The organism is Streptomyces aureus (genome assembly GCF_000725495.1).
In the GTDB taxonomy this organism is placed as follows: Bacteria; Actinomycetota; Actinomycetes; order Streptomycetales; family Streptomycetaceae; genus Streptomyces; species Streptomyces aureus_B.
Genome location: NZ_JNZD01000001.1, coordinates 56,815 through 114,485 on the forward strand (window position 1 = coordinate 56,815; position 57,671 = coordinate 114,485).

At 71.5% G+C, this 57,671-nt stretch carries 47 protein-coding genes, 1 tRNA gene and 1 pseudogene (2 of these 49 only partly in view); 12 read left to right on the forward strand and 37 right to left on the reverse strand.

Translation table 11 applies throughout. The features are described from left to right. The 19 genes and pseudogenes from IO36_RS00255 to IO36_RS00345 all read right to left on the reverse strand — a co-directional run. Positions 1–520 carry the beginning of a cytochrome P450 gene (locus IO36_RS00255; protein WP_209441126.1) on the reverse strand. 701 nt of this gene lie to the left of the window's left edge, so the window shows 520 of its 1,221 coding nt (coding positions 1–520); the start codon lies at positions 518–520; the stop codon falls past the left edge of the window. An 82-nt stretch (positions 521–602) separates the two neighbouring features. Next, positions 603–1,286 carry a response regulator gene (locus IO36_RS00260; protein WP_037614604.1) on the reverse strand — a complete coding sequence of 228 codons (684 nt, stop codon included), beginning with the start codon at positions 1,284–1,286 and terminating at the stop codon, positions 603–605. Next, positions 1,283–2,644 (reverse strand): sensor histidine kinase, encoded by a 1,362-nt coding sequence (locus IO36_RS00265; RefSeq protein WP_037614606.1) that lies wholly within the window; start codon positions 2,642–2,644, stop codon positions 1,283–1,285. The genes IO36_RS00260 and IO36_RS00265 overlap by 4 nt, the downstream gene beginning before the upstream one ends. A 100-nt stretch (positions 2,645–2,744) precedes the next feature. Then, positions 2,745–3,425 (reverse strand): response regulator transcription factor, encoded by a 681-nt coding sequence (locus IO36_RS00270; RefSeq protein WP_037614608.1) that lies wholly within the window; start codon positions 3,423–3,425, stop codon positions 2,745–2,747. After that, positions 3,422–4,894 carry a sensor histidine kinase gene (locus IO36_RS00275; protein ID WP_425535500.1) on the reverse strand — a complete coding sequence of 491 codons (1,473 nt, stop codon included), beginning with the start codon at positions 4,892–4,894 and terminating at the stop codon, positions 3,422–3,424. The genes IO36_RS00270 and IO36_RS00275 overlap by 4 nt, the downstream gene beginning before the upstream one ends. 225 nt (positions 4,895–5,119) lie before the next feature. Beyond that, positions 5,120–6,370, reverse strand: a complete 1,251-nt coding sequence (locus IO36_RS00280) for an acyltransferase family protein (RefSeq protein ID WP_209441134.1) — start codon at positions 6,368–6,370, stop codon at positions 5,120–5,122. 190 nt (positions 6,371–6,560) lie between these two features. After that, positions 6,561–7,583 carry an alpha/beta hydrolase gene (locus tag IO36_RS00285; RefSeq protein ID WP_245173067.1) on the reverse strand — a complete coding sequence of 341 codons (1,023 nt, stop codon included), beginning with the start codon at positions 7,581–7,583 and terminating at the stop codon, positions 6,561–6,563. 206 nt (positions 7,584–7,789) lie between these two features. Beyond that, on the reverse strand, positions 7,790–8,755 hold the full coding sequence (locus tag IO36_RS00290) for an alpha/beta hydrolase (protein WP_037614610.1): 966 nt from the start codon (positions 8,753–8,755) through the stop codon (positions 7,790–7,792). A gap of 570 nt (positions 8,756–9,325) precedes the next feature. Continuing rightward, complete coding sequence (gene kynU, locus IO36_RS00295; protein WP_167347375.1) at positions 9,326–10,528, reverse strand: kynureninase; 1,203 nt, start codon at positions 10,526–10,528, stop codon at positions 9,326–9,328. Further along, entirely contained in the window at positions 10,521–11,366 is an 846-nt protein-coding gene (locus IO36_RS00300; protein WP_037614614.1) for a tryptophan 2,3-dioxygenase family protein, read from the reverse strand. The genes kynU and IO36_RS00300 overlap by 8 nt, the downstream gene beginning before the upstream one ends. 174 nt (positions 11,367–11,540) lie before the next feature. Next, on the reverse strand, positions 11,541–11,954 hold the full coding sequence (locus tag IO36_RS00305; RefSeq protein WP_037614617.1) for a DUF3151 domain-containing protein: 414 nt from the start codon (positions 11,952–11,954) through the stop codon (positions 11,541–11,543). A 166-nt stretch (positions 11,955–12,120) separates the two neighbouring features. After that, entirely contained in the window at positions 12,121–13,683 is a 1,563-nt protein-coding gene (locus IO36_RS00310) for an MFS transporter (protein ID WP_051899864.1), read from the reverse strand. 101 nt (positions 13,684–13,784) lie between these two features. Next, positions 13,785–14,807: a class II fructose-bisphosphate aldolase gene (fbaA, locus tag IO36_RS00315; RefSeq protein WP_037614622.1), complete on the reverse strand. Its 1,023-nt coding sequence runs from the start codon at positions 14,805–14,807 to the stop codon at positions 13,785–13,787. 186 nt (positions 14,808–14,993) lie between these two features. Continuing rightward, on the reverse strand, positions 14,994–15,542 hold the full coding sequence (gene pyrE, locus IO36_RS00320) for an orotate phosphoribosyltransferase (RefSeq protein WP_037614625.1): 549 nt from the start codon (positions 15,540–15,542) through the stop codon (positions 14,994–14,996). A 10-nt stretch (positions 15,543–15,552) separates the two neighbouring features. Then, positions 15,553–16,347 carry an aldose epimerase family protein gene (locus IO36_RS00325; protein WP_037614628.1) on the reverse strand — a complete coding sequence of 265 codons (795 nt, stop codon included), beginning with the start codon at positions 16,345–16,347 and terminating at the stop codon, positions 15,553–15,555. Positions 16,348–16,391: 44 nt separating this feature from the next. Then, positions 16,392–17,502, reverse strand: a pseudogene (locus IO36_RS45645) (carbon monoxide dehydrogenase). Positions 17,503–17,569: 67 nt separating this feature from the next. Further along, positions 17,570–19,399, reverse strand: a complete 1,830-nt coding sequence (locus IO36_RS00335) for a polyamine aminopropyltransferase (RefSeq protein ID WP_037614630.1) — start codon at positions 19,397–19,399, stop codon at positions 17,570–17,572. A gap of 197 nt (positions 19,400–19,596) precedes the next feature. Beyond that, on the reverse strand, positions 19,597–20,127 hold the full coding sequence (locus IO36_RS00340; RefSeq protein WP_037614633.1) for a DUF2617 family protein: 531 nt from the start codon (positions 20,125–20,127) through the stop codon (positions 19,597–19,599). A 1,030-nt stretch (positions 20,128–21,157) separates the two neighbouring features. Further along, complete coding sequence (locus tag IO36_RS00345; protein ID WP_037614639.1) at positions 21,158–21,697, reverse strand: GNAT family N-acetyltransferase; 540 nt, start codon at positions 21,695–21,697, stop codon at positions 21,158–21,160. A 187-nt stretch (positions 21,698–21,884) separates the two neighbouring features. Here IO36_RS00345 and IO36_RS00350 point away from each other — a divergent pair, with 187 nt between their 5' ends. Together IO36_RS00350 and IO36_RS00355 are read left to right on the forward strand one after the other, a co-directional pair. Continuing rightward, a complete protein-coding gene (locus tag IO36_RS00350; RefSeq protein WP_037614642.1) occupies positions 21,885–23,090 on the forward strand; it encodes a pyridoxal phosphate-dependent aminotransferase in 1,206 nt (401 codons plus the stop codon). Positions 23,091–23,345: 255 nt separating this feature from the next. Beyond that, entirely contained in the window at positions 23,346–24,545 is a 1,200-nt protein-coding gene (locus tag IO36_RS00355) for a hypothetical protein (RefSeq protein ID WP_425535501.1), read from the forward strand. A gap of 74 nt (positions 24,546–24,619) precedes the next feature. Here the strand turns inward: IO36_RS00355 and IO36_RS00360 are convergent, their stop codons facing one another. Continuing rightward, positions 24,620–25,153, reverse strand: coding sequence for a YbjN domain-containing protein (locus IO36_RS00360; RefSeq protein ID WP_037614645.1), 534 nt, complete (start codon positions 25,151–25,153; stop codon positions 24,620–24,622). A 370-nt stretch (positions 25,154–25,523) separates the two neighbouring features. Further along, positions 25,524–28,136, reverse strand: a complete 2,613-nt coding sequence (gene clpB, locus IO36_RS00365; RefSeq protein ID WP_037614649.1) for an ATP-dependent chaperone ClpB — start codon at positions 28,134–28,136, stop codon at positions 25,524–25,526. 129 nt (positions 28,137–28,265) lie between these two features. Here clpB and IO36_RS00370 point away from each other — a divergent pair, with 129 nt between their 5' ends. Further along, positions 28,266–28,679 carry a pyridoxamine 5'-phosphate oxidase family protein gene (locus tag IO36_RS00370; protein ID WP_037614651.1) on the forward strand — a complete coding sequence of 138 codons (414 nt, stop codon included), beginning with the start codon at positions 28,266–28,268 and terminating at the stop codon, positions 28,677–28,679. A gap of 161 nt (positions 28,680–28,840) precedes the next feature. Here IO36_RS00370 and IO36_RS00375 read toward each other — a convergent pair whose 3' ends face one another. Both IO36_RS00375 and IO36_RS47865 read right to left on the reverse strand, forming a co-directional pair. Further along, positions 28,841–29,176 carry a Rieske (2Fe-2S) protein gene (locus IO36_RS00375; RefSeq protein WP_037614653.1) on the reverse strand — a complete coding sequence of 112 codons (336 nt, stop codon included), beginning with the start codon at positions 29,174–29,176 and terminating at the stop codon, positions 28,841–28,843. After that, the gene (locus IO36_RS47865) at positions 29,173–29,412 is read right to left on the reverse strand and encodes a hypothetical protein (protein WP_037614655.1); all 240 of its coding nucleotides are present in this window, start codon (positions 29,410–29,412) and stop codon (positions 29,173–29,175) included. The genes IO36_RS00375 and IO36_RS47865 overlap by 4 nt, the downstream gene beginning before the upstream one ends. A 266-nt stretch (positions 29,413–29,678) precedes the next feature. Between IO36_RS47865 and IO36_RS00385 the strand changes: the two genes are divergently transcribed. Continuing rightward, positions 29,679–30,674, forward strand: coding sequence for a hypothetical protein (locus IO36_RS00385; protein WP_037614657.1), 996 nt, complete (start codon positions 29,679–29,681; stop codon positions 30,672–30,674). Between the two features lie 61 nt (positions 30,675–30,735). On the opposite strand, the gene IO36_RS00390 is transcribed toward IO36_RS00385, so the two are convergent. Together IO36_RS00390 and IO36_RS00395 are read right to left on the reverse strand one after the other, a co-directional pair. Continuing rightward, the gene (locus IO36_RS00390) at positions 30,736–31,800 is read right to left on the reverse strand and encodes a helix-turn-helix transcriptional regulator (protein ID WP_037614660.1); all 1,065 of its coding nucleotides are present in this window, start codon (positions 31,798–31,800) and stop codon (positions 30,736–30,738) included. Between the two features lie 696 nt (positions 31,801–32,496). Then, the gene (locus IO36_RS00395) at positions 32,497–33,621 is read right to left on the reverse strand and encodes a sugar ABC transporter substrate-binding protein (RefSeq protein WP_245173068.1); all 1,125 of its coding nucleotides are present in this window, start codon (positions 33,619–33,621) and stop codon (positions 32,497–32,499) included. Between the two features lie 281 nt (positions 33,622–33,902). Between IO36_RS00395 and IO36_RS00400 the strand changes: the two genes are divergently transcribed. Continuing rightward, on the forward strand, positions 33,903–35,603 hold the full coding sequence (locus IO36_RS00400) for a PA14 domain-containing protein (RefSeq protein ID WP_037614662.1): 1,701 nt from the start codon (positions 33,903–33,905) through the stop codon (positions 35,601–35,603). A 63-nt stretch (positions 35,604–35,666) separates the two neighbouring features. Here IO36_RS00400 and IO36_RS00405 read toward each other — a convergent pair whose 3' ends face one another. The 5 genes from IO36_RS00405 to IO36_RS00425 all read right to left on the reverse strand — a co-directional run bounded on the left by IO36_RS00405 (position 35,667) and on the right by IO36_RS00425 (position 41,132). Continuing rightward, the gene (locus IO36_RS00405) at positions 35,667–36,119 is read right to left on the reverse strand and encodes a heat shock protein transcriptional repressor HspR (RefSeq protein WP_037614665.1); all 453 of its coding nucleotides are present in this window, start codon (positions 36,117–36,119) and stop codon (positions 35,667–35,669) included. A 7-nt stretch (positions 36,120–36,126) separates the two neighbouring features. Then, complete coding sequence (gene dnaJ, locus IO36_RS00410; RefSeq protein ID WP_037614668.1) at positions 36,127–37,314, reverse strand: molecular chaperone DnaJ; 1,188 nt, start codon at positions 37,312–37,314, stop codon at positions 36,127–36,129. Positions 37,315–37,347: 33 nt separating this feature from the next. Next, entirely contained in the window at positions 37,348–38,007 is a 660-nt protein-coding gene (gene grpE / locus IO36_RS00415) for a nucleotide exchange factor GrpE (protein ID WP_037614671.1), read from the reverse strand. Further along, a complete protein-coding gene (gene dnaK, locus IO36_RS00420) occupies positions 38,004–39,848 on the reverse strand; it encodes a molecular chaperone DnaK (protein WP_037614673.1) in 1,845 nt (614 codons plus the stop codon). The genes grpE and dnaK overlap by 4 nt, the downstream gene beginning before the upstream one ends. 147 nt (positions 39,849–39,995) lie before the next feature. Beyond that, on the reverse strand, positions 39,996–41,132 hold the full coding sequence (locus IO36_RS00425) for an MraY family glycosyltransferase (protein WP_063764806.1): 1,137 nt from the start codon (positions 41,130–41,132) through the stop codon (positions 39,996–39,998). 520 nt (positions 41,133–41,652) lie between these two features. Between IO36_RS00425 and IO36_RS00430 the strand changes: the two genes are divergently transcribed. Together IO36_RS00430 and IO36_RS00435 are read left to right on the forward strand one after the other, a co-directional pair. Further along, entirely contained in the window at positions 41,653–43,929 is a 2,277-nt protein-coding gene (locus IO36_RS00430) for a (Fe-S)-binding protein (protein ID WP_037614675.1), read from the forward strand. Positions 43,930–44,341: 412 nt separating this feature from the next. Then, entirely contained in the window at positions 44,342–45,388 is a 1,047-nt protein-coding gene (locus tag IO36_RS00435; protein WP_078942913.1) for a Yip1 family protein, read from the forward strand. Positions 45,389–45,525: 137 nt separating this feature from the next. On the opposite strand, the gene IO36_RS00440 is transcribed toward IO36_RS00435, so the two are convergent. The 3 genes from IO36_RS00440 to IO36_RS47300 all read right to left on the reverse strand — a co-directional run bounded on the left by IO36_RS00440 (position 45,526) and on the right by IO36_RS47300 (position 46,877). Continuing rightward, positions 45,526–46,023, reverse strand: coding sequence for a phosphoribosyltransferase (locus IO36_RS00440; RefSeq protein WP_037615298.1), 498 nt, complete (start codon positions 46,021–46,023; stop codon positions 45,526–45,528). A 10-nt stretch (positions 46,024–46,033) separates the two neighbouring features. Next, positions 46,034–46,609: a dCTP deaminase gene (gene dcd / locus IO36_RS00445; protein WP_037614679.1), complete on the reverse strand. Its 576-nt coding sequence runs from the start codon at positions 46,607–46,609 to the stop codon at positions 46,034–46,036. 94 nt (positions 46,610–46,703) lie between these two features. Then, a complete protein-coding gene (locus tag IO36_RS47300; protein ID WP_209441142.1) occupies positions 46,704–46,877 on the reverse strand; it encodes a hypothetical protein in 174 nt (57 codons plus the stop codon). Between the two features lie 267 nt (positions 46,878–47,144). Here IO36_RS47300 and IO36_RS00455 point away from each other — a divergent pair. The 4 genes from IO36_RS00455 to IO36_RS00470 all read left to right on the forward strand — a co-directional run bounded on the left by IO36_RS00455 (position 47,145) and on the right by IO36_RS00470 (position 49,599). After that, positions 47,145–47,218, forward strand: a tRNA-Gly gene (locus IO36_RS00455). A gap of 324 nt (positions 47,219–47,542) precedes the next feature. Continuing rightward, positions 47,543–48,112, forward strand: a complete 570-nt coding sequence (locus IO36_RS00460; RefSeq protein ID WP_037614684.1) for a DUF4232 domain-containing protein — start codon at positions 47,543–47,545, stop codon at positions 48,110–48,112. A 245-nt stretch (positions 48,113–48,357) separates the two neighbouring features. Further along, the gene (locus tag IO36_RS00465; RefSeq protein WP_037614687.1) at positions 48,358–48,696 is read left to right on the forward strand and encodes a hypothetical protein; all 339 of its coding nucleotides are present in this window, start codon (positions 48,358–48,360) and stop codon (positions 48,694–48,696) included. 327 nt (positions 48,697–49,023) lie between these two features. Continuing rightward, positions 49,024–49,599 (forward strand): MBT domain-containing protein, encoded by a 576-nt coding sequence (locus IO36_RS00470; RefSeq protein WP_037614690.1) that lies wholly within the window; start codon positions 49,024–49,026, stop codon positions 49,597–49,599. 464 nt (positions 49,600–50,063) lie between these two features. Here the strand turns inward: IO36_RS00470 and IO36_RS47870 are convergent, their stop codons facing one another. The 4 genes from IO36_RS47870 to IO36_RS00495 all read right to left on the reverse strand — a co-directional run bounded on the left by IO36_RS47870 (position 50,064) and on the right by IO36_RS00495 (position 55,886). Next, positions 50,064–50,678: a SulP family inorganic anion transporter gene (locus IO36_RS47870; protein WP_342455103.1), complete on the reverse strand. Its 615-nt coding sequence runs from the start codon at positions 50,676–50,678 to the stop codon at positions 50,064–50,066. Between the two features lie 201 nt (positions 50,679–50,879). Then, positions 50,880–52,778, reverse strand: coding sequence for an alkyl/aryl-sulfatase (locus tag IO36_RS00485; RefSeq protein ID WP_037614695.1), 1,899 nt, complete (start codon positions 52,776–52,778; stop codon positions 50,880–50,882). 395 nt (positions 52,779–53,173) lie between these two features. Then, on the reverse strand, positions 53,174–53,581 hold the full coding sequence (locus IO36_RS00490; RefSeq protein ID WP_037614697.1) for a prealbumin-like fold domain-containing protein: 408 nt from the start codon (positions 53,579–53,581) through the stop codon (positions 53,174–53,176). A 250-nt stretch (positions 53,582–53,831) separates the two neighbouring features. Further along, positions 53,832–55,886 (reverse strand): ABC transporter permease, encoded by a 2,055-nt coding sequence (locus tag IO36_RS00495; protein WP_158997160.1) that lies wholly within the window; start codon positions 55,884–55,886, stop codon positions 53,832–53,834. A 396-nt stretch (positions 55,887–56,282) separates the two neighbouring features. Here IO36_RS00495 and IO36_RS42845 point away from each other — a divergent pair, with 396 nt between their 5' ends. Continuing rightward, positions 56,283–57,671, forward strand: partial view of a cell wall-binding repeat-containing protein gene (locus tag IO36_RS42845; RefSeq protein WP_051899865.1) — the 5' portion only. The gene runs 636 nt beyond the window's last position; only the first 1,389 of its 2,025 coding nucleotides appear in the window; its start codon is at positions 56,283–56,285; its stop codon lies off the right edge, out of view.

The following is a 57,671-nucleotide window of genomic DNA, read 5'->3' on the forward strand; positions in this document are numbered from 1 at the left end:
ACCAGGGCCTCAGCGGCGCCCGCTCGGACTCCGGGACGCCCAGCATCTCCGCGATCACCGACACCGGCAGCGGCTCCGCCACGTCCGTCAGCAGATCCCCGCCGCCCGCCTCCACCAGCCGGTCGACCAGCTCACCGGCCAGCCCCTCCACGTACGGCTTCAGCCGCTCCACCGTGCGGGGGGTGAACGCCTTGGAGACCAGCCGCCGGATCCGGGTGTGGTCCGGGGGCTCCAGATCGAGCATCCCGTGGTCGTTGAGCACATGGAACGGCTCGTGCTCCGGCGGCGGCGCGGTCCGCCCGAAGTCCTCGTGCGTGAACCGGTGCTGGTACGTCCGGCCCAGCCTGCGGTCCCGCAGCAGGGCCGACACGTCACCGTGGTGCGGCACCAGCCACTGGTTCGTCGGCTCGTAGTAGTGCACCCGGCCCCGGGAGCGCAGTTCCTCGTACGCCGGGTACGGGTCCGCCAGGAACCCCGGATCCCACGGGTCGAAGGCCCGCGAACTCTCCATAGCTGCCATGAACGGACGCTAGCCCGGCCCACCCCCCGCTGACCAGGGCCGACCCGCACCACGAGCTGCCGGATACCGTCGGCCCGGCCGGCTATCTGGGGGTCACCAGCCGTGCCTCGTAGGCGAACACGGCGGCCTGGGTCCGGTCCCGGAGCCCCAGTTTCACCAGGATGCGGCTCACATGGGTCTTGATCGTCGACTCGGCGACGACCAGCCGCTCGGCGATCTCCGCGTTCGACAGCCCCTGCGCGATCAGCACCAGCACCTCCGTCTCGCGCTCGGTCAGCTCCCCGTACGCCGCGTGCGCCGTCGCCGAGATCCTGGGCTCCTCCGCGAGCTTGGAGAACTCCGTGATCAGCCGCCTGGTGACCGAAGGGGCGAGCAGCGCCTCCCCGGCCGACACCACCCTGACCCCGTCGGCGAGCTGGCGGGCCGAGGCGTCCTTGAGCAGGAAGCCGGAGGCCCCCGCGCGCAGCGCCTGGTACACGTACTCGTCGAGATCGAACGTCGTCAGCACGAGCACCTTCGCGGAACCGTCCGCGGCGACGATCTCCCGGGTCGCGTCGATGCCGTTCATCTCCGGCATGCGGATGTCCATCAGCACGACGTCCGGCTGCAGCTCGCGGACCCGCTCCACCGCCTCGCGGCCGTTGACCGCCTCGCCGACCACCTCGATGTCCGGCATCGCGCCGAGCAGCACCGAGAAGCCCTCGCGGACCATCATCTGGTCGTCGGCGATCAGCACACGGATCGCCCGGCCCGTCCCGCCCGTCATCCGGACTCCTCCCCCGACGGCACCGGCAGGAACACCGTCACCTCGTACCCTCCGTCGTCCATGACGCCCGTCGTCATCTCACCGTCCAGCATCGTGACCCGCTCGCGCATGCCCGTGATGCCGTGCCCCGCTCCGTGCGGGGACTTCTCCAGGACCGCCACCGGCGCGGGGCCGTTGACTATCCGCAGGCCGAGACCGCCGAGGACGTAGCCGATCTCGACGCGGGCCGACGCGCCCGGGGCGTGCCGCAGGCTGTTGCTGAGCGCCTCCTGGACTATCCGGTACGCCGACAGCTCGACGCCCTGCGGCAGCTCGCGCACCGCGCCGGTGACCGTCTTGTCCACGCTCAGACCCGCGTCCCGGACGTTGGCGAGGAGCCCGTCCAGATCGGCGAGGGTGGGCTGCGGCGCCTCCGGCGCCTCGTAGTCCTCGGCCCTGACCACGCCGAGCACCCGGCGCAGCTCGGTCAGTGCCGCCACCGCGTTCTCCCGGATCGTGACGAACGCCTGCTCCAGCTCCGGCGGCGGGTTCTCCACCCGGTAGGGCGCCGCCTCCGCCTGGATGGCGACCACCGACATGTGGTGGGCGACCACGTCGTGCAGCTCGCGGGCGATCGTCGTGCGCTCCTCGAGCAGGGTGCGCCGGGAACGCTCCTGGGCCGTCTCCGACTGGTGGGCCGTCACCTCCTGCTCGGCCTCCCGGCGGATGTTGCGGACCGTGACGATCAGCAGGGCCAGCGCGGAGACGAAGAGCAGCGGGAACGAGTTGGCGCTGTAGTAGCCCCCGCCGAACAGCGTCTCGGCCATCAGGCTGTACGCCGCGGTCAGCAGCCACATCCACGCCGCGACCCGGGGGCGCGAGCGCAGGGCGACGACCGTCAGCACGGTGACGTGCGCCAGGAAGCTGCCCGGCGCCCACGGCCAGTCGCCCCAGGCGCCGTCGAACACGGAGACGACCGGGACCGCCGCCAGCGAGAACCAGAAGGCGCCGATCGGCCGGACGAGCGTCGCCAGGACCGGGAACAGCGCGAGGAGCCCGCACAGCAGGGCCGAGACCGGACCGCCGCCCGGACCGCCGGCCGCGGTGTAGCCGACGCCCATGGCCATCACGCCGAACCCGGCCACCACCGCGTGCGGGGTCCAGGCGGCGTACCCGCGCATGCGCGCGGAGAGGCGGCAGGTGATGCGGCCGTCCGTGCGCATGCGGGGCAGCGGGCGGTAGGCGAAGGCGTCATGGAACATGTCCTGCCGCAGGTTGCGCAGCGCGCCCGCGGCGAGGCGGTACTCGGGACTGCGGGGCTTGCCCCCGGCACCGCCGGGGGGCGGGGACATCGTCTGCGTCTGGGTCGTCTCGGTCACGTTCGAAACGGTAGGGCCGGACGGGGGGTGCGGTCGTCACCTGCGAGGAGGGTCCTTGCAGGTCCCCCTCAGGTACTACGGCCGAGGCCGGGAGCGCCGGTCAGTAGCCCGTGGGGCGGACCAGTCCCGATTCGTAGGCGAAGACCGCCGCCTGGGTGCGGTCGCGCAGCCCCAGTTTCACGAGGATGCGGCCGACGTGGGTCTTCACCGTCTGCTCGGCCACCACCAGGCGCTCGGCGATCTCGGCGTTGGACAGGCCCTGGGCGATGTGGGCGAGCACCTCGGTCTCGCGTTCGGTGAGATCGCCGACGCGCTGCCTGGGGGGTGTGCGCGGGGCGGGTCCGAGGCGGGAGAACTCGGCGATGAGGCGGCGGGTGACACCGGGGGCGAGAAGGGCGTCGCCGGCCGCGACCACCCGGACCGCCTCCGCGAGCTGGTCGGCCGAGGCGTCCTTGAGGAGGAAACCGGAGGCGCCGGCGCGCAGCGCCTCGTAGACGTACTCGTCGAGGTCGAAGGTCGTCAGCACCAGGACCTTCACTTGCGGGGTGTCCGTGGTGATCCGGCGGGTCGCCTCGATGCCGCCGAGCTCGGGCATCCGGATGTCCATCAGGACGACGTCCGGGGCGAGTTCGGCCACCTTGCGGACCGCGTCGAGCCCGTCGACCGCCTGGCCCACCACCTCGATGCCCGGACGGGTGTCGAGCAGCACGGTGAATCCCTGACGGACCATCTGCTGGTCGTCGGCGATCAGGACGCGGATGGTGCCGCTCACGGTCGTCATGCTCTCGGTTCTCCTCGCGGGCCTGGGAAGGTGTCGTCGGTCCGGGCGGCACCGTCGGCGGACGCGCTGCCGTTGCCCGGGAGGAAGGCCGCCACCGCGAACCCTCCGCACGACGTCCTGGAGGTCATGAGGGTGCCACCCAGCATCGCCACGCGTTCGCGCATGCCGAGCAGTCCGTGCCCGGCGCCCGGGGAAGGCGGGGCGGGGTGGCTGGGCCGCGAGTTGACGACCCGCACCTGGAGGCCCCGCGGGAAGTGCCAGAGCTCCACCTTGACCGCGGAACCCGGCGCGTGGCGCAGGGCGTTGCTCAGCGCCTCCTGGATGATCCGGTACGCCGACAGCTCCACGCCCGGGGCCAGCGGACGCGGCTCCCCCTCGATCTCCGTGGTCACGGTCAGTCCCGCCGCGCGGGTGTTCTCGACCAGGGCGTCCAGACGGCTCAGCGTGGGCTGCGGGGCGTGCGGCGCCACGCCCGCCCCGGCACCGAGGCCGTACGGGTCCTCCGGATTCTCCGAGCGCAGCACCCCGAGCACCCGGCGCAGCTCGGTCAGTGCCTCCAGGGCGTTCTGCCGGATGCCCTCCAGGTTCTCCTTCAGCTCCTCGGTCGGGTCGTCGACCAGGTGCGGGGCGACCTGGGCCTGGATGGAGATCACCGACATGTGGTGGGCGACCACGTCGTGGAGCTCGCGCGCGATGCGGCTGCGCTCCTCCAGGACCGTGCGGCGGGCCCGCTCCTCCTCGGTCAGGGAGGCCTGGCGCACCAGTTGGGTGCGGGCCTCGCGCCGGCCGCGCAGTGCGGTGCCGAGGAGGACGACGGCGGCGAAGGCGACGACCGCGAGCGTCCCCGTCGGGTGGTAGTGCACCACGAGGGGCCGGACCACCGGAGCCGCGACGGGTCCGCCGGTCAGCCCCTGCAGGACGTAGGTGACCAGAGAGGTCAGCGACAGCGCTCCGACGGCGACCCGCGTGGGCGACCGGAGCGCGAGCAGGAAGAGCACCAGCGACTGCGCCAGGATCGCGGAGGCGCTCCACGGCCAGTCCGGTCCCGGGCCGGTCGCGAGCCCCGGTGCCGGTCCCCCTCCCGGTCCGGTGAGGACCGGGAGGGTGCCCACGCGGGCGCCGACGGCCGCGATCACCGCGGCGCCCAGTGACAGCCACCAGGCCGGTACCGGGCGCCACAGCGCGAGCGCGACGGCCGCGCCGAGCGCGAAGCCGCTGAGCGTGCCCAGCGGGAAGCCCAGCCGGTAGCCGTCGCTCAGCTCGTCCATCGCCGCCAGCCCGAGCGCGAGGGCGAGCAGGCACACCACGACATGCGGCAGCCGGTTCAGCCGGCGCGGCCGGGACAGCGGCGGCAGCGGCGCGGCCGCGGGCACCGCGAGCTCGGCCAGGACCCCGCGCAGGAACGGCAGAAGCCGGGCCGGGATCCCGGCGAGCACCTGGGCGAACGGCCGCTGCTCCTCGCTGGTCACGGCGTCCACCCTAGGCGTGTCCGCAAAGTCGCGTCGTCCGCCCGAAGGGCGGGCCCGGCGGCGTCGTGGGGGTGCCCCCTGCTCGAGCGGAGCCGAGAGCTCGGGGGAGCGTGCTCTCGCCGTGCCGGGCGCAGGCCCTCGTACTGGACGTACTTGGGTCTTCGCCCGGTGCGGCGAGAGCACGTGCCAGGCGTCGCCGGGCAGGCGCGACTTTGCGGACACGACCTAGGCACGGGGCACCGCCCCGGGGGCCGCCCGGCCGGAACCCCGGTGGACGCGCACGGTCCGGGACGGACGGCCCGCGGGACGGCGGGATCCCCGCTCGTGCACACCGAACGCGGACCGGCACAGGGCGAGCGCGCAGCCGAAGACGGGCAGCCAGGCGACGCGCGCGGCCACCCACGCCGGGGAGTCGGGGGCGGTGTGCAGACCGGGAAGCCTGCCCGCGAGCAGCCCGAGGGCGGTCACCGCCATCAGGGACGTCTGGTGCCAGAGGAATATCGTCATCGCGAAGAGGTTCGCGAGGGCGGTGCCGGCCCAGACCGCCGGGCGCCGTGCCGCCCGCCGCAGCGGTTCGCGCAGCAGCAGGGCGAGACCGCACTGGGCCAGCCCGAAGGTGACCGCGGCCAGGGTCGGCGGGTCCAGGTTCGAGACGGCGGCTCCCGGAATGCCGACCATGGACGCCGGATAGCCGGCGCACGTCACCAGCACCGCCGTCGCCACCGCGCCGCCGCCGAACAGCACCCAGCCCGCGCGCGGCCGCTCCAGCTCGCCGCGGGTCCAGGCCGCGCCCAGGGTGTAGGGCACGAGCCAGCCGGCCGCGACGTTCACCCAGCCGAGCCAGGCCGGGCCGCCGAGGCCGAATCGCACGATGTCCACATGGAGGACGACGGCCAGCGGCCACAGCGGGTTCAGCCGGGCCACCAGCGGTGTCGCCGCGGTCAGTCCGGCGAGGACCACCAGGAACCACAGCGGGGACAGCGCCAGCTTCACCAGGGTGTGCACCGTGCGGAAGTCCGCGCCGGACACCAGCAGGCAGCCGGTCGCCACCGCCCAGAGGGCCAGCACCGCCGCGACCGGCCTCAGCAGGCGTCCCATGCGGGTGCGCAGCCACCGCCCGTAGGTCGTGCCGCGGGCCTGTGCCGAGGCGAGACTCCTCGTCGCCACATGACCGCTCACCAGGAAGAACACGGCGAGCGTCTGGAAGATCCAGGAGACCGGGGTCAGCCAGGGCATGGACCGCAGGGGACTCGCCGTGCGCAGCGCGCCGCCGTCCGCGACGAGCGCCGTCACCAGCCAGTGGCCGAGGACCACACCCAGGATCGCGAGGGCGCGCAGGGCGTCCACGGCACGGTCGCGCCCCGCGGGGGTGGCCCGGTCGATGCGGTGGACCGCGGTCCGTAAGGCGGTCAGCACGGTCGGGCGGGGGGCTCCGGTCGGGCGGGGCGCTTCGGTCGGGCCGTGCGCTCCGGTCACGCGCACCTCTCTGGTCGGGCCCGGCGCCCCAGCTGCCCCGGTCGCTCCGGTCGCTCCGGTCGCTCCGGTCGCTCCGGTTGGACCTATCCGCACGGTCGCGCAGGCCCCTCCGTTCGCGCCTTTCCGCACGGTCGTGCAGGGCGCAACGGTCGCCCGGGTCGTGTTCTTCCGGGCGGTCGTGCCGGTTCGTTCACGCACGGGGCACCTCCGAGGTGTCGCCGAGGACGATGCGGGTGAGGTTGGCCAGGGACTCCGAGCCCGGCGCGAAATAGCCGCTGTGGCCCGCGGAGCCCGCCGGGAAGACCCGGGCGCCGAAGGACGGGGACACCGGGTCGGTGCCGAAGCCGACGGTGGTGCCGAAGAGACCGACGCTCGCGTGCGGCACGTGGCCGACCCAGTCGGCGGAGCCGCGGGCGGCCCAGACACGGGCGGGGGTGCGCAGCGCGGCGGCCGACGGCGCCCCGGTGCCCGGGCTGCCGAGGAGGACGAGGTCGCTGACGTCCAGGCCCGGGGCGGCCCGGCCGCAGACCACCGTGCCGTACGAGTGGCAGAGCAGGGAGACGTGCGCGGCGGGGCCGACGACTTCGCGCAGTCCGCGCAGGAACGCCCTCAGCCGGGGAGCCGCGTCCTTCGCGCGGGCCGGCGTCAGCACCGTGGTGCTGATGGTGCCCGGCGTCTCGTACCCGAGCCAGGCGACTACGGCGCCGCGCGGGCCGAGCCGGTCCTTCAGGGCGAGGGCGCCGGCCCGGAAGCGCCCGTACGTCTCCAGGCTGGTGTCCGATCCCGGGACCAGGACGGCCACGCGGTCGGCGTGGGCGAGGTCGCCGAGGACCTCGACGGCACGGCCGGTGCCGCGGCCGTCGAAGTAGAGCAGACGGCGGGAGGGCGCGGCCTGCGCCCGGTCGGCGGCGGCCCGGGTGCGGTCGCCATGGTCGGCGGCCATGCGGGCCGCCGACGCCGCGTCCGCACGGTTGGCCCCGTAGATCCGGTCCAGGTTCGGGGCCGTCAGCGGTGCGAGGACCGCGGGTGCCGGTGCGGGGATCCGGGGGCGGGCGGCACCGGACACGGGCACGACGACCGCGGCCACGACCGCCACGGCGAGCAGCGTCCGCCGCAACCGCCGCAGCCCCTCCACCAGGCGCGCACGCGGCTCCACCAGGTGCGCGCGCGGCTCCGCCCGGTACGCACGCGGCTCCCCCGCCGTGCGACGCATACGCCGATCCATGGTGTCCGCCCCTCCCGTCCGCCCGGTCATCGGGCTTCACAGGAAGGGAAGTTACGGATCGTCGGCCGTCGTCCGCGTCCCACTGAGGACCCCATCCCGGAGGTAGCTCTCAGGTACTACGGGTATGACCGGGGGCCGGCACGGCCGAACCCCGGCCGAACCCCGGGCGGACCCCGGGCGGACTCCCGGCGGGTCTAGAAGGCGAGCTGCGCGATCTCCTCCGCCACCACGGCACAGGCGTCGGCGGCCGGGTCGATCAGGGGGAAGTGGCCGACGTCCTCCAGCAGCGTCAGCCCCACCACCTCACCGGCCTTGGCCGCCGCGTCCGCGTACGACTCGGCGACCGCCTGCGGGACCACGATGTCGGTACGGCCCTGGACGAGCGTGGTGGCGATGCCGGTGGGCAGCAGCCGCACCGGGTCCGCGTAGGGCAGGCGCTCCTCGAACAAGGCTTTCCCGCCCAGCAGTTGACAGGAGGCCCCACCGCACACCTCGAGCTTCTCGGCGACCTCGAAGTCGGCGATCGGGGCGAGGGCGACGACCCCGCGCAGGGGGGCGGGACGGTCGGTGCGCCAGGGCGCGTCCGCCGGCAGCAGGTGCCGGGCCGCGGCCCACAGGGCCAGGTGACCGCCCGCGGAGTGGCCGGTGAGCACCGTCCGTGCGGGGTCGGCGCCCGGGAGCGCCCGGCGTACGAGGGCCGGCAGCGCGTCGAGCGCGGCCGCCACGTCGTCGAAGGTGTCGGGCCAACGGCCGGCGACCGGGGCGGCGCCGGCCGAGGGCGCGTCGTCCCGTCCGGGATCGGCGGGACCGCTCTGCGCGGGGATCGCGGACCCGCCCGGGGCCGAGGAAGGCGCCTCTCCGCGGCGGTACTCGACGTTCGCCACGGCGAAACCGCGCCGGGCCAGGAAGTCGGCGAACGGGGTGACGTGGCGCCGGTCGTACGGGGCGCGCCAGGCGCCGCCGTGCAGCACGACCACGACCGGGGCCGGGACCGCCGGGTCGGGATCGCGCGGGGCGTAGAAGTCGATCACCTGGTCCGGGTGGGCGCCGTACGGCAGCGTGACGTCGGGGTCCACGGCCGGGTGCGAGAAGGCGGACGCCTCCTCGGCGGCGTCGCGCTCGGCGGCATCGTCGTCCCGGGATGCGGCGTCGTCCTGCATGCTCCAACCTCTCAGCGGTAAAACGGATTTGGCGGACGAGGGAACAATTCGGCCGTTTGCGGGGGACGGTATCAGGCCGCCCTCATCCATCGACGGCGGCCCGTCACGCCCGGTGAGCCGTGAACGGCTCACCCACGCAACACCCCCGCAAGGACCGGCGTCGAGACCCCGGACCCGGCAGCCCCGACCACACCCGGGCCGCGCAACCGGCAGCCCCAACCACGCCCGGCCGCGAGCCCGGCAGCCCGACCCCGCCCGACCACGCGCCCGGCAACCCGGCCACGCCCCGGCCGCGTAACCGGCAGCCCAACCACGCCCGGCCGCCTGCCCGGCAGCCCGACCACGCCCGACCACGTGCCCGGCAACCCGACCACACCCGGCCTCGCGCCCCGCAACCCAGACCCCGCCCGGCCGCGAGCCCGACAGCCCGACCACGCCCGGCCCCGCACGCGCCCCGCGGTGACCGAAGCCGTGGCGGCCCGACCCGAGGCGCCCCCGCCGGAAAAGCGCAGGGGCCGGAGGGAACACCCCCCTCCGGCCCCTGCCGTTCGTGTCCGACCCGTGTCCGGGTCAGTCCAGGGTCTCCGCCAGGACCCGTGCCGCCCGCTCCGCGTCGGCGAAGCCGACGTACAGCGGGGTGAAGCCGAAGCGGAGGATGTCCGGGTGCCGGAAGTCGCCGACGACGCCCCGGTCGATCAGGCGCTTCATCACGGCGCCCGCGTCCGCGCAGCGCAGTGCCACCTGGCTGCCCCGCTCCGCGTGGGCGGCGGGGGTCACGGACTCGACCCGGCCCTCGGGGACGTACGCGGCGACGCACTCCAGGAAGAAGTCCGTCAGGGCCAGCGACTTGGCGCGGACGGCCTCGATCGAGACGCCGTCCCACACCTCGAGCGCCGCTTCCAGGGCCAGCATCGACAGGATGTCCGGCGTGCCGACCCGGCCGCGCAGCGCGCCCGGCGCGGGCTCGTAGGACGAGCTCATGGCGAAGGGCTCGGCGTGCGAGTTCCAGCCGGGCAGCGGGGAGTCGAAACGGTCCTGGAGGTCCGCGCGGACGTAGAGGTACGCGGGCGAACCCGGGCCGCCGTTCAGGTACTTGTAGGTGCAGCCGACCGCCAGGTCCACCCCGTGCTCGTCGAGGCCGACCGGCAGGGCGCCCGCGGTGTGGCACAGGTCCCAGACGGCGAGCGCGCCCGCCGCGTGGATCGCGGCGGTCAGGGAGGGCAGGTCGTAGCACCGGCCGGTGCGGTAGTCGACGTGGTTGAGCAGCACCGCGGCGGTACGGGGGCCGAGCGCCGAGGACAGCTCGTCCGGGTCGACCGGGCGCAGCTCACAGCCCGTCATCCGGGCCGCCGACGCCGCGATGTACCCGTCCGTCGGGAACGTGGTGGCGTCGACGAGGATCTCGTCGCGCCCCTCGCCCGCCAGCCGCACCGCGCCCACCAGGGCCTTGAAGACGTTCACGCTCGTCGAGTCGCCGACGACGATCTGTCCGGGAGCCGCACCGACCAGCGGGGCGATCCGGTCGCCGATCCGCTCGGGCGCGGTCCACCAGCCGCTCTCGTCCCAGGAGCGGATACGCAGTTCGCCCCACTGCCTGCGGACGACGTCCTCGACCCGGCCGGGCACCTCGACGGGCAGCGCGCCGAGCGAGTTCCCGTCCAGGTAGACCACGTCGTCGAGCACGAACCGCTTGCGCAGAGCGGCGAGTTCGTCCGCCGCGTCGAGTTCCGCCGCCCGCGCGAGGAGCGCGGACACGTGGGCTCGCTCAGACATAGGACCTCGCTGTCCACAGCTCGGGGAAGACGTTCTTCTGCGCGCGCTTCTCCAGCCAGGCCACTCCGGCGGAGCCTCCGGTGCCGGTCTTCGAGCCCATCGCCCGCCGGGTCGCGACGAGGTGGTCGTTGCGCCAGCGCCACACCAGCTCGGCGACGTCGGTCAGCGCCTCGCCGAGGCGGGCGAGTTCGTCGCTGTCGTCACCGGCGTACAGGGCCGTCCACACGGCCTGAACCTCGGGCGAGGGCTCGTAGCGCAGCGCCACGTCGCGCTCCAGCACGGAGGCCGGTATCGCGTGCCCGCGCCGGGCGAGCAGCCGCAGCACCTCGTCGTACAGGCTCGGCTCGTGCAGGGCCTTCTCCAGCTCGGCGTGCACGCGCGGCGCGCCCCGGTGCGGGACGAGCATCGACGCGGACTTCTCGCCGAGCAGGAACTCCATGCGCCGGTACATCGCCGACTGGAAGCCGGAGCCCTCGCCGAGCGCCGAGCGGTAGGAGTTGAACTGCGCGGGGGTGAGCTGTCCGAGGGGCCGCCAGGACGCGTTGAGCGCCTCCAGCTCCCGCACGGACCGCTTCAGGGCGGCCACCGCGACGGGGATGTCGTCCGCGCGCAGCGCCTTGGCCGCGGTCTCCCACTCGTGGACGATGACCGTGAACCACAGCTCCATGACCTGGGTCGTCACCAGGAAGACCATCTCTCCGGGGTCGTCGGAGAGGGTGTGCTGGAGGTGGGTGAGCACGTCCGCCTGTACGTAGTCCTCGTACGGCGTCGTGCCCTGGAAGTCGAGATGCGGAGTCTCGGGCTCCTGGGCCTCGTCGGGCCGAGCCTGGTGGGACATCGCTGTCTCCTGATTGTGCTCCGGGTAGCGGTCCGCCCCTGCCGTTACCGACACGGGGGCCCCGGTCCCCACCGGGCATCCTCCACAATCGTCCCCCGAAACCGCAAGGTCCGCCTGGTCACACCAGGCGGACCCGCTACTTCGGCGCCCCGGGGACGGTCCCGGGGGACCCGCCTAGCCCAGGGTCTGGGCCGCCGCCGGCGAGGAGTCCTTCAGGAACTGGCTGCAGCGCTCGTACTCCTCCTGCTCGCCGATCGCCTGCGCGGCGCGGGCGAGGGCGTGCAGGGCGCGCAGGAAGCCGCGGTTCGGCTCGTGCTCCCAGGGCACCGGGCCGTGGCCCTTCCAGCCGTTGCGGCGCAGCGAGTCCAGGCCGCGGTGGTAGCCCGTACGGGCGTAGGCGTACGACTCGACGACGCTGCCCCGCTCGAACGCGTCGTCGGCGAGCTGCGCCCAGGCGAGCGAGGAGGTCGGGTACTTCGCGGCGACGTCGGCGGGGGCCGTGCCGTTCGCGAGGAGCTCGCGCGGCTCGGGGTCGTCGGGGAGACGGGTCGGGGGCGGGCCCCCGAGGAGGTTCTCGTGAATCGTCATGGGTTCCAGTCTGCTGCATCGGCCGTGCTCGGTGACGGTTGCCCACGGCGCCCGGGGAACGATCCGTTCCCCGGGTGGACCGCGAGCGGCGTCCGCCGGGCGTGCTCACCCCGGCCGGCGGAAGTCACCGGGCGTACACCGGCCGCTGCCGGATCCGCCGGTACGGTCACGAAGCCGGACCGGCGCCGGAGGGCCCGGGCGGCCCGCCGGCCCCGAGGACGCCCCGGGAGCGCTCCGGTTCCAGCGGGGGCGCCGTCAGCGAGCCGTGCCGGCGGCACTCGGGGCGCAGACAGCCGGGCGGCGGGCGCCGCACGGTCGTGAAGGCCAGCACCGCGCCGAGGACCAGCACCCCCGCGCACAGCGGCATCGCCCGGCGGAAGGCCGCGTCGAAGGCGTCCGCCGAGCGGTACGCCTCCGGTCCCATCCCGGTGAGCAGCGGCAGCGCGGCCACGGCGACCAGACCGGCCGCGCGGGCCGCCGCGTTGTTGATCCCGCTGGCCAGACCCGCCCGCGCGGTGTCCACCGACGCCAGGACGGTCGCGGTCAGCGGAGCGACCAGGGTGACCATGCCGAGGCCCATCACCAGCAGCGCGGGCAGCACGTCGGCGAGGTACGAGGCGTCCTCGCCGACCCGCAGCATCAGCAGCATGCCCGCCGCGCACAGCAGCGGCCCGACCGTCAGCGGGATGCGCGGGCCGATGCGCCGGGAGAGTTCGCCCGAGCGGGCGGAGAACAGCAGCATCAGCACGGTGGTCGGCAGCAGGGCCGCGCCCGCCTGGAGCGCCGAGTAGCCCGCCACGACCTGGAGCTGGAGCGCGGTCAGGAAGAAGAAGCCGCCGAAGGCCGCGTAGACGCAGAGGGTCACCAGATTGACGGCGGTGAACTGGCGCGAGGCGAAGATGTCCAGCGGCATCATCGGATCGGGCCGCCGTCGTTCGACGTACACGAACGCCACCCCCGCCGTCACGCCCGCGACCGCCGCCACGGGGACGAGCACCGAGCCGCTCGGCGCCTCGATCAGCGCGTACGTCACCAGGGCGAGCGCGAGCGCGCCGAGGACGGCACCGAGGACGTCGAAGCCGCGGCGGGCCCGCCCTTCCACGGCCGCTCGGGGAGCGCCGGTGGACTCCGGGACGTGGCGCACGGCGATCGGGGCGCACACCAGCGCGACCGGGACGTTCAGCAGAAACACCCAGCGCCAGCCGGGACCGTCCACCAGCCAGCCGCCCAGGAACGGTCCCACGGCCGCGCCGACGCCCCCGAAGCCCGACCACAGGCCGATGGCGCGGGCCCGGTCGTCGGGATGGAAGGAGGCCTGGATGATCGCCAGCGAGCCGGGGGTGAGCAGCGCCCCGCCGACGCCCTGGAGGACGCGGGCCGCGATGAGCACGCCCACGTCCGGCGCGACCCCGCACAGCAGCGAGGCGGCGGCGAACCACACCACGCCGACGACGAAGACCTTCCGGCGCCCGAACCGGTCCCCGAGCGAGCCGCCGAGCAGGATCAGCCCGGCCAGCGACAGCATGTAGCCGTTCACCGTCCACTGCAGGGCGGCGAGGCTCGCGTCCAGGTCGCGGCCGATGGCGGGGAGGGCGACGTTGACGACCGTCGAGTCCAGCAGGGCCATGCTGGAGCCGAGGACGGTGGTCAGCAGGATCCACTTCCCCGTCGGAGAGGCGATCCGTACGCCGGGTCGGCCCTCCGTCGCGTCCCGCGCGGGCACAGCCATACCTCGGAGCATACGGAAGGGCCCGGCACCGTGGCAGGTGCCGGGCCCTCCGAACGCAGGCGTACCGGCCGCCCGGGTGAGCCGGGCGGTCGGTGGACGGACTACTTGAGGCGGGTGCCCGTGGAGCGCAGGGCGGCACAGGCCTCGGTCACACGCTGGGCCATGCCGGCCTCGGCGAGCTTGCCCCAGGTGCGCGGGTCGTACTTCGACTTCGTGCCGACCTCGCCGTCGACCTTCAGGACGCCGTCGTAGTTGCGGAACATGTGGTCCACGACCGGACGGGTGAAGGCGTACTGGGTGTCGGTGTCGAGGTTCATCTTCACGACGCCGTTCTCCAGCGCGGTGGCGATCTCCTCGGCGGTGGAGCCGGAGCCGCCGTGGAAGACGAAGTCGAACGGGCTCGCCTTGCCGTACTTGGCGGCGACACCCTCCTGGAGGTCCTTGAGCAGCTCGGGACGCAGGACGACGTTGCCCGGCTTGTACACGCCGTGCACGTTGCCGAACGAGGCGGCGAGCAGGTAGCGGCCCTTGTCGCCCAGGCCCAGGGCCTCGGCGGTGCGCAGCGCGTCCTCGACGGTGGTGTACAGCTCGTCGTTGATCTCGTGGCTGACGCCGTCCTCCTCGCCGCCGGTCGGGGTGATCTCGACCTCGAGGATGATCTTCGCGGCGACGGCCTTGGCGAGCAGCTCCTGGCCGATGGCCAGGTTGTCGGCGAGGGTCTCGGCGGAGCCGTCCCACATGTGGGACTGGAACAGCGGGTTCTCGCCCTTGGCGACGCGCTCGGCGGAGATGTCGAGCAGCGGACGTACGTAGCCGTCCAGCTTGTCCTTCGGGCAGTGGTCCGTGTGCAGCGCGACCGTGATGTCGTACTTCGCGGCGACGATGTGCGCGAACTCGGCGAGGGCGACGGCGCCGGTCACCATGTCCTTGCTGTGCTGGCCGCCCAGGAACTCCGCACCACCGGTGGAGATCTGGATGATGCCGTCGCTCTCGGCCTCCGCGAAGCCGCGCAGCGCAGCGTGCAGGGTCTGGGACGAGGTCACGTTGATGGCCGGGTAGGCGAACTTGCCTGCCTTCGCCCGGTCGAGCATCTCGTTGTAGACCTCGGGGGTTGCGATGGGCATCTGTCCGCTCCTTGTATGTGCGGGTCTGCGTACTGCTGCTGCGGTACGACGGGACTGGTGCTTATGGCCCTGACCTAGGGGGGCGACGTCATCGTCGGCCCCATCTTTCCAGACGTCGCCGGTGAGATAGGACACCCCGTCCGACATGCGGGACCCGGCCTCCGGCGGGGTCCCGCGGGAGCGTCGTCAGTCGAGCCCCAACTCGCCCTTGGAGTAGGCGAAGAGGTACGGAACACCGGCTCCGGCCTCGATCTTCTCCGCGGCACCGGTCGCCCGGTCGACGATCGTGGCGACGCCGACGACCTCGGCCCCGGCCTCCCGCACGGCCTGGACCGCTTCCAGCGGGGAGCCGCCCGTGGTGGAGGTGTCCTCGACGACCAGGACGCGCCGGCCCTTGATCTCGGGGCCCTCGACCCGGCGCTGCAGGCCGTGCGCCTTGGCGGCCTTGCGGACGACGAAGGCGTCCAGCCTGCGGCCCTTCGCGGCGGCGGCGTGCAGCATCGCGCCGGCGACCGGGTCGGCGCCCATGGTCAGCCCGCCGACCGCGTCGAACTCCAGGCCGGCGGTCAGGTCGAGGAGGACCTGTCCGACGAGCGGGGCGGCCTCGCCGTCCAGCGTGATCCGGCGAAGGTCCACGTAATAGTCGGCCTCAAGACCCGAGGAGAGGGTCACCTTGCCGTGCACCACGGCCTTGTCCTTGATCTGCTGCAACAGCGCGTCGCGTACGTCACTCATGGAGGCCAGCTTAGAGGCGCCGCCAGCTCCAGGTCGTGGTGGCTTCGAGGGGCTCGATGGGCGTGACCAGCCGGGGGTGGGTGTTGAGCCCGTTCGGCGGACCGGTCTGCGGCTCCACGCACACGGCGGCCTCCTGCTCGTCGTAGACGACGACCCACTGCTCGCGGCTGCCGACCTTCAGCTCCAGCTCGCCCGGCCAGGTGAGGGTGACGTCGACGCCCTCCGGCATGCCGAAGCAGTCGTCCCAGGGGCCCGGCAGCGGCTCGATCCGGCGGCCGGTGGGCAGGTGGTCCTCGCCCCGCTCCTCCTGCCAGGCGGCCCGGAAGTCGATCCGGACGTCCTCGCCGCCGCCCCCCAGGTTCCGGTTGAACCAGGGATGCCAGCCGATCTGCGCCGGGAACGACTCCCCGTACGTCTCCACCGACATCGTGACGGTCAGTCCGTCGCCGGTGAGGGCGACGGACTGGGTGACCCGGGCGGGGTGCGGCCAGGGGTCGACCAGGTCGTACGTGATCACGGCCTCCTCCGCCGTGACGCGGGCCGTCCTCCACGCGCCGTCGCGGGCGGTGCCGTGGATGGCGTGCGGCGGGGAGTTGAGCGGCATCTGCCGGACGGCGGCACCGTCGAGGAACCTGCCGTCGCGGATCCGCCCGCACCACGGGACCATCGGGAAGCACCCGAACCGGGGGCCCTGCCGCAGCAGTTCGGCGCCGCCCACCCGCAGACTGCCGATCCGTCCGCCGCCTGCCGGCGACACGGTCACCTCCGCGTCACCCGCGGTCAGCGTGATGTCTTCGTTACTCACGGAGTCGACCCTACTGGGACGGGAGCGCCCCGGGGCCCCCGCCCTCAGCGGCGCTTGCGCAGCGCCCGGGTCAGGGCGATCGCCGAGGCCAGCGCCAGGGCCGCCGCGGGGGCCGCCCAGCGGAGGGTGGCGCGGGCGTCGGTGGCCTCCGGCGGCGGGACGGGGGCGTAGCGGCCGCGCGGAGGGGCGTGGTCGACCTCCTCCGCGCTGCGCCCGATCATCGTCCGCCGCGCGTGCGCCGCCTCGGCCATGGCGTCGGCCCGCCCGACCTCACCGGCGGCCCGTGCCACGAAGTCCTCCCCGTCGAACTCGTCGTCGTCGCCGAGCGGGCCGACGGAGTGGGGGGTCACGTCGGCTTCGAAACCGGGGGGTGTGTCGGCGTCGACGTCGGAGTCGGTGTCGGAGTCGAGGATCGGGCCTAGGTCGGCGGCGGCGTCGGCCTCGGGGACCGGGCCGAGGTCGGCGGCGGGTTCGGGTTCGCCTCGGCCGTCGGGGCCGGCACCGAGTTCGGGTTCGCCTTCGCCGTCGAGGGCGGGGCCGGGAGCCGGTTCGGGCTCACCTTCGCCGTCGAGGGCGGGACCGGGAGCCGGTTCGGGCTCACCTTCGCCGTCGAGGGCGGGACCGGGAGCCGGACGCGAGGTCCGTGGTCAGGGTCTCCGCGAAGCGGGTCAGCAGGCGTGTGCCCGCGGAGGACACCGCGTCGTGCGGGAGTTCCGCCACGCGTCCGTCGCCTGAGGCCGTGCCGCCGAACGCCAGGGTCGTACCGCCCTCGGCGGACAGGAGCCGCAGGGTCAGCGCCAGCTTCACCGTGCCACCGCCGCGCACCTCCGTGGCGTCGCCCTCGACGGCGTACGCGTCGTCGCCCTGGGCGATGACGCGGAACGCGCCGCGATAGGTGATCGTGTGGCCGGCCACCCGGACCTTGAGCCGACCGGCGACCCGGACGGAACCGGTCCCCGGCCCGAGCCCGGCACCGGAGGACCCGGCCCCGGCGTCCGCCCCCGCCCCGGAGACGGGCCGCGTCCCCGCCACGCCGCCGGAGTCGGCCGACGCGTCCTGCTGGAGTCCCGGGACCGCGCGGGCGACCCGGACGGGATCGGCCAGCGCCTCGCGCAACCGCCCGGCCGGAAACGGAACGAACACCTCATGCTCCATGTCAGCCGAGCCTACCCAGCCCAAGACGGACCGCACCCGCGTATCACGGGATTTCCGGACCTCCCGGTCAGCCGGTGTACCGCGGATGCACCAGCGTGGAGGGCGGCGGCGGACGGTGCGGGCGGGTGCGCAGGGCGGCGCGCGCGTCCGCCGTCAGGGCCGCCTGGGTGAGGGTCCGCGGCCGCGGGCAGGAGGGGTCGAGCCGCAGAGGCACGGGCGTACGGGAGGCGAGGACGAAACCCCAGTCACCGCCGCCGGAACCGCCGCCCGCGACGGGCCCCGCGCTCTTGGCGGACCCGGCATCTCCGGGTACGCCCCGGCCCCCGGCGGACCCCGCATCGCGAGGTGCCCCCGATCCTCCGGCCGATCCCCCGGCCACGACGGCCCCCGCACCCCCGGCCGGTCTCGCCACCCCCACTCCCGCCCTCGGTGCTTCCCGGGCTCCCTTCGCCCGGTGGCCGGCGGTCCGGGCCGTGAGGCCGGAGCCGCGCCCTCCGACGGCGTAGGACCGGGTGACCAGGCCCGCCGCGCGGATCGTCGCGTCGACCGTCCAGAAGGTCCGGCGCCGGCCGGCCGGCGTCCCCGCGTGGACCACGAGACGCCCGCCGGGAGCGAGCACGCGGCGGACGAGCCCGTAGAACTCCTGCGAGTACAGCTTCGTCGCGGCGGTGACACAGGGGTCGGGCAGGTCCGCGACGACGACGTCGTACGTCGACCGGGTCGCGCGCAGCCGGCCGAAGGGGTCCGCCGTGACCACGTGGACCCGGGGATCGTCGTACACATGCCGGTTGAGGGCGGACAGCGCGGGGTCGCGGCGGGCCAGCAGGACCACCTGCGCGTCGGGCTCGACGACGTCGACGCGGCGCACCCCGGGGTGGCGCAGCACCTCGCGGGCGGCGAGGCCGTCACCGCCCCCGAGGATGAGCACGCGCGCGTGGGGACCGTTCATCGCGGGTTGGACGAGCGCCTCGTGGTAGCGCCGCTCGTCGCGGCCGCTGAAGCGCAGACGACCGTCGAGGAAGAAGCGGAGCGGACGGCCGCGGCTGCCGCCGGTGAGCACGGCCTCCTGGACGCCGGAGCGCGGCGCGACGCGCGCGTCCGCCCCGTACAGGGCGTGCCGTGCGGCCCGTTCGAAGTCGTCGACCAGCAGCGCGGCGGAGGCGAGGAGGCCGAGCACGACCACGTTGGCGACGAGCAGGGTCCAGCGGGCGCGGCGGGTCAGGTCGTTGCGGAACAGGCCGAGCACGAGGGCGCCGCCCGCGATCACGTTCACCGTCCCGGTCAGCAGCGCGCCCGTGAGCTGGCCGAGCAGGGGGAGCAGCAGGAACGGGAAGGCGAGGCCGCCGAAGAGGGCGCCCACGTAGTCCGCCGCGAACAGGTCCGCGACCGCGCCGCCGGGGTCCTGGCGGCGGATGCGCTGTATCAGCTCCATGAGCAGCGGGACTTCGGCGCCGATGAGCAGGCCGATGGTGAGCGAGAAGACCACCAGCAGACAGCGGGGCCCCTCCGCCCAGGGGCCGCCCCAACCGCCGGTCCAGGCGAACACCGCGTACAGGGCCATCGCGCTGCAGCCGCCGGCCAGGGCGAGCGCCGCCTCGACGGCGCCGAACCCGGCCGCGGCGCACGGGCGCAGCCGTTTCGCGAGCAGGGAGCCGACGCCCATGGCGAAGACCATGACGGAGAGCACGACGGACGCCTGGGTGACCGAGTCTCCGATCAAGTACGAGGCGAGGGCGACGAGTTCGAGCTCGTACACGAGTCCGCAGGCCGCGCAGACGAACACTCCCACGAGGACGAGGAACCTGCCGACGCCCGGCCGGACGGGCAGCCGCGCCTGGCCCTGGACGCCCCAGGGCGGCGGCGCGCCGGGTGGGGCTGGCGCGTGCGGTTCGATCACGCCGTGAACGCTACGTCACGCCGCCACTACGTCTCGTCACCCACACGTGTGGAAAGCGTTGCTCTTCCCGGTGTACGGAGTTGACCTGGGGCATCTTCCCGGCTCACGGGTCGCGAACCCCTCCGTGCGCACGCCCCGGCGCCGGACGCCTCGCCGCCCGCCTCGCCGCCCGCCCCGTCGGCTCCCCCGGCGTACCGTCAGACGGCGGACCCGCTGAGGGCCTTCGTCCGTACGCCTACCCGTGTGCGCGTCGCGACCAACTGGCCGTCCTGCGGGTACGCGTGCCACGTACGCCAGTGGACCTGGCCCTCATGACGCTGGGCGAGCATCGCCGTGAAGGCGTGCGGGCTGCCGGGGAAGACACCGGCGAGACCCTGGGGGTGGTCCGAGACGAGGGCCAGCAACTCCTGGGCGCGACCGGCGAAGGAGCCCGGTGAGAGCACCTCGACGCGGGCCGCGAACTCGTACTCCCAGTCGTCGAACCGCTTCGCGACGCCGAGCGGCAGCGGTGTGCTGCTGCCGGCGATGCACGCGACGGTCTCCGAGCAACTGCCGCACTCCTCCTCCAGAAGGACTTGGTGGGAGGCGCCGAGGAGTCTCAACTGGAGTTTTGCCCCGGCGAGTTCGAGATCGAGGGTGGCCAGGGCCGGCAGCGGTTCGCGGCCCAGGGCCCAGGCGAGATCGGCCGCGCGCGTGTCGGTGTACGAGGTATTCAGGGTCGTGAGCATGGGTCGGCTCCGCTAGCACGCAAAGGTGAGGTGGGGTTCCTGCGCACCCGGTCAACACCGGGGGAACGGCCCGGCCGGCCCCGCCGGAAGGGCATCCGGCGAACGCGTCCGATAAGACCATCCGATGGACTTCCGAGGCCTGTCGGCCGAGGGCTGCTTGGTGATGCACCAGGGCCGCTTTGGTGGTTTAGAGGGAATCATGAACTGTGCTGCCGCCACAGCGTTTTTACCCAACTTCGTGGGGTTTCCATCCCCCCGAGGGCTTCACAGCTCAACTGTTCAACCACGCGGTGCGCCCGGCGCACGGACGTGCCCGTCGGCGGATTCCGGCCGACGGGCACGTGCACGCTCGGGACGCGTCTTTCGCGGGAGTCCGGCGGCCCGCCCGTGAACCTGCGGCGGACCTCCCGCGGATCGGCCGCGGACCTGCGGCGGACCGGCCGCTGATCGGCCGCGGACATGCGGCGGCCGGCCGCCGTGTGTCAGTTCCCCCCGCCGCACCCGCCGCCGCCACCACCGCACGAGGAGCCGCCCCCACAGGAGGAGCCTCCGCACGACGAGTGCCCCCCGCAGGAGTGACCCCCGTGTCCTCCGTGTCCCCCATGCCCCCCGTGGTGCCCACCGGACGAGGCGCCGCCCGCACCGCCGGCCCACCAGCTGCTGTCGCCCCCGGCGCCGCTGCCGTCGGAGTACCGCCCCCTGCCGCCGACGTGCCGCCGCCCCCTCGGCCTCGGCGGCCCACTGACCGCCTTCAAGACCACGACCAGTACGACGACCCCCAGGATGATGCCGAAGATCATGGCGTCACCCTCCTTCCGTTCCCCCGGAAGCGGCCCCCCGTGGGCCGTGCTTCTCGATTCCGGTCCTGCGTGACAGGGGGATGCCCTGCCCCTTCCGAGCCCAAAGCAGAGTTGAGCAACTTCTGAGGCACCACGCACGAACAAGCCCCCGACCAGCGCGAAAGCGCGGAGCGGGGGCATGGGGGATCCGGGTCCCGGCGCGGACGCCCGGCGCGACCGGGCAGCGGCGCTCAGGCCGTCGCGCGACGTCCGACGCGGTACACGACGTTCGGACGCAGCGGCCCGTCGGGCACGGTGGGATCGTCGAAGTCGTAGGCCGGTTCCCGGGTCATGCCGATCCGGGACATCACGGCCCGCGAACGCGTGTTGGCGGCCGTGGTGACGGCGAGGATCTCCGGCAGGCTGAGGGTGTCGAAGCCGTGGGCCAGGACGGCCAGCGCGGCCTCGGTGGCGTAGCCCTTGCCCCAGGCCGAGCGGGCGAGGCGCCAGCCGATCTCCACGCCGGTGAACGCCATGTCGTCGTCCACGTCGTCCAGCCCCGCGAAGCCGATGAACTCGCCCGTGGCCCGCACCTCGACGGCCCACCACCCGTAGCCCCGCTCGTCGAACTCGGCGCGGAACTGCGCCACGGAGGCATCGCTCTGCTCACGGGTGAGCGGCTCGCCCAGATGCTCCCGCACCTCGGGGTCGGCGTTCATGGCCGCCCACGGTCCGAGGTCGGCGTCACGCCAGCGCCGCAGAAGAAGTCGATCGGTACACAGCTCAGCCATCCCACCACCCAACACGGCCCCACTCCCCGAGGCAATCACGTTTCCCCGGCCCCCTCCGGGACGGCCGGCACACGCCACGACGACCCCGCCCCACGAACTCGACCGGTCGGCGCTCGAGCGACTCGTCCGGGTCGCCCGTCGGACAGGTGAGTTGAGGAACATCCGAGACTGGGCGGAGGATGCTCGCATGACCTCCAGCGTGCGACCCCTTTTGAATCGTCGGCTCGCCGAGTTCGGGACGACCGTCTTCGCCGAGATGTCCGCGCTCGCGCTGAGCACCGGCTCGATCAACCTCGGACAGGGCTTCCCGGACACGGACGGTCCCGAGGAGATCCGGGAGGCGGCCGTCCGCGCGCTGCGGGACGGACGCGGCAACCAGTACCCGCCGGGCCCCGGCGTCCCCGAGCTGCGCACCGCGATCGCCGCGCACCAGAAGCGCCACTACGGCCTGTCGTACGACCCCGACACCGAGGTCCTGGTGACGGCGGGCGCGACCGAGGCCATCGCCGCCTCGCTGCTCGCGCTCCTGGAGCCCGGAGACGAGGTCATCGCCCTGGAGCCGTACTACGACTCCTACGCTGCCTCGATCGCCATGGCGGGCGGCACCCGCGTGCCCGTGACGCTGCGCCCCGACCCGGCCGGCGACGCCGGGGACGGCCACCGGCGCTTCCGGCTCGACCTCGACGAGCTGCGGGACGCGGTCACCGGGCGGACCCGGCTGCTGCTGATCAACACCCCGCACAACCCGACCGGCACCGTCCTCACGCGCGCGGAGCTGACGGAGATCGCGCGGATCGCCGTCGAGCGGGATCTGCTCGTGGTGACCGACGAGGTCTACGAACACCTCGTCTTCGACGACGCCGAGCACGTCCCGCTGGCGAGCCTGCCGGGGATGCGCGAGCGGACGGTCACCATCGGCAGCGCGGGCAAGACCTTCTCGTTCACCGGCTGGAAGGTGGGCTGGGTGACCGCCCCGCCGGCCCTGGTCGGGGCCGTCCGGTCGGCGAAGCAGTTCCTGACGTACGTGGCGTCGGGCCCCTTCCAGTACGCCGTCGCCGAGGCGCTCGCGCTGCCGGACGCCTACTTCGAGGACTTCCGCGCGGACATGCTCCGCAAGCGGGACGTCCTGGCGGCGGGTCTCACGGAGGCGGGCTTCGCGGTCTTCCGGCCGCGGGGGACGTACTTCATCACCACCGACATCCGGCCGCTCGGCGAGAGCGACGGCTTCGCCTTCTGCCGCTCCCTGCCCGAACGCGCCGGTGTCGTGGCCATCCCGAACGCCGTCTTCTACGACCACCGCGAGGCGGGGGCGCCCTTCGTCCGCTTCGCGTTCTGCAAGAAGGACGAGGTACTGCACGAGGCCGCGCAACGGCTGCACCGGCTGTCGTCCTGAACCAACGTCGGCCCGGGACGACCCGGGCCGACGTTCCGGCCCCGGCGCCCGCCCCGGACAGCCTCCCGGCAACCCCCACGCCCGCCCCCGCCGCAGGATTCCGGCCGTCTCCCGCAGCGCACCGGAAGCCGATCCGACGGAGCGTTAGCACCGTCTCCACCCCCCGACCGGGCGGCGCGCCGGGGGTCGTTCAAGGGAACCCGCACGGGCGAGCAAAGCTCGCGAATACCCCGTGCGGAACGCACAGTTCGGGGTGTGACCCACCCGAGCACCCTCACTCGCCCCGCTCTCCCGGAGCCCGGCACCCGTGCCGTCCGTCCGTCCCGCGCCCCACGCGGTCTGCCGGCCGCCGCGATCACGGCACTCGGACTGTTCGCCGCCGCCCGCCTGGCCGGCCTCCTCGTGCTCGCCGGGACCGCCTGGGCCACCGGCGGGCATCCGGTCGCCCTGCTCGCGCGGTCCTGGGACTCGGCCTGGTACCTGGGGATCGCCGCGCACGGCTACGGCAGGACGCTTTATTTCCACCCCACGGTCGTCCACAGCGACCTCGCGTTCTTCCCGCTCTACCCGGCCCTGGTCCGGGCCGTCACCACGCTGACGCCGCTGACCGGGGGCTCGGCCGGCCTGCTGGTCTCCTGGACCGCGGCGGCCGCCGCCGCGTGCGGGGTGTACGCGATCGGGGCCCGGCTGCACGGCCGGGCGGTCGGTACGGCCCTGGTGCTGCTGTGGGGCCTGCTGCCGCACTCGGTCGTGCTGTCGATGGCGTACACCGAGCCCGTCCTGACCGCGTTCGCCGCCTGGTCGCTGTACGCGGTGCTCGACGGGCGCTGGCTGTGGGCGGGCTCGCTGGCGGCGCTCGCCGGACTGTCCCGGCCCAACGGCTTCGCGGTGGCCGCCGCGGTGCTCGTGGCGGCGGCGCACGAGGTCTGGCGCCACCGCGGAAAAGTTACCCACAGGGTGTGGACAGGCGCGGCGCTCGCCCCGGCCGGCTGGGCCGGCTACGTGCTGTGGGTGGGACACCGCGAGGGCGCCCCGCTCGGCGGCTACTTCCAGGTGCAGCGGCTGTGGGGCTCACGCTTCGACCTCGGCGAGGGGTCGCTCCACTTCGTCAAGCACCTGCTGTTGCACGGGGACCGGTTCGTGTTCCCCATGACGATGGTGATCGTCGCCGCGGCCGTGCTGCTGTACGCGCTGCTGGCCGCGGACAAGGCGCCCCTGCCGCTGCTGGTCTACAGCGGCGTCCTGCTGCTGATCGCGCTGGGCGGCTCGGGCTTCTTCGAGTCCAAGCCGCGCTTCCTGCTCCCGGCCTTCCCGCTGCTGCTGCCGCTGGCCCGGGCGCTGGTGCGCACGGCGAGAGCCCGGCCCTGGCACGCGACCCTGGTGGTCGGTGCCCTGGCCGGGCTCTCGTTCGCCTACGGCGCGTATCTGGTCGTGATCGCGCACACCCCGCTCTAGGAACGGTTTCGGGCGCGGGTCAGCGCAGCGGCGCGCGCCGGTGCGGGGACGGGCCGGAGGGGGCCTGAGGGGCCCTACTCTTCCTCGTCGTCCCCGGGCTTGTCCGCCTCGTTGATCTCCTGCTCCAGGCCGAGCTGCTCGACGAGCCACTTGTCGAACTCGATGGCGGCGCGCACCCAGCTGACCGTGGAGGACACGAAGTGCTCCAGGCTGACGCCGGTGCCGATCAGCATCTGCGCCTCGCCGATCAGGCGGACGGTGCCGTCGTCGTGGGTGTGGCTGTAGACCTTGGGCCACAGCGTGCGGCGGTTCCAGTCGTCGATCGACTCGAGGAGCGCGGGCTTCTCCTCCAGCTGGTGCGGCCGGTCGTAGAACGTCCGCACCGAGAAGACCTGCTGGTCAGCCTCGCCACGGAACATGAAGTACGTACGGAACTCCTCCCACGGCGCCGCGAGGTCACCCTCGTCGTCGACGACGTACTTCAGCTCCATCTGCTCCAGGAGCTGCTTCACGAGGTCCTGATCCGGGACCACGGGGCCGGCGGGGCCGCCGGGCTGCGGCTCGGGCTGGCCCCCGAAATTCGGAATCGAGGACGGGTCGATGCTCACCGTGTATTTCCCTTCGTACGGATACCGCCATCCTCTCTCATGCGGGGCGGGGAGTGGCAACCTCTGGCGGGCCCTGTCCGCCGGGGGCTGACAAGATCCGGTCACGTACGGGCATCGGCGGGGCAAAGGAAAGGGGCCCGCGGCACACCGCCGCGGGCCCTTCCGTGCCGGTTCCGGCCCCGCCGCCCGGGCGGGTCGCGGCGCCCGATCCCTGGCCGACCCGGCAGCCGTACCACCGCCGAGCCCATTGGCCGTGCCGGGCTCGATTCCGGTGCCGGTGCCGACCCGGCAGCCCTACCGCCGCGAGCCCGGTGCCGGCCCGCAGCCCTACCGCCGCCGAGCCCGGTGCCGGTGCCGGGCCCAGTGCCGGCTACAGCGTCTTGCCCGTAGCCGGTCCCACGATCAGGCCGTCGCCGAAGGCGTCCACCCGGACCGTGTCGCCGTCCTTGACCTCGCCCGCCAGGATCTCCTTGGCCAGCCGGTCGCCGATGGCCGTCTGGACGAGGCGCCGCAGCGGCCGTGCTCCGTACGCCGGGTCGTTGCCCTCCTCCGCGAGCCAGGCCAGCGCCGCGTCGGTGACCTCCAGGGTGAGCCGGCGCTCGGCCAGCCGGCGCGCCAGGGCGTCGATCTGGAGCCTGGCGATGCGCTCCAGCTCCGCCTGGTCGAGGGCGGAGAAGATCACGAGGTCGTCCAGCCGGTTCAGGAACTCCGGCTTGAAGGACGCACGGACGACGTCCAGGACCTGCCGTCTGCGCTCCTCGTCGGAGGCCGCCGGATCGGCGAGGCTCTGCCCGCTCAGGAACTGGCTGCCCAGGTTCGAGGTGAGGATCAGGATGGTGTTGCGGAAGTCGACCGTCCGCCCCTGGCCGTCCGTCAGCCGCCCGTCGTCCAGCACCTGGAGCAGGATGTCGAAGACCTCGGGGTGCGCCTTCTCCACCTCGTCCAGCAGGATCACGCTGTACGGGCGCCGGCGCACCGCCTCGGTGAGCTGGCCGCCCTCCTCGTAGCCGATGTACCCGGGCGGCGCTCCGACCAGCCGGGCCACACTGTGCTTCTCGCCGTACTCCGACATGTCGATGCGGACCATCGCCCGCTCGTCGTCGAAGAGGAAGTCGGCCAGCGCCTTGGCGAGTTCGGTCTTGCCGACGCCCGTGGGGCCGAGGAAGAGGAAGGAGCCGGTGGGCCGGTCCGGGTCGGCGATCCCGGCGCGGGTGCGCCGCACGGCGTCGGACACCGCCCCCACGGCCTCGCTCTGGCCGATCAGCCGGCGGCCCAGCTCCGCCTCCATGCGCAGCAGCTTCTGCGTCTCGCCCTCCAGGAGGCGGCCGGCGGGGATGCCGGTCCAGGCGCCGACGACGTCCGCGATGTCGTCCGGCCCGACCTCCTCCTTCACCATGGTGTCCTTGGAGACCTCCTCCTCGGCCTGGGAGGCTTCCTCCAAGTCCCGCTCCAGCGTGGGGATCTCGCCGTAGAGCAGCTTGGAGGCGGTGTCGAAGTCGCCGTCGCGCTGGGCGCGTTCGGCCTGGCCGCGCAGTTCGTCGAGCTTCTCCTTCAGCTCACCGACGCGGTTGAGGGACTGCTTCTCCTTCTCCCAGCGGGCGTTGAGACCGCGCAGCTCCTCCTCCTTGTCGGCGAGGTCGCGGCGCAGCCGCTCCAGCCGCTCCCTGCTGGCGGCGTCCGTCTCCTTGCCGATGGCCAGCTCCTCCATCTTGAGCCGGTCGACGACGCGCTGGAGCTCGTCGATCTCGACCGGGGAGGAGTCGATCTCCATGCGCAGCCGTGAGGCCGCCTCGTCGACGAGGTCGATGGCCTTGTCGGGGAGGAAGCGGGAGGTGATGTAGCGGTCGGACAGGCTCGCGGCGGCCACCAGGGCCGAGTCGGCGATCTGGACCTTGTGGTGCGCCTCGTAGCGTCCCTTGAGTCCGCGCAGGATGGCGATGGTGTCCTCGACCGTCGGTTCGGCGACCAGCACCTGCTGGAAGCGCCGTTCCAGCGCGGGGTCCTTCTCGATCCGTTCGCGGTACTCGTCGAGGGTGGTGGCGCCCACCATGCGCAGCTCACCGCGGGCGAGCATGGGCTTGAGCATGTTGCCGGCGTCCATCGCGGAGTCGCCGCCCGCGCCGGCGCCCACGACGGTGTGCAGTTCGTCGATGAAGGTGATGATCTGCCCGTCGGAGTCCTTGATCTCCGCGAGCACGGTCTTCAGACGCTCCTCGAACTCGCCCCGATACTTCGCGCCGGCGACCATCGCGCCCAGGTCGAGCGAGACGAGCCGCTTGTTCCGGAGGGACTCGGGCACGTCCCCCTTCACGATCCGCTGGGCGAGGCCCTCGACGACGGCGGTCTTGCCGACACCGGGCTCGCCGATCAGGACGGGGTTGTTCTTCGTACGGCGGGACAGGACCTGCACGACCCGGCGGATCTCGTGGTCCCGGCCGATGACGGGGTCGAGTCTGCCCTCGCGGGCCGCGGCGGTGAAGTCGGTGCCGAACTTCTCGAGCGCCTTGTACTGGCCCTCGGGGTCCGCGGTCGTCACCCGGCGCCCTCCTCTGGTCTTCTGGAACGCGTCGAGCAGCTTCCTGGCGCCGGCGCCCTGCCCGGAGAGTACGTCGGCGACCGCTCCGCCCTTCGCGGCGATGCCGATGAGCAGGTGTTCGGTGGAGATGAACTCGTCGCCGAGTTCCTTGGCGCGCTCGGCGGCGTCGGCGATGACGGCGAGCGTCTCACGGTTGGGCTGCGGGGGCGCGACGGTGGAGCCGGTCACGCTGGGCAGGCCGGCGAGCACCCGCTCGGTGCCGGCCCGCACCGATGCCTGGTCGGCGTCCACGGCCGCCAGCAGATCGATGAGGTTCTCGTTGTCCTGCCCCTCCAGCAGAGCGAGCAGCAGGTGGGCGGGGGTGAGGTCGGGGTGCCCCTCCCGCACCGCGCGGTTGCTGGCCGCGTTGATCGCGTCCCGGCTCCTGTTGGTCAGCTCGGCGTCCACGTTCGCGTTCTCCTCCTCCTGATGTCCTGACCGTTGTCTGACTCATCCAGCGTACACAAAGTTGAGTCTATTCCGCTCAAGGCTGGAAGGGCGGGAAAACGACGGCCACGAGGCGTAGATTCAGGCCTCATGGCCTCCCATCCGGTGGATCCGCGACAGCCCGACGCCGCCTATCTGAGCTTCTGGCGCGAACGCCACCTGTGCACGCTGACCACCCTCCGGCCCGACGGCAGCCCGCATGTCGTACCCGTCGGCGTTACATACGACCCCGAGGCCGGTCTCGCTCGGGTGATCACGAACAAGTCCAGCCGGAAGGTGGCCCACGTGCTGGCCGCCGGGCCGGCCGGGGCACGGGTGGCGGTCTGCCAGGTGGACGGCGCGCGCTGGGCGACGCTGGAGGGCCTGGCCCGGGTGCGGACGGAACCGGAGCGCGTCGCGGAGGCGGTACGGCGCTACGCGGAGCGCTACGAGCGCATGCCGTCGCCGAACCCGGCCCGGGTGGCGATCGAGATCGAACTCACGGCGGCGATGGGCCGCGGATGAGGACGGGTGCGGGCGTCCCGCGGCCCTCGCGCGCACGGGTCGGACGAGGGCGATACCAGGATTTATCCCCGGAAACTGCAGCGGCGTCACCGTGTTCAGGTCACGGTGACGCCGCTGCGGGGGGAAGTACCTGCGCGATCTACTACGACGGGGGAATCGCGTCAGGCACTGCGGGGGGTGGCTGCGATGGTCTCGACGTCCGGGACGTCGGGTCCGGTGAGCTGGTGGTCACGCTGGTCGAGGTTCACGAAGATCATGCCGTACCGGATGGCGCACCGGACGGGCTGCGGCGCCCCCCGAGGCCGCCGCAGACACCGGTACGCCCGTACGTCCTCGTCGTCGTCGCGGGTGACGACGACGGGCTCCCCGAAGACGGTCACCATCAGCGAGTCACCGCTGTAGGGGATGGCGGTGACCAGGTCGATGAAGTGCCAGCCGGAGCGGTAGGCGGTGGCCATCTCGCGGCGGAAGGAACGGTCGTCGGGAGGAATGCTCATGCGTCTGCGCTCGCGGAGACGATCGTCCAGCCGCTGTCCGCCAGGGGCGCCGCGGTCCAGCCGCTGTCCTCCAGGGACACCTTCACGCTGGTCCAGCCACTGTCGCCGGGAAGCGCCGCGGCCTCGACGTCGGTCCAGCCACTGTCCGCCGGACCGGCCTCGACGTCGGTCCAGCCACTGTCCGCCGGACCGGCCTCGGCGGCGGTCCAGCCGCTGTCCGCCAGGGACGCCTTCACGCTGGTCCAACCGCTGTCCGGGCCGGCCCAGGACCGGGCACCCCCGGCATCAAGACCCGAGGCCCCCAGGGAGCCGGACGCCACAGCGACAGAGAAGACTGCGGCAAGCACTGAACCAAGCAATCTCGCTCGCATAGTCGGCTTCGTCCTCACTTGATGGAATCTTCTCCCCCGTCGTCACAAGACGATGGCTCATTCAGGCACGTCAATGCCACAGCAGCGATGCATCATGTTCCTGCACGTTCAGGACCCTGGGGGGTGGAGATTTGCCCACAAAGAACTCACAACCGACACATCCCCACGCTGTCACCACGTTGTGTGACGAAGGAACACGCCTTTACGCCAGTGCGTTGCACTCCGGCCGTATCACCCGGGTCGAAGTGGAAACGGCCCCTTGCCTCTTGGAGTTCGCGCTGCTTCATCCCGACCCCGACGACGAGAAGTGGCTCCGTCCGGTTCCGCCGTCGGTCGCGCTCGCCCAGCGCCTGCAGCCCCTGGAACGGGAGATCCAGGAGCGCCGCCGGCTCGCGATCGAACTGACGGACTCCTTCGACCCGTTCATCGCGATCAGCACGCAGAGCACCGCGAGCAGCCACGCGATCACCGTTCTGGAGGGATTCGACCGGATCAACGCGGCACTCAATTCGGCCACCGCCGAGTGCCAGACGGAGATGCTGACGATCCAGCCCGGCGGCGGGCGGCCCGCCGACGCCCTGATGCAGGCGCTGGAGCGGGACCGGCCGCTGACCGACCGGGGTGTGCGCATCCGCACGCTCTACCAGCACACCGCCCGGCACAGCCAGGGGACGCTCGCCTACGTGGAGCGGATATCCGGCGGCCGGATCCAGGTCCGCACCCTCGAGGAACTCATCGAGCGGCTGATCGTCTTCGACCGGACCGTCGCCTTCATTCCGGCCAGCGACGACCGTCGGGTCGCCCTCGAACTGCGCCACCCCGGGCTCGTGCTGTACCTGAGCAAGGTCTTCGAGCAGCTCTGGCAGCGCGCGGTCCCGCTGACCGAGGACGTCCCGAACGACGTCGGCCCCAACGGCATCACCGGTGTCCAGCGCTCCATAGCCAAGCTCCTCATCGAGGGGCACGTCGACGAGGCGATAGCCCGCCGTCTGGGCATGAACGTCCGCACCTGCCGCGCCCACATCGCCAAGCTCGCCTCCGCCCTCGGCAGCGGCAGCCGGGCCCAACTCGGCTTCCTGATAGCCCAGTCGGGGCTTCTGGACCAGTCCGGAGGAGGGGAGGAGTGACCCCGGCCGGCGGCAAAGAGTCCGGGGCACACGGCGAGGGGCCGCGCGCGGACCGGCGATGTCAGCGGCCGGCCGGGGACCCGCGGTCCGGGACGGCGGGGGCGGCCTGCGCGGCCTCCAGGGCGGTGACCGTCTCCGGCACGGGGGAACGCTGCGGCCCGTCCAGACCCGCCTGGGCGATCCGCACGCCCAACTGCGTCCGGCTGGCCGCGCCGAGCGTCTCCGACAGCCGGGCGATGTGCGCCCGGCACGTGCGCACGCTGATGCCCAGGCGCTCCGCGACGACCGCGTCCTGATGCCCCTCGGCCAGCAGCGCCGCGATGGACCGCTCCCGGTGGGTGATGCCCTCGATGCCCGTCTCGGGCATCGGTGAGGCCAGCGGGATCGCCAGGCGCCACAGCCGCTCGAAGACCGTCACCAGATAGTCCACCAGGGCGGGGTGACGCAGCTCCAGCGCTATCGTGCGGTCCGGGTTGGCGGGGATGAAGGCGACCTTGCGGTCGAAGAGGATGAGCCGCTCCACGACCTCGTCGAGCGTGCGCGCCTCGGCCGCTTCGCCCATCAACTCCATGTAGTTCAGGAGGCCTTGGCCGTGCCGGGCCACATGGGTGTACAGGTCGCGCATGCGCACCCCGCGCCGCCGCATCTCCAGCGCCCTGTGCAGTCCCTCGACCAGTTCGTCCTCGCGCCGGATGCCCCCGGGCTGCACCGTGAGGACCTCGCGGGTGCACTCCTCGGTCGCCTTGTCCATGGCCGCGTGGATCCGCGGCAGTCCGTCGAGGACCCGGATCGCCGCGCCCTCGGCCGGAGCGCTGACCCGGCCGCCGAGGCCCGCGTACCACTCGAACGCCGACACCGCCTCGCCCACCCGGGCCTGGCTCGCGCTGACCTCCTCGTACACGCCCCGCAGGAGCCGGGTCATGACCTCCTGGGGCGAGGTGGGCACCAGCCAGCCCATGTCGTCCGGATCGGGGTGCAGCAGCGCCAGTTCCAGCAGGCAGGGCACCGGCTCGGCGTCCTCGCGGGGTACCCGGCCCCGTCGCACCGCCCGGGAGTACACCCGGTCGCCCGCGTCGCACAGCCGGTCAGCGCCGTGCGGATGCCTGTCCGTCCCGTGCCCGGCCATCTCCCACCCCTGGCTCCAGCTCCGACCCACCGATCCCTGGCGTGAGCCCCCGCGTCAGGGCGTTCTCCGCAGCGCAACTATGCGCGGACGCGTCCTGCATCGCAACAAGGCTGCCTCGCCCGGAGGCGTCCGTTCGCCCCTGCTCATCCGGATACCTCCCGACCTCCGCCCCGGCCCTTGCAACAAGCTGAAGTACCCCGCCCGGCCGGGGAGTCGACGAGCCCCGGGGCGTTCGCGCGTCGGCCGAAAACCGCCCCTGCGCCCACGCGGCCGCGCCGACCCCGACCACGGAGCTGTACCCTGCGCGGCCGCCTGCGCCGAGCCGGCGTGCGGGCACGTTTCCGCGCCCGGTTCACGACGAAAGCGGTGCGGGCAGCGGCGGTGCGCTGGGCCTCCGGGCGCGCTGCGCGAACAGGGGCGGCCCTCGGGCAGGCGGAGGGCGATCGTGCCGGGAGGGGCGCGTCCGGCCCCTGAGGGCGCCGTGACGAGCGCGGTGCGCGCCGGGGGCCTCGACGGGCGGCACGGGCGCTCTGACGGGGCCCGAGGCTCCGCCAGGGGCGCACGGCGTGCAGGGAGCGCCCCTCGGACCGGGGGCGGCATTGGAACGGCCCCGGTCGCGGGTGGCGCCATGGGCGCATCCGCGAGCGGGGCCGAGATCGTGTGCTCCGCCGTCCCGGGACGGCGGGGCGGAACGTCCTACTTGATGCCGAGCGAGCTGCAGAGCGCCTTGTACGGCGCCGTGCAGATCTTGCTGACGGGGTAGATGCCGTCCTGGACGACCGTGTCCTCGATGTTGTCCTTGGTGAGGGCGACAACGGGCACGAGCTGGGACGGGACGTTCTTGTCGGTCGGGCTGCTGACCTTGTCGCGGGTGAGCGCGTCGAACTCGATCGAGCGGCCCTGGACCCGGGCGACCGCCATCTCGGCGGCGGCGCTGGCCTCCTGCGGGTACGACTTGTACACGCTCATGTACTGGTCGCCCTTGATGATGCGCTGCACGGCGATCAGCTCGGAGTCCTGGCCGGTGACCGGCGGGACCTTGCTGACGCCCGCGGACTTGAACGCGTCGATGACCGCGCCCGCGATACCGTCGTTGGCGGCGTAGACACCGGCGATGTTGCTCAGCCCGACGGCCTGGATGGACTTCTCCATGTTGGCCTTGGCGTTGACCGGGTTCCAGTCCTTGGTGTCGTACGCGGCGGAGATGATCACCTTGTCCTGGAGCTCGGACATGGCGCCCTTCTTGAACTGCGCCGCGTTCGGGTCGGTCAGCGACCCGTTCATCATGATGATCTTCTTCTGGGCCGAGTTGGCACCCAGCGCGCCGACCAGGGCCTTGCCCTGGGTCTCGCCGACCAGCTCGTTGTCGAAGGAGATGTACGCGTCGATCGGACCCTGTGCCAGACGGTCGTAGGCGATGACCGGGATGCCGGCCTCCTTCGCCTTGCGCACGCCCTTGGCGATCGTCACCGAGTCCACCGCGTCCACCAGGATGACGTCGACCTTGTCGTCGATCATCTGCTGCATCTGGCGAAGCTGCTTGGCGGCGTCCTGCTCGGCGTTCAGGTAGACGACGTCACCCTTCTTCTCGGTGAGCTTCAGCACCTGGTCCCGGATGATCGGGTAGTCGAACTTCTCGTAACGCGTGTTCTGCTTCTCCGGAAGGAGCAGGCCGACCTTGATGTCGTCACCCTTGGTGGGGCTTGCCGAGCTACCGCTCCCCCCGAGGCCCATCAGGCCGCAGCCGGAGACGGTGAGGGCCATGGCGGACGACGCCACGGCTATGGCGGTACGGCGCAGGCCGGTGTTACGAGTGTTCACATCAGGTGCCTTCCGGGCGAGGTTGCAGCATTGCGACCCAGGTGGCTGAAAGCCAACGCGGCGATCACCTCAGCGTCAAGGAGTAACCACTTAACGAGATGGCAACGGCGTTTCGCGTTCCACAAGTGAACACGACGGGAAAAGACTACGCCCATCCATGGAGTGCTCCCCTCAGCTTCACCTTCTGTCATTCACAGGTACAACCAACTTCCGTTCACAGGAGTCCTGACCCTCGACGGTTTTTAACAGCCGTTGACACTCCGTCAGTCCTGAAGGAACACATGCACAGAGCCACCGTCACGCGGGGCGCCCTCGCCTCGGCCGTCGTGATCGCCGGCGCCGGCGGGCTGCTCGCCGCGGCCGGCCCGACCGCCACCGCAGTGACCAACTGCACATCGCCCGTCTATAAGCGGCAGTTCTACGCGAACACGACCTTCTCGGGCACGCCGAAGAAGACGGACTGCGACTCCGCGATCGACCAGGACTGGGGCTCCGGCGCACCCGCGTCCGGACTGCCCGCCGACAACTTCGGCGTCCGCTGGACCGTGACCCGGGACTTCGGTTCGGGCGGTCCTTTCACCCTCCCGGTCGCCACCCAGGACGGAATACGGGTCTATCTGGACGACATACGCAAAATAGACCTCTGGAAGAACATTTCGGCCACCCAGTCAAAAACGGTCAACCTGACCGTTCCATCCGGAAAACACACACTGCGAGTCGATTTCGTCAACTGGACGGGCAGGGCGAACGTGACCTTCGCCTACAAACCCGTCACCTCCGCCAGCGCCGACAGGATCAAGCCACTTGTTCCCACCGGTTCCGCGGTCGCCTACGACACCGCCACCGGCCGTGCCAAGGTCTCCTGGTCCAAGAACAAGGAGATGGACCTCGCCGGGTACCGCGTCTACCGCCGCCCTCAGGGCAGCACCGCCTGGACCCTGCGCACCACGACGACGGCCACGTCGTACACGGACACGTCCCTCCCCCTGACCGGCGACACCTACTACTACGAGGTCCGCGCCCGCGACAAGGCGGGCAACGAGTCGGCGGGCACCACCGACCGCCCCGTGACCACCGCCGACCGGACGGCGCCCGGCGCGCCCACCGGCCTGGCCGTCACCGACTCCTCCGAGAAGGGCGGCCTGCGGACCGGCTGGAGCGCGGTCGCGGGAGCGGCCTCCTACCGGGTGTACCGGGCGGCTACCGAAAACGGCTCCTACACGAAGGTGGGAACCACGGGGGCGCTGTCGTACCGCGACGCCACGGCCGAGCCGGGCGTCACCTACTACTACCGGGTGACCGCCCTCGACGCGGCGGGCAACGAGTCCGCGCGGTCCGGCTCCGTCAGCGGCAGGCGGCGCGACGACACCCCGCCGTCCGCCGTCACCGGACTGACCGTCACCCCCGCCCCGTACGGCTTCGAGCTGCACTGGGACCCCGACCCGACGCCCGACGTGGCGCGGTACGTCGTCTACGCGGGCGACCTCGTGCGCTCCGACGACGGGAACGTGTGCTGGGTCCATCAGGTGGAGTGGCTGTTCACCGACACCACCTCGTACACCTACCGCACCCTGCCCGACGGCGAGGAGCGGTGCTTCTTCGTCGACGCCGTCGACGACGACTGGAACTCCCACTGGGAGTTCACCCACGAGGCGGACATCGTGAGCGCGGACGAACTCGACACCACGCCGTCCGTCGAGACGCCCGACGACGGGCCGGTCCACCTGACGGCGTCCGCCGGTGAGCACGGCGAGGGGCCCGCCACGCTGTCCTGGGACACCGTGGCCGACGCCACCGGCTACCGGGTCCACCGCTGGAACCCGGACACCGGCGCCTACGAGCAACTGGCGACCGTCCCGGGGTACTCCTTCACCGACGCCAGCGCCGCCAAGGGCACCACCCACTACTACCGGGTGACGGCCCTGTACGCCGACGGCACCGAGTCGGCGCCCGGCGGCGACTACGCGATCCTGGCGCCCTGAGACACACGAAGGGGCCCGGCGGTTCGGACGAACCGCCGGGCCCCTTCGGACACGGGTGGAGAGCTAGTCGGACGCCCGCTTGGGACGCCAGACCACGAGCGCGCTCGTCTGCTGGACCTCCTGGTACGGGACCAGGTCCCGCCGGTAGGAGGCGTGCACGGCGGCCTCGCGCTGCTGCATGGCGGCCGCGGCACCGTCCAGGGCCGACTCCAGCTCCGCGACACGGGACTGGAGCGCGGCGACCTGGTTCTCCAGTTCGATGATGCGCTTGATGCCGGCCAGGTTGATGCCCTCGTCCTGCGACAGCTGCTGGACGGTGCGCAGCAGCTCGATGTCGCGGGCCGAGTAGCGCCTGCCCCGGCCGGCCGTGCGGTCGGGAGACACCAGACCGAGCCGGTCGTACTGACGCAGCGTCTGCGGGTGCAGCCCGGAGAGCTGGGCCGCCACCGAGATGACGTAGACCGGGGTCTCCTCGGTCAGTTCATAGGGGTTGCGTCGACGACCGGTCGTGTCCATGGCTCCGTCATGCTCCCTTCGCGGCCTGGAACAGCTCCGCCCGCGGGTCCTCACCCGCGGTCGCCTCGCGATACGCCTCCAGGGCGTCGCGAGCCTTGCCGGACAGGTCCTGGGGGACCGTCACCTCGACGGTGACCAGCAGATCCCCCCGGGTGCCGTCCTTGCGGACCGCGCCCCTGCCCCGGGCGCGCATGGTGCGTCCGTTGGGGGTGCCCGGCGGCAGCTTCAGCGTCACCGGGGGACCGCCCAGCGTGGGCACCTTGACCTCTCCGCCCAGCGCCGCCTCCGCGAAGGTGACGGGCACGGTGACGGTGAGGTTGTCGTCCTTGCGGCCGAACACGGGGTGGGAGCCCACGTGGACGGTGACGTACAGGTCACCGGCCGGGCCTCCCCGCTCACCCGGAGCGCCCTTGCCGCGCAGCCGGATCCGCTGGTTGTCGCTGACCCCCGCGGGAATCCTGACCTGCATCGTCCGGGACGACTTGGCCCGGCCGCTGCCCGCGCACTCCATGCAGGGGTGCTCGGCGATCAGACCACGGCCCTTGCAGTCCGGGCAGGGGTCCGTGAGCGAGAACCCGCCGCCCGAGCCCCGCGCCACCTGACCGGTGCCGACGCAGGTCGGGCACACACGCGGTGTGCCGTTCTTGTCGCCGGTGCCGGAACAGGCCTTGCAGGGCGCCTGCGAGGTCATGCGCAGCGGAACGGTCGCGCCGTCCACCGCCTCCGTGAAGGAGAGCGTGACCTCGGTGTCGATGTCCTGGCCGCGCCGGGGCTGCGTCCGCGTGCCCGGGCCTGCGCCGCCACGGTTGAACAGGCCCCCGAAGACGTCGCCTATGCCGCCGCCGAAGCCGCCGGCTCCTCCCGCTCCCTGGCCCGGGGCGCCGCCTCCGAAGAGGTCGCCCAGGTCGAAGTTGAAGTTGCCGCCGCCGGCGCCGGGACCGGGACGGAAGCCACCGTTGCCGAAGAGGGCGCGCGCCTCGTCGTACTCCTTGCGCTTCTTCGGGTCGCCGAGCACGTCGTTCGCCTCGGAGATCTCCTTGAAGCGCTCCTCGGCCTTGGCGTTGCCCTTGTTGGCGTCCGGGTGGAACTCGCGGGCGAGCTTCCGGTACGCCTTCTTGATCTCGGCCTCGGTGGCGTCCTTGGGGACGCCGAGGACCTTGTAGAAGTCCTTCTCGATGAAGTCCTTGGTGCTCATCCCCGACGTCCCTCCTTCCTCATCCGTTCAAGCTCAGCCCTCGTCCGGGCCACCGCTCTCCTTGTCCTCCGCCGCCTCGGCCGAGTCCTCGGCCTTGACCGTCTGGGCCCCGGGCTGCGGTTCGGCGACGGCCACCCGCGCGGGGCGGATGGTGCGCTCGCCGAAGCGATACCCCGGCTGCAGAATCGCCACGCACGTCGTCTCCGTGACGTCCGGCGCGTACGAGTGCATCAGGGCCTCGTGGATCGTCGGGTCGAAGGGCTCGCCCTCCTTGCCGAACTGCTGGAGCCCCATCTTCGCCGCGACGGTCTCCAGGGATTCGGCGACGGACTTGAATCCGCCGACGAGCTCCCCGTGGTCCCGCGCGCGGCCGATGTCGTCGAGCACGGGCAGGAGTTCGGTCAGGAGGCTCGCCACGGCGATCTCCCTGACCGCGATCCGGTCGCGCTCGATCCGGCGGCGGTAGTTCTGGAACTCCGCCTGGAGCCGCTGGAGGTCCGCGGTGCGCTCGGACAGTGCCATGCGCGCCTGGTCCAGCTGGGCCGTCAGGCCGGTCAACTGTGCTGCTGCGTCCCCGTCCGGGGCCGCCGCCCCCTCCGCAGAGGGGGTGGCGGTCTGCGGCTCGGCGTCGTCAGAGGTGGCGCCGGAAGGGACGTCGGGCTGCTCTTCGAAGCCCGGGGTCTCCTCCGTCACGCGGCACCGTCCCGGCGGTCCTCGTCGACGATCTCCGCGTCGACGACGTCGTCGTCGGCCTTCGGGGCCTCGGCGCCGTGGGCGTCGCCGCCGGCGGCCTGGGAGGCCTGGGCATCGGCGTACATGGCCTGGCCGAGCTTCTGCGAGACCGCGGCGACCTTCTCGGTCGCGGTGCGGATCTCGGCGCTGTCCTCGCCCTTGAGCGCGGCCTTGAGCTCCTCGACGGAAGCCTCGACCTCGGTCTTGATCTCGCCGGGGACCTTGTCCTCGTTGTCCTTGAGGAACTTCTCGGTCTGGTAGACGAGCTGCTCGCCCTGGTTGCGGGTCTCGGCGGCCTCGCGGCGGGCGTGGTCCTCCTCCGCGTACTTCTCGGCCTCCTGGCGCATGCGGTCGACCTCGTCCTTCGGCAGCGAGGAGCCGCCGGTGACGGTCATCTTCTGCTCCTTGCCCGTGCCGAGGTCCTTCGCGGTCACGTGCATGATGCCGTTGGCGTCGATGTCGAAGGCGACCTCGATCTGCGGGACACCACGGGGGGCCGGCGGCAGACCGGTCAGCTCGAACATGCCGAGCTTCTTGTTGTACGCCGCGATCTCGCGCTCGCCCTGGTAGACCTGGATCTGCACGGACGGCTGGTTGTCCTCGGCGGTGGTGAAGATCTCGGACCGCTTGGTCGGGATCGTCGTGTTCCGCTCGATGAGCTTCGTCATGATGCCGCCCTTGGTCTCGATACCGAGGGACAGCGGGGTCACGTCGAGGAGCAGGACGTCCTTGACCTCACCCTTGAGGACACCGGCCTGCAGGGCGGCGCCGATGGCGACGACCTCGTCCGGGTTGACACCCTTGTTGGCCTCGTTGCCGCCGGTCAGCTCCTTGACGAGCTCGGCGACGGCGGGCATACGGGTGGAGCCGCCGACAAGAACGACGTGGTCGATCTCGGACAGCTGGATGCCGGCGTCCTTGATGACGTTGTGGAACGGCGTCTTGCAGCGCTCCAGGAGGTCGGCCGTCAGCTGCTGGAACTGGGCGCGCGTGAGCTTCTCGTCCAGGTGCAGCGGGCCCTCGGCGGAAGCCGTGATGTAGGGCAGGTTGATCGAGGTCTCGGTGGACGAGGACAGCTCGATCTTGGCCTTCTCGGCGGCCTCGCGCAGACGCTGGAGCGCCATCTTGTCCTTGGCGAGGTCCACGCCGTGGCCGGAGCGGAACTGCTGCACCAGGTAGTCGACGACACGCTGGTCCCAGTCGTCACCACCGAGGTGGTTGTCACCGTTGGTGGCCTTCACCTCGACGACGCCGTCGCCGATCTCCAGGAGGGACACGTCGAAGGTGCCGCCACCGAGGTCGAAGACGAGGATCGTCTGGTCGTCCTTGTCGAGGCCGTACGCGAGCGCGGCCGCGGTGGGCTCGTTGACGATACGAAGGACGTTGAGACCGGCGATCTCGCCGGCTTCCTTCGTCGCCTGGCGCTCGGAGTCGTTGAAGTACGCCGGGACGGTGATGACCGCGTCGGCCACCTTCTCGCCCAGGTACGCCTCGGCGTCGCGCTTCAGCTTCTGCAGGATGAAGGCGCTCATCTGCTGCGGGTTGAAGCTCTTGCCGTCGAGCTCGATCTTCCAGTCGGTGCCCATGTGACGCTTCACCGAACGGATGGTCCGGTCCACGTTGGTGACCGCCTGGCGCTTGGCGACCTCGCCGACGAGCACCTCGCCGTTCTTCGCGAAGGCGACGACGGACGGCGTGGTCCTGGCGCCTTCGGCGTTGGTGATGACGGTGGGCTCGCCGCCTTCGAGAACGCTGACGACGGAGTTAGTCGTGCCCAGGTCGATGCCGACCGCACGTGCCATTTCGATTCCTCCAGCAATGACTTGAGTGGAACGGACTCAAGTGTGCACGACGTCCGCCTCCCGGTCAACAGACCTGAGTCGTGGGGGCTCAACTCTTATCCGCTCCTTACACGCAGGGAGCCTCTGAGCTGCGGTTTTCTCGCTCTGTCAGCGCACCTTCACCGCACCCTGTGCCTCCGGACGGGGGCGTCCCGGACGTCCCAGCCGCCTCGGACCGGGTCCCCCGGGTGCCGGGATCGCATGCGGATGGGCTCGACGCGGGCGGGATCCGGAGCGCGGCGGGAGGGGTCCTGGCCGCAGGGCCCCCGCGACGGCGACCGCCGCCACGGCTCCGGCCACCCACCAGGCCGCCCCCGCGCCGAGCCACCCGAGATCGATGCTCAGCCCCACGGACGCGGCCGCGAACGCGGCGAGCCCCGTCACGACCATGACCCCCTGCCGGGTCAGACCCGCCCGCCGCAGCCGGTGCACCAGATGGTCCGGCGCGGAGCGCAGCAGCGGCCGCCCCGTCCGCCACCGCGAGACCAGGACCAGGACGGCGTCCGCGCCGGCCACGGCCGTCAGCGCGAAGGCGGCGCCGAGGCCTGACCCGGCGGGCCGCACGGCGTGCACCTGCACGACCGCCGAGGCCAGCAGGAAGCCGGTGAACAGCGATCCGCACCTCCCCGGCGCGATCCGGGCGGGCGGCCAGCCGTGCATCAGGAAGCCGGTGAGGGCGGCGGCCAGCACGCTCAGCAGGGCCGCGAGCCCGTCCATCAGTTCCGCGGCGGCGCACCCGCTGAGCGCGAAGGCGGTGACGACGCCGACCGTCCCGAGCACCCCGTCGGCGTGGTCCAGCGAGCGGAAGGCGTGCGTGACGAGGACCGTCCAGACCACCGCCAGCACTCCGGCCGGGAGGCCGAGCTCGTCGAAGGGGACGGTCAGCGCGGCGGCGACGGCGACGCCCGCGGCGCACACCAGCGGGGGCACGGGCAGCAGGTCGGCGGCCAGTCCGAGCAGGGCGACCAGGAGCCCCGCGACCAGCAGCCGCCCGGCGTCCGGGCCGAGCGGGGCGGCTCCGGTCCAGTCGCCGGCCCGGCCGACGAGCGCCGTCGCGCCCGCCACGGCCAGGCCGCCGAGGAGCGGAACGGTCCTCACTCTCCCGGGCGCCCGCGGTCTGCCGCGGCGGGCGGGAAGCCCCGTCCCGTCGGCCGCGCCGAAGCGCAGGGACAGCGACCGCAGCAGCGCGGCGAGCGTGGCGGTCAGGAGCAGAGCGGCGGTGGCGGCCGTGATTCCGTACAGCACGTCGCCAATTTAGGGGTGATTGTCACAGTATTGGGTGAATAACACGATCGGGTTTACGTGTCCTGGCGCCACCGGGTGAATCCGCGCCTGCTCCCGGGTGAATCCGGGTCCACCACCGGGCGCACGGGGGCTGCTCACGGACGCACCGGAGCCGCTCACGAACGCACCGGGACTACCCCCGGACGCACCGGAGCCGCTCGCGGACGGCACTGGGGCTGCTCCCGGACCCACCGGGTCCACGCCCGGACGAACGAAGGCCGCTCCCGGACCCGTCCGGACGCGCCCCGGAGGAATCCGGCCCCGTCCCCGGACGAACCGGACCCGCCCCGGGTGAACCGGATCCGGTGCCCGCCCCCGGGGGGCCCACTCAGGCTTCCCTCAGCGACGCAGATCACCGCACCGCTGACTACAGTGCGGCGAAGGAAGTGGGTAGTCTCAGACGGACTGCATAAGTTACCGCTTAGTAATCACCTTCGAGGTCACTCTCGGAGAACACCTCGCAGGCCCGAGGAGCCCCCGAATGCAACTCGCCGCGATCATTGTGTCGCTGGTCCTGACCGTGATCGGCGTTGCGCTGATCTCGCGGGCCGTCGCGCAGATCTACCGGTTCATCAAGCTCGGCCAGCCCCTGCCGGCCGGCAGCCGCACCGACGACTGGAAGTCCCGCAGCATCACGCTGGCCAGGGAGTTCGTCGGCCACACCCGTATGAACCGGTGGGGGATCATCGGCGTCGCGCACTGGTTCGTGGCCGTCGGCTTCCTGACCCTCGGCCTGACGATCGTCACGGCCTACGGCCAGCTGTTCAAGGCCGACTGGACGCTCCCGATCCTCGGCGGCTTCCTCCCGTACGAGCTCTACACCGAGTTCATCGCGCTGTTCACGACGCTCGGCATCCTCGTGCTGATCGCCGTCCGGCAGCTGAACCGGCCCTCGAAGCCGGGCCGCAAGTCGCGCTTCGCCGGCTCCAAGACCGGCCAGGCCTACTTCGTCGAGGCCGTCATCCTCGTCATCGGCCTCGCGATCATGACCCTGCGCGGCCTCGAGGGCGCGATCCACGGCGTCGACCACTACGAGGCCGCGTACTGGGCCTCGTACCCCCTGGTCGCCGCGTTCAAGGGCCTGAGCCTCGGCACCCTGCAGAACCTGGTCTACCTGACCGCCATGATCAAGCTCGGCGTCACCATGGGCTGGGCGATCACGGTCGGCCTCAACACCAACATGGGTGTGGCCTGGCACCGCTTCCTCGCCTTCCCGAACATCTGGTTCAAGCGCGACGCCAAGGGCGCGACCTCGCTCGGCGAGCTGCTCCCCATGACCAGCGGCGGCAAGGCCATCGACTTCACCGACCCCGGTGAGGACGACGTCTTCGGCGTCTCCCAGGTCGAGCAGTTCTCCTGGAAGGGCCTGCTCGACTTCTCCACCTGCACCGAGTGCGGCCGCTGCCAGTCGCAGTGCCCCGCCTGGAACACCGGCAAGCCCCTCTCCCCCAAGCTCCTGATCATGTCGCTGCGCGACCACGCGCACGCCAAGGCCCCGTACCTGCTGGCCGGCGGCGGCAAGACCATGGAGGGCGAGGAGAAGGCGTCCGAGGAGCAGCTCAAGGACGTCCCCGCCGCGGCCCTCGCCGAGGCCGAGCGCCCCCTCATCGGCACCGCCGAGGAGAACGGCGTCATCGACCCGGACGTCCTGTGGTCCTGCACCACCTGCGGTGCCTGCGTCGAGCAGTGCCCGGTCGACATCGAGCACGTCGACCACATCGTCGACATGCGCCGCTACCAGGTGATGATCGAGAGCGCGTTCCCGTCCGAGGCGGGCACGATGCTCAAGAACCTGGAGAAGAAGGGCAACCCCTGGGGCCTGGCGAAGAAGCAGCGCCTGGAGTGGCTCAAGGAGGTCGAGTTCGAGGTCCCCGTCGTCGGCAAGGACATCGAGGACCTCTCCGAGGTCGAGTACCTGTACTGGGTCGGCTGCGCCGGCGCCCTGGAGGACCGGGCCAAGAAGACCACCAAGGCCTTCGCGGAACTGCTGCACATGGCGGGCGTCAAGTTCGCGATCATGGGCGGCGACGAGAAGTGCACCGGTGACTCCGCCCGCCGCCTCGGCAACGAGCCCCTGTTCCAGGAGCTCGGCATGGAGAACGTGGCCGCGCTGAACATGGCGTTCGGCGAGGACGACGAGGACGAGTCGACCAGGAAGCCGAAGTCGGCGAAGAAGATCGTCGCCACCTGCCCGCACTGCCTCAACACGATCGGCAACGAGTACCCGCAGCTCGGCGGCGACTACGAGGTCATCCACCACACCCAGCTGCTCCAGCACCTCATCGACGAGGGCAAGCTGCTCCCGGTGACCCCGGTCGAGGGTCTGATCACGTACCACGACCCCTGCTACCTGGGCCGCCACAACAAGGTCTACACGCCCCCGCGCGAGATCATGTCCGCCGTCCCGGGCCTGCGCCAGCAGGAGATGCACCGCCACAAGGAGCGCGGCTTCTGCTGCGGCGCCGGCGGCGCGCGGATGTGGATGGAGGAGCGGATCGGCAAGCGCATCAACAACGAGCGTGTCGACGAGGCCCTCTCCCTCAACCCCGACATCGTCTCCACCGCCTGCCCGTTCTGCCTCGTCATGCTGACCGACTCGGTCAACGGCAAGAAGAACGACGGCAAGGCCAAGGAGTCCGTCCAGGTCGTCGACGTCGCCCAGCTCCTGCTGGAGTCGGTCAAGACGCCGGTCGAGGACGAGCCCCCGGCGGGCACGGCCGAGTCGGAGAGCGAGCCCGAGCCGGAGCCGGTGAAGTAGCCGTCCCGCCGTCCCGTCCGGACGACCGTCCGGCACGACTGTCTGAACAGCCGCCTGACCCGGCCGTCAGGCACCGCCGACCGGCCCGGTCCGGACCGGCGGAACCGGCGCCCCCGTGCTCCTCGGAGCACGGGGGCGCCGCCGTGTCCGGCCCCGTGCCGTCGGCCCCGCCCGCTCCCCGAGCGGGTGGGCGCCCCGGAGTCATCGGGGACCGCCTGTCCCCCGGTCGGGTGGGCGTCCCGGCGTCATCGGACCCCGCCCGCGACCCGCGCGACCTCACGTCCCGGAGTCATCGGGCCCCGTCCGTCCCCCGGGCGGCCCCACGTCAAGGGGCCTTCCGCGGGCCCCGCGTCCCGCTCCCGCCCGCTCCCTTCCCGCCCCCGTAAGGGCAGCCCGCGAGGGCCCTTAGGGGATGTCACAGCTCGGCCCCAATGCCGGGCCCGTTGCCCCGGGGCCGACACGTCACTCTCCGGGACCAGGTACGTTCGATGACGTGGCTGGATTCAGGATCGGACGTGGGGGCCGGGAAAACCGTGCCCCGCAAGGGCGACCGCAACAACAACCGTACGGACAGTCCTCCCAGGGGCGCGGGCAGCAGTCCCCCCGGGGAGGCGGGCAGCAGCCGTACGGCTACCCGCCCGCGCCCTCGCAGCCGCAGTACGGGGGACAGCAGCCGTACGGCGGCCGGCAGGGCGCTCAGCCCCACCGGGGCGGACCCCAGGGCGGCTGGCCCCAGGGCGGCGGACAGGGCGGCGGGTACGGCGAGCCGGAGTACTTCGGTGACGGCCACCCGCAGCAGGGCCCGGACCCGTACGCGGCCAACAGCCCCGGCCACACGCAGGCCTTCTCGATCGGCGAGGACCCCTACAACCAGGGGGACACCTACCGGGCGGGCCAGGCGGCCGCTCCGCCGGTCGGCCCGCGGCTGCACTGGAAGGACCTGCTCCGGGGCATAGTCATGGCCCCCGGCCGGACCTTCCTCCAGATGCGCGACTACACGATGTGGGCCCCGGCCCTCACCGTGACCTTCCTCTACGGCCTGCTGGCGGTCTTCGGCTTCGACGGGGCCCGCGAGGACGCGATCAACGCGACGCTCTCCAACGCCGTCCCGATCGTCCTGACGACCGCCGTGGCCCTCGTGCTCAGCACGTTCATTCTGGGCGTGGTCACCCACACCCTGGCCCGCCAGCTGGGCGGTGACGGCGCCTGGCAGCCCACGGTCGGCCTCTCCATGCTGATCATGTCCATCACGGACACCCCGCGCCTGCTGATCGCCATGTTCCTCGGCGGCGACGCGTCCTTCGTGAAGCTCCTCGGCTGGGTCACCTGGGTCGCCGCGGGCGCCCTGCTGACGATGATGGTCTCCAAGTCCCACGACCTCCCGTGGCCGAAGGCCCTCGCCGCGTCCTCCATCCAGCTGATCGCGATCCTGTCGATCATCAAGCTCGGCACGTTCTGACCCACCGGCGCCGCACGCGCCGCCCAGAACCCACGAAAGGGGCTCCCGACCACACGGCCGGGAGCCCCTTTCACGTCACATCAGACGCGCTTCACGTCGCATCATGCCCGCTTCACGCACGCGGCGGCGCTCCGCTCCTACGAGTCGAGCACCTGGCCCTCCCGCCTCACGACGGGGGGTTCGACGCTCCACGGGAAGTTGATCCAGTCGTCGGTGCGCTTCCAGACGTACTCGCACTTCACGAGCGACTGGGTCTTCTCGTAGATCACGGCGCTGCGGACCTCGGCGACCTCGCCGACGCAGAAGTCGTGCACGAGCTTGAGCGTCTTGCCCGTGTCGGCGACGTCGTCGGTGATCAGGACCTTCTTGTCGGAGAAGTCGATCGCGTTGGGGACGGGGGCGAGCATCACCGGCATCTCCAGCGTCGTCCCCACCCCCGTGTAGAACTCGACGTTCACCAGGTGGATGTTCTTGCAGTCGAGGGCGTAGGCGAGCCCGCCCGCGACGAACACACCGCCCCGGGCGATCGAGAGCACGATGTCGGGCTCGTAGCCGTCGTCGGCGATCGTCTGGGCGAGTTCGCGTACGGCGACGCCGAACCCTTCGTAGGTGAGGTTCTCGCGCGCGGGAGACATCGTCATCGCCTCAGACCTGGGTGCGGTGGAAGTTCATGTAGGACCGCGAGGGCGTCGGCCCGCGCTGACCCTGGTAGCGGGAGCCGTACCGCTCGCTGCCGTACGGGAACTCGGCCGGCGAGCTGAGCCGGAACATGCACAGCTGCCCGATCTTCATCCCCGGCCACAGCTTGATCGGCAGGGTCGCGAGGTTGGACAGCTCGAGGGTGACGTGCCCGGAGAAACCGGGGTCGATGAACCCGGCGGTGGAGTGCGTGACCAGGCCCAGGCGTCCGAGCGAGCTCTTGCCCTCGAGGCGCGAGGCGAGGTCGTCGGGCAGCGAGATGACCTCGTACGTGCTGGCGAGGACGAACTCTCCGGGGTGGAGGATGAACGGCTCGTCGCCCTCGGGCTCGACGAGCCGCGTGAGGTCCGCCTGCTCGACCGACGGGTCGATGTGGGGGTAGCGGTGGTTCTCGAACACCCGGAAGTAGCGGTCGAGACGCACGTCGATGCTCGACGGCTGCACCATGGATTCGTCGTAGGGGTCGATGCGGACCCGCCCGGCGTCGATCTCGGCCCGGATGTCCTTGTCTGAGAGAAGCACGTCCTGAGGATACGCAAGGGGCGCGGAGCCCCCACAATCGTGACGGCCCGCGCCCCTGTCCTACAGCAGCTGCCACAGCCGCTGCCACTGCGTCCTACTGCTCCGACACCGCCTTCTCCAAGGCCACCGGCACCACACTGCGGAGCCGGGCGCACCGCGGGCACCGGAGCAGCCGGCCGGGGCCGAGCCGCTCGGCCTGCTGCATCGGGAACGAAGCGGTGCTGAACACGTGCCCCTCGGCACAACGGACGACGGTGCGCTCCATCAAGTCCCAGAGTCCCTTCCCCAAGAGCCGTTGCCCGGCTGATGCCCTGACAACGAAAGCCACATTACGGGAGGAAGGGGACGGCTCTCCAGGCGGCACTCCGACCCCGCCGAGACCGACTCCGACGTCCCCACCGTACGCCCCAACTCCGGTCCCCCGCAGCCTCATCGGGCCCCCGGAAAACACACGGGCCCCACGGTTTCGACGCCGGGGGGCGGGCATGAGGTACAGTGAGCGAGCATTCGGACACCGGCTCGGCCGACGTCTTACGCGGGTGTAGTTTAGTGGTAGAACATCAGCTTCCCAAGCTGAGAGTGCGAGTTCGATTCTCGTCACCCGCTCCATGTGAAACCCCCAGGTCGATGACCCGGGGGTTCTTTGTTGTCCAGACCAATGGACGACCGCCACGTCCAGCACCTCGGCAACGGATGATGCTTGGAGCCGAGCCCACTGCATCGCCCTTGTTTCCAAGGCGTGTTGCCTTCGGTGTGGCAGCAATGGCCATCTGCACGGTGCGCCTGTCGTCACCGTTCCGTCACAAGCAGTCGCCGCACTGAACCTTGCCGCTCTCCCGCCCTATCTGCACTCACGTACCACGACCACACGTACCGCGGGGCGACAACCGACGACCGAAACCCGCGGACGAGACGACTCAGGGGGACGACAACATGCGTCACAACAACGGCATTCGCAGGGCGGCTCTGGCGACGACGGCGGTCACGGCCGTCGCGGCGGCGGTGACCGGCATCCTGCCCGGCACCGCCATGGCGGCGAGCACCACCACCTCTACCCCGCCGCCCGCTTGTTCGGCCTCCGCCCTCCAGGTCAGCGCCCGGCAGGCCGCCCACCCGCCCGTCGGGACCGGTACCGGGGCGGCGGTCGTGCAGTTCACCAACGTCTCCCGGAAGACGTGCGTCCTGAAGGGCCATCCGACGGTCGCGGGCGCCGGCAACGGCTCCCCCGCCCACAACACCCCGCTCAAGGTCACCCCCACCGGCAGGGCGGCCACCGTGACGGTCCGGCCGCACGGCAAGGCGTGGGTGAAGCTGACCTTCGTCCAGGTCCAGGGGGAGGGCGACGGCTACTGCGTGTCGGGCAAGACCCCGGCGGTGTATCCGACGATGGTCATCGGGCTGCCGCACTCCGGGAAGCACCAGGTCGCCCTGAACGACGGGTGGTGGGCCGAGTGCGACAACAAGGTGACCGCCACCCCGGTCTCGGCGGTCAAGCCTTCCTGACCCCGGTCCCCACAAATCGAGCAGCCTGCATGCCTGCATGACGATCGCAGGGCTCTGACCTGCACGTTTACGCGGAACTGCACATAGGTACAGGTCAGCGACTCAATGCACCTTCGGCGCGCTGAGTCGCTGACCTGCGGTGATCAAACTCCGCTGACACAAACTCGTGTCCATCAAAGTGCGATGGCGAGAGCTACGGATCAAATGCTGACGGCCCCGATGGGGCCTGCGAGAGACTCGGGCCCATGGGTATCGACCTGGAGCTGCACTCCGCACGGCCAACGCGAAACTGGCGCACATCCCGAGCAACACTCCTCAGTAGCTCGTACGGGCACGGGGACGCGTTGGCCGATGCGCTCGGCTCCCTACGACTGCTGGGCGTGCCTGGGCGGCTCACGGCTGTTGATCCGTACCGAGACACGTTGATGAACGAGCAGGAGGCCGCCGTCGCACTCACCGAGATCAGCGGTCTGCGCCAACAGTGCAGCGATCAGCACCAGGTCGCTGCACTGGACGACCTCGCAACGCAACTACAGCAGTGCGCCAAGACCCCCGGCAGCTACCTGTGGTTCCAGGGCGACTGAACGCGAGCCACAACCGTGCCAGAACGAGGATCTTCCGCCTCGACCGTCCTCTGCTGCTCATGCCAGGAGATCGAGTCTCCATGGACGGCGGCCGTCTGCTCGTGCGACGGGCCGGCGGCCGGGAGGAATACCCGACAGCCGACCTCGCTCCGTGGTGCCGGCGTTGGCGGCTCATCTGACGGCCATGAACTTTCCGATGTCTCAAGATCGTCAACAGCGCCCGAACCTCCCACCCGGCACAGGGCCTGCGGGGGCGCCCTGTCATGATGAGCGGCCGCCAGGACCGCACGGGTCTTTGGAAGAGTCCGCGGAAGAAGAGAAGGCACGATGCGATTTCCATGGCGCCGACGGCCGGCCGAGCGATCTAGGCGACTGCTTGACGCTGCGGAGATCAGGCCCGGATCGACGGATGACGGCAACGACCAGGACGTCTGTCGAGAGGTCGCCTATCGAGTCGCCCAGCGCAACTCCGCCGCGGTCACCGAGGTTCTGGCGATCGTGGAGGAACTGCTCGGGGACGAGGCGAACCACGAGTTCGTCACCTCACTGCTGGAGAACATCCAGAACCTTGTGTCGCACGGTCTCGACACGCTCTGGTCGCCCGACGAGGTGTACGCCCTGCTGGGTCCCCGCAGTGCAGTCTGCTGGAGCACCCTGACCGACTACTGGACCGCGGTGGCCGATTGGTGCGCCCGTACCGGCCTGCCGTTGGAGCCTGTCGAACCGCTTCTCACCATCCAGAACGAGCAGCTGAAGGTGCTTTTGTGGACAGGGAACCGGACCCTGTCCACTGGGGAGAAGCTCGGGCTCGCACAGGCAGTCCGTTACGAGCAGGCCAACGGGGTTTCCATACCCAGCTATAGCCACATCGCGGTGGCACTGCGTAGTACCGGACAACAATGATCCTGCTCGGACCCGTAGCCAGCCAGTTCGACCACGCGGACCGCTGCCCGACGTGCATGGATGCGATCACGTCGTGGTCTACCTGGGAACACCAGATCGTCCGCTGCGAGGTAGGTCATGAGGTCCGTCGCGTATTTCGAGTCGCCCTCGATGAGCGCTTCAGCCACCTCGGCCGGCGAGTCGGGGCCAGTAGCCCCGGGCACGGCGTACTGCTCCCCATCCCGTTCGGCCTCGACAACGAGAGTCCGGATCTGCTCCTCCGCTGAACCCTGAGCCTCAGGCGAGACGCGGCCGAAGACCCCTCGTGGCGGATCATCCCAACTGATCGATCACGGACCCGGTCGATCACTCGTGAGGGCGACGCCGCCTGTGTCGAACCCAGTCGGTGACCAAGAAGCCTGCCGCGACGAGGAGCAGCATCAAGGCACCGAGCACCACAGTGACCCCCGCCGCAACAGCGGGCATCACCCACCAGTACGCATCGTCGTCCTGCACGCCTGCCCCCTCCGTCCACTCATCCTCGACGTCCAGAGATCGCGAAAGGTTCCTGTCCAAGGCCCTGCGTCAGCATTGAAGTCACCACCGATCCTCCCGGCGGGGCCCGAAAATCGGGGACGGAGATGGGGCCGAAGCAGGAGGGCGAGGAATCGGGCCTGGCGGGCCGCCTGGACGCAGTACGGCAGCAGGGAGATCACCGCGCCGAGCACGATGGCCTGTTGCAGCGGCAGCTGCGTGGTGGCGAGGAAGGTCAGCACCATGAGCCGGTGGCCGGTGGCGTCCTTGAGAGTGCCGGTGATGAGCTGCAGCGCGATGCCGGTGGCGAAGCCGGTCATCACGGCGTTGGAGACGAAGCTCATCACCGCTCCGAGCCGCAGCACCCCGCTCAGGACCATGACCACGCCCGCCATCACGGTGAGTGTGGCGATGGTCCCGGGGTCGGCAGGGTCCAGGCCCGCTTCCTTCAGAACGCTCTGCGAGGTGAGGGCGATGGCACTGGTGAGCGTGGTGACCATCAGCACGGTGCGAGCGGTCAGCGAGCCGACGATCGCCGGCGCGATGCCGGCGTACAGGCCGGCGATCGGATTTGAACTCGGCGATGGAGGCGTACGCCATGCCCTCGGGGATGGAGAACAGCCCGGTCACCAGGCCGGCGCCCAGGTCCGACCGTGTCGGCCGGGCAGGTCGGCGAAGGAACCGTCGCACCTCGTGCCCGCCTCCTTCACGGATGGTCCCGGACCGCGGCCCGCGGGGGTGGAATCAACGGGCCGGGGCCTGCGGCGTCAAGGGGTCACGATGGCGAAGTCCGGGTCCGGCTCGCCGAGATGTCCGAGCAGGGCGCTCAACGCGCCGGCATCGCCGCTCACGCGGACCCCGTCCTTCGTGGCGAGCTCGTCCGGACTGATGCGGCCGAGCAGCACGGCGCGCAGGTCGGCCTCGGTCAGCGTGAAGATGACGTCGGGCTCGGCTGCCGCCGCCGACTCCGTGCCGTGGGTGAGGACTCCGTTGCAAAGCCGCTGGGTCACCGGCGGCCCGTCGGAGAGATCCCACCGCACGGTGATCAGAGCGTCCCAGGCGTTCGGGCCGTCGACTCGGATGGCCAGGGCGTCGAAGAGCTGGTCCAGGGTGAGGGCCGCGAGCAGGTCGGGCGCAGCGGTCTCGACGGGGGTACCGACCGGGCCGTTGCGCAGTTCGTAAGCACCCATCAGGAAGAAGTTGCGCCAGGTGCCGTTCTCGCTGCCGTAGCCCAACTGTTCGAGCGCGTCAGCCTGCAGGGAGCGGGCCTCGGCGTTGTCCGGGTCGGCGAACACCACGTGATTGACGACCTCGACGACCCAGCGGAAGTCACCCTCGTCGAAGGACTGCCGCGCCTGACGGAGCACCGCCTCGGCGCCGCCCATGAACCGCACGTAGCGACGGGCGGCGTCCGTCGGCGGGTGTTCCCACAGGTGCGCCGGGTTGCCGTCGAACCAGCCGAGATAACGCTGGTAGATCGCCTTGGTGTTGTGGCTGACCGAGCCGTAGTAGCCGTGAGTGTGCCAGGCCCGCTCCAGCGCCGGCGGCATCTCCATCCGCTCGGCGATCTCCGGTCCGGTCAGGCCCTGGTTGAGCATCCTCAGTGTCTGGTCGTGGAGATAGGCGTACAGGTCGCGCTGTTCCGACAGGAACCGGCGTACCTGTTCGCTGCCCCAGACGGGCCAGTGGTGCGAGGCGAAGACGACGTCGGCTGAGGCGGTGAAGAGGTCGATGGCCTCGCTGAGGTAGTGGGCCCACACCCGGGGGTCGCGGACCACGGCGCCGCGCAGCGTCAGCAGGTTGTGCAGGTTGTGCGTGGCGTTCTCGGCCATGCACAGTGCGCGCAGTTCGGGGAAGTGGATGTTCAGCTCGGCGGGCGCCTCTGTGCCGGGGGTGAGTTGGAAGACCATCCGGATGCCGTCGACCGTCTCCGTCTGGCCTGTGCGGGTGATGTCCACAGTCGGCGGGATCAGCCCCACCGTGCCGGTGGAGGTGGTCTGCCCCAGGCCCGCCCCGACCTGTCCGCGTTCGCCCGGAGGCAGCGCGGCGCCGTACATGTAGGCGGCGCGGCGGCTCATGGCCGTACCGGCGTAGACGTTCTCGCTGACCGCGTGCTCCAGGAAGCCGTGCGGCGCGAGCACCGGCACTCCCGCGGCGACGTCCTCGTCGGTCAGGACGCCCCGGACGCCGCCGAAGTGGTCGACGTGGCTGTGTGTGTAGAGGACCCCCGTCACCGGCCGGTCCCCGCGGTGCGAGCGGTAGAGGGCCAGGCCCGCGGCGGCGGTCTCGGCGGAGATCAGCGGGTCGATGACGAAGACACCCCGCTGCCCCTCGACGAGCGTCATGTTCGACAGGTCGAAGCCGCGCACCTGGTACACACCCGCGGTCACCTGGAACAGTCCGTGGTCTGCGCACAGACCGCTCTGCCGCCACAGACTCGGGTTGGCCGTGTCCGGGCATTCCTGCTCCAGGAACCCGTAGGCGCCGAGGTCCCACACCGTGCGCCCGGCGGCATCACGCACCAGCGGGTCCTTCGCCGTTCCCATGAAACCGCGCCGGGCATCCTCAAGGTCCTGGGTGTCGTCGAAGCCGAAGCGCTGTCGTACGGCGCGGTTCGCGTCGGCGACGGCCGGGTGGGCGGGCTTGCTGTCGGTGGGCCGGGCCATGGCGCACTCCCCTGTCGGACCTCGCCGCCGGACGCCGTGCGGCACACGGTCCACTCTTGCCGGGTGCCGCAGAGGGGTACGAGCCGGCGTACGCCGTACGGGTGCGACGACGTCCGCGCGTCGCGGACCGCAGGGGCCAGGTACTGCTCATCATGGCGGGACCGGGCCGCGATGGACGCACCGTCGAGGGCCGTCACGGACACCAGCATGCCCTCCGGTAACGCCTCCTCAGAATCGGCCGCGGGGCGCCGGAAGGCATGGTGCTCCTGAGTCGGGACAACCGTGAAAACAGCTGGTGACCGGGGGTGAGCCGGTCATCAGCCGTGTCTTCGGTCAGGTGCTCGAGACTGCTCCCGAGCGATATCCACTCGGGCGCTGTTGTGCCGTTGGGCGGGTCAGGACTTGCCGTACCCGTCGCACTTGCCGCCGTAGCCTGCCGTGCAGTCGGGCGTGTTCTTGACCTGGACCGTGACGTCCTCGTGGGCGCCGTTGATGACGTACGGGCCGGTCACCGGGTTGTCGGGCAGGACGTAGCCGTCCGGGACGGCGGTCTCGCGCAGGTAGTACGTGCCGTACGCGAGCGGGTCGAAGTCGCAGGTGCCCCTGCGGTTTGTGGTGCATTCGGTGCCGGTCAGGGTGTCCGGGGTGCGGCCGTTCGTCTGCAGCCCGGCCCGGCCGTTCGACTCCTTCCACAGTTCGAACACGGCGCCTTCCAGTGGCCGCCCGGTCTTGGCGTCCGACTTCTTCAGGTGGAGCGAGCCATCGTGCTCCTCGGGCGTCTTCGTGTCCTGGGCGGTGGCCACTCGCAGTTACACCAGGAGTGGGCACCTGGGCAGCCTCCGATCTCTGGCGCCTCGGTGGGCCGCTGGAGGATCTGATGGCCAGCGGTTGTCCGCGGAGCCCTGCGAACGTTCGCACCCGAGGGGCATGCACACACCATGCCAACGGCTTGTGCACGCCCCTGATCAACTGCTTTCGGGCGAGCGTCGGGCCATCGCCCGGATCTGCACCCTGCCCTTCGCCACCGACCGCCGATCGACAGGAGCGTGGTGCTCAGGGCACGGCTCCGATCGGGACCGACACGGCAGCGGCTTCGGTGGCGTCGGTGGGCACCTTCGCCTCGGTGTGGCGCAGGTCGAGCACGATCAGGACTGCCGCGGCGACGGCGAGATAGATGAGCAGATTGATCAGTGACTGGCTGGTTCCGTGACCGTCGAAGTAGATGGTGCGGTGCAGGAGGAGATAGCCGTTACGAGGCGGCAGGTAGGGCCCGATGTCACGCCAGAACGCGGGCAGGTACGGCACTCCGTTCGCGCCGCCGGAGGACGGGTTGCCGAACAGCATGATCACGACGACCGTCAGGAGGGTGCCGATGGGTCCGAGCAGTTTCTGCAGGATCGCGGCGACGAAGGCGACCACGGCGACGATCAGCGAGCAGACGGGCCAGGTGATCCAGAACCTGCTGCTGGGGAATCCTTCCAGCCAGTAGCAGACGATCAGGTCGACGACCAGGCCGCTGACGACGGCGAAACCGGCGAGCTGGGCGGCGCGCCATCGGCCTGCCGCTTTCCCGGTGGCGGTCATGAGCAGGGTCGAGCTCATGTAGCCGCCGATGAGCAGGGGGACGAGCATGAGTCCTTGGACGAGGCCGAACGGGTCCTTGGGCACGAGCGGGAGCGGGGCGTACTGCTGGACCGCCAGCTTCTGCCCGGTGCTCTTGGCCGCCTCTTCGAACCGCACCGCGAGATCGAGCGGTGCGAGGTCGCTCATGGACGGCGCCACGATGAGGGTGTTCTGTCCGCCGGACGTGACCAGCGCACCGTAGATGCGTGCGTGGTCGATGGCGGACTTCACCGCCGCTTCGTCCGCATACTGAGTGACCTTCAGCGAGATGTTCTTCTCGGCCGCCGCCAGGACGGGCGAGGATCCGACCGTACCGAACGGCAGGTCGGTGGCCTTGGGGGCGTGCGAGGCGATCATGTAGGTAGTGGAGAACAGGCATTGCATGACGGCGCAGATGCCCAGCGCGACGAGCATCCCGGTCACGGCCCGCCGGCGCTGGGGGGCACTTGTCACAGGATGCCTGGAGTCCGAAGCCCGGGCCTCCGGGCCGCCTGTCCCGGCGGCCGTCCTGCCGGGGCGGATGCGGCCGAACCAGGCGATGACCGCCATTCCGGCAAAGGCGTACAGGAACAGCACGGTCAACGGAGTGGAGATGCCGTTCCCGCCGAAGTAGAGAACGCGGTTGATCAGCGTAACCGCGCTCTGCGCCGGGAAAATCACTCCGATGTTGCGCCAGTAGACCGGCAGCAGGTACGTGCCCAGCCCTCCTGCCGGCGGACCGCCGATGACGATGAACAGCAGCGCCACGATCAGCGTGCCCATCCTGCCCACCAGCGCCTGTACCCCGGCGGCCGCCAACGCCACCGCCGAGGTGATGAGCCAGAAGCACGGCAGCAGCGGCCAGAAGTGACTGCTGGAATACGCGCCGATCCCCAGTCCGGCGATCAGGCTGGTCAGCACCGCGCCCACCAGGGCGTATCCGACCAGCACGGCCGCCCGCCACGGCGCTGCGGCGACGCCGTGAGCTGCCTTGAAGACCAGCACGGCGGCCAGATAGCCGCCGATCAGCAGAGGGATCAGCAGCAGTGACGTCACCGCGCCCACCGGGTCGCTGGAGGCAAGTGGCTTGACCGTCTGTACCGTGACGGGCCGCCCCAGCTTGTGCGCCGCCTCCAGGAACGCCGGCTCCAGTTCGGTCTGGGCGAAGAAGCTCTTCGCCGGAACCACGACCAAGGTGTCGGACGAACCGTTGCTGACGTACGCGCCGTACAGCTCACCCTGATCGACCGCGTCCATCACCGCTGACGTGTTCGGATACGAGGTCAGGTCGAGCCCTGCCTGCGATGCCACCGCGGCGACCACGGGGGAGGGCGGCCCGGTCACGCCGAAGGGCATGTTGCGTGGCACCAGCAGCTGCTGGGCGCTGACCAGACACAACGCGAACACGGACTGAACGACGAGGACAACCCCCAACGCAGCGATGATCTTCACCACGCTGTTCCGCCCGCCCGCAGCGGAAGCACCCTGGGCCGGTCGTCCCGTCATCGCTGTCCTCCATGGGCGTCACCAGCCCCGCCGGATTTCGGCAGTCCGATCACCTCTCCTGTGCCATCACCACACGGGCCCGATCGGGCGGCAACTCCGGTGGCCCTGACAGGTGAAGCGGCAGCTCCGGCACGGGACCGACCACGTCGCTGATCCCGGTGTCCCCCGGCGGCGCCCACGAGGAGCGAAGCTCTGACCTCACCGGCGCCCGTCACGGGGAACGGCAGGAAACCGGTCGACCGTCTGCCGCGCGCCCGCGTCGGCTGCCCCTGCCGCCACGGTTGTCATGGCCCGGCGCTACAGTTTCGCCGCTGCCGTTCGGACGACGCACACGTTGCCGTCCGTTCGCCTCGGGGGAGGGGCAGACGCAGCCATCCATTCATCTGTGGGGGCACATTGAACATCTCTGCGCGTCGCGGATTCGCGGCGCTCACGACCGCCGCGGCACTCGCCGCCGGTCTCGTCGCCGGGCTCCCGGGCCAGGCGACCGCCGACACCGCCGGCTGGCCGGCCACGGACGGCAGACTGCTGTACAACGAACTCGGCTCGCTGCAGTACATCAATCCCGACGGGACCAGGAGCGTCTCGTTCTACGAGACCGCGAATCAGGCCGCCTGGTCCGCCGACGGCAGCCAGATCGCCTACGTGGACTCGGCCCACGGCCTTCTCCGCACGGAGACGTACGCCCAGGAGGCGATTCGGGGCGCCGACGTCGTCATGCCGACGGGCAGCGGCTGGCATCCGACCGATCCGACGTTCTGGTACGGCGGCGGCGACATCGTCTTCACCGCCGGAGGCCGACTGCGGGTGGCCGTGGCCAACAGCGGCCGCGCACCTCAGACGCTGTTCGGCACCGACGTCGACGGCTGTGACTCCAAGGCCAGCGGCGCCGTCAACGGCAAGCTGGCCTTCGTGCGCACCGGCACGAGCTGCTCCACCACCGGCACTCCGGCCGTCTGGGTCTACGACGGCCCCACCAAGGCGTTCAAGAAGGTGGCCGCCGACGCGGACGAGCCGAGCATGTCCCCCGACGGGCAGTCGCTGGTCTTCACCCGCAGCGTCGCCGGACACAAGCAGCTCTTCACGATCAAGGCCGACGGCACCGGGCTGACCCAGGTCACCACGGACCCCATCGACCACAACCGTCCCGCCTGGTCGCCCAAGGGCGACCGGATCGCGTACGACACCTACGTCACCGGCAGCGCGGACACCGGCCCCAGCGGTTCGCAGATATGGATCCGCGACCTCGCCGCCGGCACGGAGACGCGTGTGCCGACGGCCAACGGGACGGACGTCGCCTGGCAGCCGATCCGGAAGAACGCCATCTCCCGTGTCTACGGCTCCGACACCTACGACACGAACATCGCGTCGTCCAAGTGGACGTGGAACACGCTCGGCAAGAGCGTGCCGGGCCTGATGAACGCGAGCTCGGCGGTCCTCATCAGCAAGACGGACTCCGCGTACGCCACCACCGCGACCTCGCTCGCCGGGAAGAAGCACGGACCGGTGCTGATGACCTCCCGCACCGGCCTGGACTCCTCCGTCCAGACCGAGCTGAAGCGCATGCTGCCCAAGGGCAGGACCGTCTACCTGGTCGGCGGCACCAGCATCCTCAGCAGCTCGGTGGCGTCCAAGGTGACCTCGCTCGGGTATGTCGCCAAGCGGCTGTCCGACGTGTCGCGCTACTCCACCTCGGTGGCCGTGGCGAAGACGATCACCAGTGCGCCGAAGTACGTGTTCCTGGCGACCGGCACGGACTACCACAACGCCCTCGCGGCGAGCTCC

Coding starts and splice junctions, on each gene's coding strand:
- IO36_RS00260 (WP_037614604.1), bottom strand. CDS start 1,286: ATGACGGGCGGGACGGGCCGGGCGATCCGTGTGCTGATCGCCGACGAC.
- IO36_RS00270 (WP_037614608.1), bottom strand. CDS start 3,425: ATGACGACCGTGAGCGGCACCATCCGCGTCCTGATCGCCGACGACCAG.
- IO36_RS00285 (WP_245173067.1), bottom strand. CDS start 7,583: ATGCGTCGCACGGCGGGGGAGCCGCGTGCGTACCGGGCGGAGCCGCGC.
- IO36_RS00290 (WP_037614610.1), bottom strand. CDS start 8,755: ATGCAGGACGACGCCGCATCCCGGGACGACGATGCCGCCGAGCGCGAC.
- kynU (WP_167347375.1), bottom strand. CDS start 10,528: ATGTCTGAGCGAGCCCACGTGTCCGCGCTCCTCGCGCGGGCGGCGGAA.
- IO36_RS00300 (WP_037614614.1), bottom strand. CDS start 11,366: ATGTCCCACCAGGCTCGGCCCGACGAGGCCCAGGAGCCCGAGACTCCG.
- IO36_RS00305 (WP_037614617.1), bottom strand. CDS start 11,954: ATGACGATTCACGAGAACCTCCTCGGGGGCCCGCCCCCGACCCGTCTC.
- IO36_RS00310 (WP_051899864.1), bottom strand. CDS start 13,683: ATGGCTGTGCCCGCGCGGGACGCGACGGAGGGCCGACCCGGCGTACGG.
- fbaA (WP_037614622.1), bottom strand. CDS start 14,807: ATGCCCATCGCAACCCCCGAGGTCTACAACGAGATGCTCGACCGGGCG.
- pyrE (WP_037614625.1), bottom strand. CDS start 15,542: ATGAGTGACGTACGCGACGCGCTGTTGCAGCAGATCAAGGACAAGGCC.
- IO36_RS00340 (WP_037614633.1), bottom strand. CDS start 20,127: ATGCTCACGACCCTGAATACCTCGTACACCGACACGCGCGCGGCCGAT.
- IO36_RS00345 (WP_037614639.1), bottom strand. CDS start 21,697: ATGGCTGAGCTGTGTACCGATCGACTTCTTCTGCGGCGCTGGCGTGAC.
- IO36_RS00350 (WP_037614642.1), top strand. CDS start 21,885: ATGACCTCCAGCGTGCGACCCCTTTTGAATCGTCGGCTCGCCGAGTTC.
- IO36_RS00370 (WP_037614651.1), top strand. CDS start 28,266: ATGGCCTCCCATCCGGTGGATCCGCGACAGCCCGACGCCGCCTATCTG.
- IO36_RS00375 (WP_037614653.1), bottom strand. CDS start 29,176: ATGAGCATTCCTCCCGACGACCGTTCCTTCCGCCGCGAGATGGCCACC.
- IO36_RS00390 (WP_037614660.1), bottom strand. CDS start 31,800: ATGGCCGGGCACGGGACGGACAGGCATCCGCACGGCGCTGACCGGCTG.
- IO36_RS00400 (WP_037614662.1), top strand. CDS start 33,903: ATGCACAGAGCCACCGTCACGCGGGGCGCCCTCGCCTCGGCCGTCGTG.
- IO36_RS00405 (WP_037614665.1), bottom strand. CDS start 36,119: ATGGACACGACCGGTCGTCGACGCAACCCCTATGAACTGACCGAGGAG.
- dnaJ (WP_037614668.1), bottom strand. CDS start 37,314: ATGAGCACCAAGGACTTCATCGAGAAGGACTTCTACAAGGTCCTCGGC.
- dnaK (WP_037614673.1), bottom strand. CDS start 39,848: ATGGCACGTGCGGTCGGCATCGACCTGGGCACGACTAACTCCGTCGTC.
- IO36_RS00430 (WP_037614675.1), top strand. CDS start 41,653: ATGCAACTCGCCGCGATCATTGTGTCGCTGGTCCTGACCGTGATCGGC.
- IO36_RS00435 (WP_078942913.1), top strand. CDS start 44,342: ATGTCACAGCTCGGCCCCAATGCCGGGCCCGTTGCCCCGGGGCCGACA.
- IO36_RS00440 (WP_037615298.1), bottom strand. CDS start 46,023: ATGTCTCCCGCGCGCGAGAACCTCACCTACGAAGGGTTCGGCGTCGCC.
- IO36_RS00460 (WP_037614684.1), top strand. CDS start 47,543: ATGCGTCACAACAACGGCATTCGCAGGGCGGCTCTGGCGACGACGGCG.
- IO36_RS00465 (WP_037614687.1), top strand. CDS start 48,358: ATGGGTATCGACCTGGAGCTGCACTCCGCACGGCCAACGCGAAACTGG.
- IO36_RS00470 (WP_037614690.1), top strand. CDS start 49,024: ATGCGATTTCCATGGCGCCGACGGCCGGCCGAGCGATCTAGGCGACTG.
- IO36_RS00485 (WP_037614695.1), bottom strand. CDS start 52,778: ATGGCCCGGCCCACCGACAGCAAGCCCGCCCACCCGGCCGTCGCCGAC.
- IO36_RS00495 (WP_158997160.1), bottom strand. CDS start 55,886: ATGACGGGACGACCGGCCCAGGGTGCTTCCGCTGCGGGCGGGCGGAAC.